This is a genomic window from Pseudonocardia wallangbongensis, assembly GCF_054486945.1.
The window spans coordinates 1-45,337 of sequence record NZ_JBRERS010000024.1 but is presented as its reverse complement, the minus strand read 5'-3'; the positions used below and the strand labels follow the sequence as shown (position 1 = coordinate 45,337).

Annotated in this window: 44 protein-coding genes; 17 read left to right on the top strand and 27 right to left on the bottom strand. The window is 73.2% G+C overall.

Features of this window, described 5'->3' with window-relative positions:
• The first annotated feature begins 120 nt into the window (after positions 1–120).
• On the top strand, positions 121–579 hold the full coding sequence (locus ACU436_RS41375) for a 2'-5' RNA ligase family protein (protein ID WP_459032649.1): 459 nt from the start codon (positions 121–123) through the stop codon (positions 577–579).
• Positions 580–731: 152 nt separating this feature from the next.
• Here the strand turns inward: ACU436_RS41375 and ACU436_RS41370 are convergent, their stop codons facing one another.
• Positions 732–1,277, bottom strand: a complete 546-nt coding sequence (locus tag ACU436_RS41370) for a PadR family transcriptional regulator (RefSeq protein WP_459032648.1) — start codon at positions 1,275–1,277, stop codon at positions 732–734.
• Positions 1,278–1,294: 17 nt separating this feature from the next.
• A complete protein-coding gene (locus ACU436_RS41365) occupies positions 1,295–2,065 on the bottom strand; it encodes an alpha/beta fold hydrolase (protein ID WP_459032647.1) in 771 nt (256 codons plus the stop codon).
• Between the two features lie 18 nt (positions 2,066–2,083).
• On the opposite strand from ACU436_RS41365, the gene ACU436_RS41360 reads away from it, so the two are divergent.
• Complete coding sequence (locus ACU436_RS41360; protein ID WP_459032646.1) at positions 2,084–2,395, top strand: antibiotic biosynthesis monooxygenase family protein; 312 nt, start codon at positions 2,084–2,086, stop codon at positions 2,393–2,395.
• Positions 2,396–2,421: 26 nt separating this feature from the next.
• On the top strand, positions 2,422–3,228 hold the full coding sequence (locus ACU436_RS41355) for an SIR2 family NAD-dependent protein deacylase (RefSeq protein WP_459032645.1): 807 nt from the start codon (positions 2,422–2,424) through the stop codon (positions 3,226–3,228).
• 318 nt (positions 3,229–3,546) lie between these two features.
• On the opposite strand, the gene ACU436_RS41350 is transcribed toward ACU436_RS41355, so the two are convergent.
• Together ACU436_RS41350 and ACU436_RS41345 are read right to left on the bottom strand one after the other, a co-directional pair.
• On the bottom strand, positions 3,547–4,545 hold the full coding sequence (locus tag ACU436_RS41350) for a YihY/virulence factor BrkB family protein (protein WP_459032644.1): 999 nt from the start codon (positions 4,543–4,545) through the stop codon (positions 3,547–3,549).
• A gap of 9 nt (positions 4,546–4,554) precedes the next feature.
• Positions 4,555–4,734 carry a hypothetical protein gene (locus ACU436_RS41345; RefSeq protein ID WP_459032643.1) on the bottom strand — a complete coding sequence of 60 codons (180 nt, stop codon included), beginning with the start codon at positions 4,732–4,734 and terminating at the stop codon, positions 4,555–4,557.
• 320 nt (positions 4,735–5,054) lie between these two features.
• On the opposite strand from ACU436_RS41345, the gene ACU436_RS41340 reads away from it, so the two are divergent.
• From ACU436_RS41340 to ACU436_RS41320, 5 genes are all read left to right on the top strand, one after another.
• Positions 5,055–5,336 carry a hypothetical protein gene (locus tag ACU436_RS41340; protein WP_459032642.1) on the top strand — a complete coding sequence of 94 codons (282 nt, stop codon included), beginning with the start codon at positions 5,055–5,057 and terminating at the stop codon, positions 5,334–5,336.
• Positions 5,333–5,881 carry a DUF6879 family protein gene (locus ACU436_RS41335; protein ID WP_459032641.1) on the top strand — a complete coding sequence of 183 codons (549 nt, stop codon included), beginning with the start codon at positions 5,333–5,335 and terminating at the stop codon, positions 5,879–5,881. The genes ACU436_RS41340 and ACU436_RS41335 overlap by 4 nt, the downstream gene beginning before the upstream one ends.
• Positions 5,820–6,767 carry a helix-turn-helix domain-containing protein gene (locus ACU436_RS41330; protein WP_459032639.1) on the top strand — a complete coding sequence of 316 codons (948 nt, stop codon included), beginning with the start codon at positions 5,820–5,822 and terminating at the stop codon, positions 6,765–6,767. The genes ACU436_RS41335 and ACU436_RS41330 overlap by 62 nt, the downstream gene beginning before the upstream one ends.
• Positions 6,768–6,990: 223 nt before the next feature.
• The gene (locus ACU436_RS41325; RefSeq protein ID WP_459032638.1) at positions 6,991–7,413 is read left to right on the top strand and encodes a YciI family protein; all 423 of its coding nucleotides are present in this window, start codon (positions 6,991–6,993) and stop codon (positions 7,411–7,413) included.
• The gene (locus ACU436_RS41320) at positions 7,413–8,663 is read left to right on the top strand and encodes an RNA polymerase sigma factor (protein WP_459032637.1); all 1,251 of its coding nucleotides are present in this window, start codon (positions 7,413–7,415) and stop codon (positions 8,661–8,663) included. Before ACU436_RS41325 ends, ACU436_RS41320 begins: the two co-directional genes overlap by 1 nt.
• Before the next feature lie 63 nt (positions 8,664–8,726).
• Here the strand turns inward: ACU436_RS41320 and ACU436_RS41315 are convergent, their stop codons facing one another.
• The 4 genes from ACU436_RS41315 to lysS form a co-directional block, all read right to left on the bottom strand.
• On the bottom strand, positions 8,727–11,276 hold the full coding sequence (locus ACU436_RS41315; protein WP_459032636.1) for an ATP-dependent Clp protease ATP-binding subunit: 2,550 nt from the start codon (positions 11,274–11,276) through the stop codon (positions 8,727–8,729).
• A 253-nt stretch (positions 11,277–11,529) separates the two neighbouring features.
• Positions 11,530–12,333 (bottom strand): siderophore-interacting protein, encoded by an 804-nt coding sequence (locus ACU436_RS41310; RefSeq protein WP_459032635.1) that lies wholly within the window; start codon positions 12,331–12,333, stop codon positions 11,530–11,532.
• Between the two features lie 69 nt (positions 12,334–12,402).
• On the bottom strand, positions 12,403–12,747 hold the full coding sequence (locus ACU436_RS41305; RefSeq protein WP_459032634.1) for a histone-like nucleoid-structuring protein Lsr2: 345 nt from the start codon (positions 12,745–12,747) through the stop codon (positions 12,403–12,405).
• A gap of 113 nt (positions 12,748–12,860) precedes the next feature.
• Complete coding sequence (gene lysS, locus ACU436_RS41300) at positions 12,861–14,315, bottom strand: lysine--tRNA ligase (protein ID WP_459032651.1); 1,455 nt, start codon at positions 14,313–14,315, stop codon at positions 12,861–12,863.
• 120 nt (positions 14,316–14,435) lie between these two features.
• Between lysS and ACU436_RS41295 the strand changes: the two genes are divergently transcribed.
• Positions 14,436–15,203 carry a class I SAM-dependent methyltransferase gene (locus ACU436_RS41295; protein WP_459032633.1) on the top strand — a complete coding sequence of 256 codons (768 nt, stop codon included), beginning with the start codon at positions 14,436–14,438 and terminating at the stop codon, positions 15,201–15,203.
• Here the strand turns inward: ACU436_RS41295 and ACU436_RS41290 are convergent.
• Positions 15,148–16,179: a LacI family DNA-binding transcriptional regulator gene (locus ACU436_RS41290; RefSeq protein ID WP_459032632.1), complete on the bottom strand. Its 1,032-nt coding sequence runs from the start codon at positions 16,177–16,179 to the stop codon at positions 15,148–15,150. The two genes, ACU436_RS41295 and ACU436_RS41290, sit on opposite strands and share 56 nt — an antisense overlap.
• 110 nt (positions 16,180–16,289) lie before the next feature.
• On the opposite strand from ACU436_RS41290, the gene ACU436_RS41285 reads away from it, so the two are divergent.
• From ACU436_RS41285 to ACU436_RS41260, 6 genes are read left to right on the top strand one after another with little or no spacing between them, the layout of a single operon-like run.
• Positions 16,290–17,804 (top strand): sodium:solute symporter family protein, encoded by a 1,515-nt coding sequence (locus ACU436_RS41285; RefSeq protein ID WP_459032631.1) that lies wholly within the window; start codon positions 16,290–16,292, stop codon positions 17,802–17,804.
• Entirely contained in the window at positions 17,801–18,952 is a 1,152-nt protein-coding gene (locus tag ACU436_RS41280) for an AGE family epimerase/isomerase (protein ID WP_459032629.1), read from the top strand. Before ACU436_RS41285 ends, ACU436_RS41280 begins: the two co-directional genes overlap by 4 nt.
• Positions 18,949–19,692, top strand: coding sequence for a 6-phosphogluconolactonase (locus ACU436_RS41275; RefSeq protein ID WP_459032628.1), 744 nt, complete (start codon positions 18,949–18,951; stop codon positions 19,690–19,692). Before ACU436_RS41280 ends, ACU436_RS41275 begins: the two co-directional genes overlap by 4 nt.
• Positions 19,685–20,443, top strand: a complete 759-nt coding sequence (locus ACU436_RS41270; protein WP_459032626.1) for a sugar isomerase domain-containing protein — start codon at positions 19,685–19,687, stop codon at positions 20,441–20,443. Before ACU436_RS41275 ends, ACU436_RS41270 begins: the two co-directional genes overlap by 8 nt.
• Entirely contained in the window at positions 20,443–21,573 is a 1,131-nt protein-coding gene (locus tag ACU436_RS41265) for an N-acetylglucosamine-6-phosphate deacetylase (protein WP_459032625.1), read from the top strand. The genes ACU436_RS41270 and ACU436_RS41265 overlap by 1 nt, the downstream gene beginning before the upstream one ends.
• Positions 21,570–22,838: a hypothetical protein gene (locus ACU436_RS41260; protein WP_459032624.1), complete on the top strand. Its 1,269-nt coding sequence runs from the start codon at positions 21,570–21,572 to the stop codon at positions 22,836–22,838. Before ACU436_RS41265 ends, ACU436_RS41260 begins: the two co-directional genes overlap by 4 nt.
• 25 nt (positions 22,839–22,863) lie before the next feature.
• Here the strand turns inward: ACU436_RS41260 and ACU436_RS41255 are convergent, their stop codons facing one another.
• The 10 genes from ACU436_RS41255 to ftsH form a co-directional block, all read right to left on the bottom strand.
• Complete coding sequence (locus ACU436_RS41255; RefSeq protein WP_459032623.1) at positions 22,864–23,685, bottom strand: type III pantothenate kinase; 822 nt, start codon at positions 23,683–23,685, stop codon at positions 22,864–22,866.
• Between the two features lie 8 nt (positions 23,686–23,693).
• Positions 23,694–24,572 carry a pantoate--beta-alanine ligase gene (gene panC / locus ACU436_RS41250; RefSeq protein WP_459032622.1) on the bottom strand — a complete coding sequence of 293 codons (879 nt, stop codon included), beginning with the start codon at positions 24,570–24,572 and terminating at the stop codon, positions 23,694–23,696.
• A complete protein-coding gene (locus ACU436_RS41245; protein WP_459032621.1) occupies positions 24,569–25,462 on the bottom strand; it encodes a Rossmann-like and DUF2520 domain-containing protein in 894 nt (297 codons plus the stop codon). Before ACU436_RS41245 ends, panC begins: the two co-directional genes overlap by 4 nt.
• Before the next feature lie 222 nt (positions 25,463–25,684).
• Complete coding sequence (locus ACU436_RS41240) at positions 25,685–26,998, bottom strand: PrsW family intramembrane metalloprotease (protein WP_459032620.1); 1,314 nt, start codon at positions 26,996–26,998, stop codon at positions 25,685–25,687.
• A gap of 175 nt (positions 26,999–27,173) precedes the next feature.
• Positions 27,174–27,656, bottom strand: coding sequence for a DUF3180 domain-containing protein (locus tag ACU436_RS41235; RefSeq protein WP_459032619.1), 483 nt, complete (start codon positions 27,654–27,656; stop codon positions 27,174–27,176).
• Complete coding sequence (folK, locus tag ACU436_RS41230) at positions 27,653–28,180, bottom strand: 2-amino-4-hydroxy-6-hydroxymethyldihydropteridine diphosphokinase (protein WP_459032618.1); 528 nt, start codon at positions 28,178–28,180, stop codon at positions 27,653–27,655. The genes ACU436_RS41235 and folK overlap by 4 nt, the downstream gene beginning before the upstream one ends.
• Positions 28,177–28,566, bottom strand: coding sequence for a dihydroneopterin aldolase (gene folB, locus ACU436_RS41225; RefSeq protein ID WP_459032617.1), 390 nt, complete (start codon positions 28,564–28,566; stop codon positions 28,177–28,179). Before folB ends, folK begins: the two co-directional genes overlap by 4 nt.
• A gap of 8 nt (positions 28,567–28,574) precedes the next feature.
• On the bottom strand, positions 28,575–29,378 hold the full coding sequence (folP, locus tag ACU436_RS41220) for a dihydropteroate synthase (protein WP_459032616.1): 804 nt from the start codon (positions 29,376–29,378) through the stop codon (positions 28,575–28,577).
• 48 nt (positions 29,379–29,426) lie between these two features.
• Positions 29,427–30,008 carry a GTP cyclohydrolase I FolE gene (folE, locus tag ACU436_RS41215; protein WP_459032615.1) on the bottom strand — a complete coding sequence of 194 codons (582 nt, stop codon included), beginning with the start codon at positions 30,006–30,008 and terminating at the stop codon, positions 29,427–29,429.
• 41 nt (positions 30,009–30,049) lie between these two features.
• Entirely contained in the window at positions 30,050–32,473 is a 2,424-nt protein-coding gene (ftsH, locus tag ACU436_RS41210; protein WP_459032614.1) for an ATP-dependent zinc metalloprotease FtsH, read from the bottom strand.
• Positions 32,474–32,796: 323 nt separating this feature from the next.
• Between ftsH and ACU436_RS41205 the strand changes: the two genes are divergently transcribed.
• Positions 32,797–33,687, top strand: a complete 891-nt coding sequence (locus ACU436_RS41205) for a serine protease (protein ID WP_459032612.1) — start codon at positions 32,797–32,799, stop codon at positions 33,685–33,687.
• Between the two features lie 24 nt (positions 33,688–33,711).
• Here ACU436_RS41205 and hpt read toward each other — a convergent pair whose 3' ends face one another.
• The 4 genes from hpt to dacB are packed head-to-tail and all read right to left on the bottom strand — an operon-like array spanning position 33,712 to position 37,841.
• Positions 33,712–34,257, bottom strand: coding sequence for a hypoxanthine phosphoribosyltransferase (gene hpt, locus ACU436_RS41200; protein ID WP_459032610.1), 546 nt, complete (start codon positions 34,255–34,257; stop codon positions 33,712–33,714).
• A 36-nt stretch (positions 34,258–34,293) separates the two neighbouring features.
• Complete coding sequence (tilS, locus tag ACU436_RS41195; protein ID WP_459032609.1) at positions 34,294–35,289, bottom strand: tRNA lysidine(34) synthetase TilS; 996 nt, start codon at positions 35,287–35,289, stop codon at positions 34,294–34,296.
• Positions 35,290–35,308: 19 nt separating this feature from the next.
• Entirely contained in the window at positions 35,309–36,379 is a 1,071-nt protein-coding gene (locus ACU436_RS41190) for a zinc-dependent metalloprotease (protein ID WP_459032650.1), read from the bottom strand.
• 37 nt (positions 36,380–36,416) lie between these two features.
• A complete protein-coding gene (dacB, locus tag ACU436_RS41185) occupies positions 36,417–37,841 on the bottom strand; it encodes a D-alanyl-D-alanine carboxypeptidase/D-alanyl-D-alanine endopeptidase (RefSeq protein WP_459032608.1) in 1,425 nt (474 codons plus the stop codon).
• A 154-nt stretch (positions 37,842–37,995) separates the two neighbouring features.
• On the opposite strand from dacB, the gene ACU436_RS41180 reads away from it, so the two are divergent.
• Positions 37,996–38,487: an inorganic diphosphatase gene (locus tag ACU436_RS41180; protein WP_459032607.1), complete on the top strand. Its 492-nt coding sequence runs from the start codon at positions 37,996–37,998 to the stop codon at positions 38,485–38,487.
• 3 nt (positions 38,488–38,490) lie between these two features.
• On the opposite strand, the gene ACU436_RS41175 is transcribed toward ACU436_RS41180, so the two are convergent.
• From ACU436_RS41175 to ACU436_RS41160, 4 genes are all read right to left on the bottom strand, one after another.
• Positions 38,491–40,404: a WD40 repeat domain-containing serine/threonine protein kinase gene (locus ACU436_RS41175; RefSeq protein ID WP_459032606.1), complete on the bottom strand. Its 1,914-nt coding sequence runs from the start codon at positions 40,402–40,404 to the stop codon at positions 38,491–38,493.
• Complete coding sequence (locus ACU436_RS41170) at positions 40,401–42,470, bottom strand: serine/threonine-protein kinase (protein ID WP_459032605.1); 2,070 nt, start codon at positions 42,468–42,470, stop codon at positions 40,401–40,403. Before ACU436_RS41170 ends, ACU436_RS41175 begins: the two co-directional genes overlap by 4 nt.
• Positions 42,467–44,185, bottom strand: a complete 1,719-nt coding sequence (locus ACU436_RS41165; protein ID WP_459032604.1) for a protein kinase family protein — start codon at positions 44,183–44,185, stop codon at positions 42,467–42,469. Before ACU436_RS41165 ends, ACU436_RS41170 begins: the two co-directional genes overlap by 4 nt.
• 111 nt (positions 44,186–44,296) lie before the next feature.
• Entirely contained in the window at positions 44,297–44,758 is a 462-nt protein-coding gene (locus tag ACU436_RS41160; protein WP_459032603.1) for a MarR family winged helix-turn-helix transcriptional regulator, read from the bottom strand.
• Positions 44,759–45,337 lie beyond the last annotated feature (579 nt).

Sequence of the window (45,337 nt, the reverse complement as noted above, 5' to 3'; positions counted from 1 at the left end):
CGATCTCCACATAGAGTGCGGTCAGGAGGGTGTCCAGGTCGTTCCTCACAGTCGATCATGGACACCCTCCACTCATGTCCCGGTTGATCGACACGCCATGTCCAAGGAATCGATCATCTAGTGGCGCAGACCGTTCGCTTCCGGCTCGACGACGCCGCGTGCGCCGAGCTCACCGCGCTGCGCTCACGGCTGGCCGCCGACGGGATCGCCACGCCCGCCGACCCGCCGTCGGTGATCGCCGCCGCGGCCGGGACGATCCCGCAGGCCGCCCACGATGCCCTGGCCGCCGAGGTGCGGCTGCTCGCGCTGCCCTCGATCTGGCTGGAGACGCTCGGCACGGTGGCGGGGCGGCCGGACGAGCTCGTGCTCGCCGCCGTGGTCGACGCCGAGCTGCTCGCCGTGCACGGCGCGGTGCACGACGCGCTGGCCGGGCGCGTGCGCTCCCCGCTCGCCGCCTACCTGCCCGGCACCTGGCTGCCGCACTGCGTGCTGGCCACCGAGCGCCCCGCCGACGCGTTCGCGCTGCTCCACCCGGTGCCGACGGTTCGCGCCCGCGTGGTGGCGGTCGACGCGGGTTGATGGCTGCACGAAAACCGCGTCATGGCTCCATAACGCTGTTTCAGGGGCTCGCAGGACAGCATTGTGGAGCCATAATGCTGGTGATCACTGCGTGCGCTCCGCGGTCAGCGCGTCGATGTACAGCTCGCCGATCAACCGCAGCTCACGGACCGTCATCGCGGCGACTCCAGCTTGCCGAGCTGGTCGAGCACCAGGGCGTGCCACTGCAGCTCGGCCCGCAGCCGCAGCCGCGCGTGCTCGAGCACGAGGTCGTCGGCCCGGGTCTGGTCCGGCCAGCGGCGGTCGGCGAGGTGGTCGAGCCGGGACGAGCGCGCGGTGAGGTCGCGGACGCGGTCCTCCAGCAGGCCGCGCAGGGTCGCCTCGTCCGTTCCCGCCGCGGTGGCGAGCGCGAGGTCGACCGGGTCGGGCGGGAACCGCACCTCCTCGAACGCCTCCGCCTGCAGCACGGCGAGCTCACGGCGACCCTCGTCGGTGATCTCGTAGACCGTGCGTGCGGGCAGGCGGCCCTCCTGCTCGGTGCGCAGCGCCCGCACCAGGCCCTCGTCCTCCAGCCGGTGCAGGGCCCCGTAGAGCGAGCCGGGGCGCACGTCCGACCACAGCTCCGCGCGGTCGACCCGGGCGTCGCGGCGGATCTGGTGGCCGTACATCGCGCCGCGCTTGGCGAGCGCGCTCAGCACGAAGAGCCTCGTCGGGTTCACGTCCGCCAGTAAAGCACTCACATATGAGTAGTCAGAAACGACTCGACGAGCGGCCGGAACTCCGGGCCGGCATGCACCAGGTGGCCCGTGCCGGGCACGCGGACGTGCGTCGCGGTAGGCATCCGCGCCGCCATCAGCGCCATCTGCCCGGCCGGCGCGGCACTTTCCTCCGCCTCGACGAGAAGTGCCGGGCACCGGACGGACGCCACCGCACGCCAGTGGTCGCGCTCGGCCCACTCGGCCGCGATCACCGTGGTGTGCTCGACGCGGGCCAGCAGGTGGTAGCCGTCGGACCGCTCCTCGACGCACTCGGTCATGTACTCGCCGAACTCGGGGCGCGGGTGCCCGAACGCCCGCCGCACGGCCGCGAGCGAGCCGAACGGCTGCGGGAGTGCCCCGAACCAGGCCCGCGCGTCCGCGGCGCTGCGGCCCCGGAAGTCCACACCCATGTCCTCCACGACGAGCGCCCGCACGAGCTCCGGGCGGAGGGCCGCGGCCAGCAGCCCGTGCAGGCCACCCATCGAGTGCCCGACCACGACGGCCGGCCCGAGCCGAGCCAGCACGTCGACGACGTCGGCGGCCATGCGCTCGGTGGTCCACGGTCCGCGCGCCCCCGAGCGGCCGTGCCCGCGTGCGTCCACGCCGACGACCCGGCCATGGTCCGCGAGCCACCCGGCGGGCGCCCACCACGTGCTCGCCCGCCCCATGAGCCCGTGCAGCAGCAGGATCGGGGTGCCGCGGCCGCCGAACTCGGTGACGGCCAGCTCCACCCCGTCGGAGGCTCGCACCGGACTAGCCTAGGCGGCATGGCCGTCGTGAAGATCAATGCGATCGAGGTGCCCGAGGGCGCGGGTCCGGAGCTGGAGAGGCGGTTCGCCAACCGGCTGCATGCGGTGGACGGCCAGCCGGGCTTCCTGTCGTTCGAGCTGCTGCGCCCGGTGTCCGGCGACAACCGCTACTTCGTCGTCACGCACTGGGAGGACGACGAGGCGTTCCAGGCGTGGATGAAGGGCTCCGGCATGGAGGCCCACTCCGGCGAGCGGGCGCGCCCGGTGGGCACCGGGTCGGCGCTGCTGGAGTTCGAGGTGGTGCAGCAGTCCCGGGCATCCGGATCCTGACCGGCGACGTCGAGCGCGCCGTCGAGATGGTCCGCGGCGCGGGCGCGCTGCTGGTGTGCGCCGGCGCCGGCATCGGTGTCGACTCCGGTCTGCCCGACTTCCGCGGACCGGAGGGCTTCTGGCGCGCCTATCCGCCCTACCGGGATCTCGGGCTGCGGTTCGAGGAGATCGCCGACCCACAGCACTTCGCCGAGGACCCGGAGCTCGCGTGGGGCTTCTACGGCCACCGGCTGGAGCTCTACCGGCGCACCGAGCCGCACACCGGGTTCGACGTGCTGCGCGAGTGGGCGGAGCGGTGGCCGACCCGCGTGTTCACGTCCAACGTCGACGGGCAGTTCCAGCGCGCCGGCTTCCCCGACGAGTCGGTGGCCGAGTGCCACGGGTCGATCCACGTGCTGCAGTGCACCGCGCACTGCGGGCGGCAACCGTGGGCCGCGGACGGCGTCACGGTGGTGGTCGACCCCGAGACGATGCGCGCGCGGGCGCCGCTGCCGTCCTGCCCGTCCTGCGGGTCGCTCGCCCGCCCCAACATCCTGATGTTCGGCGACGCGGACTGGGTCCCGGACCGGACGGGGCGGCAGCTGCAGGCCCACACCTCGTGGCGGCGCGAGCTGCGCGCCGCCGGCGTCCCGCTGGCGGTCGTGGAGATCGGAGCCGGAACCGCGATCCCCACCGTGCGGCGCGAGGCGGAGCTGGCCAGCGCCGCGAGCGGTGCGCTCGTGCGGATCAACCTCCGCGAGCCCGGCGTCCGCCACGGGCGCGGCGTCGGCCTCGCCGGCTCCGCCGCCGCCACCCTCGCCGCCATCTCCTCCCGGCTCGCCGGCGGTAGATAAATTAATGAGCGCCGCCCCTGACGCCGCGGCCGGCGCCACCCCCCAGAGACACCGGCCGCGGACACCTGTGACGACCACCGGCCCACGCCCACGCTTGGGTCCGCGCACGGTGACACAGGACATGTCCTGTTCCGTGTCGACCTCGGCCGGCATGGTCTGCACCCAGCTCGAGGGGCGTGGCAACGCGCCGAGGAGATCGCCGACCGTCCCTGGATGCGAGCGGTGGAACCCGCCGCCAGGTTCCCGGTGGCCCGGCCGTCCATTCTTCGTGATCGTCGCGAGGCTGCGTCCCGGACACCGATCCGTGTGACCTCTCGATCAACGGGCCGGCGAGTCGGGGTGCTCGTCGAGCTCGTCCGTGATGCCGTCGCCGTCGCTGTCGGCGAGCAGCGGGTCGAGCCGGCCCGCCCGCACCGCCTCCAGCTGCGCCGCCAGCGCGATCCCCGCGAGCAGGGCGATCCCCGTGACGTTCGCCCACAGCAGCAGCGCCATGATCGCGGTCAGCGGGCCGTAGGTGTCGTCGAAGCCCGCCGCGAGCGCCACGTACAGGGCGAGAAGCCCCGAGCCGACCAGCCACATGAGCACGGTGGCCGCCGCACCGACGGCGAGCCAGCTCAAGCCCGGCTGCTTGCGTCGCGGGGCGTACCGGAAGAGCAGCGTGACCGCTACGACGAGCGCGGCCAGCCCGAGCGGCCAGCGCAGCGCGTCCCACACCTCCTCGACGCCGTCGCCCCACCGGTACACGGCCTCCATCGCCTCGCCGAACGGCTCACCCGCGACGATCAACAGCAGCCCCACCGCCATCGCTACGCCGGCCGTGGCCGTCAGCAGCATCGCTCGGCCGTACTTCCGCAGCGCCCGTCGGTCGCGCTTGGTGCCGTAGATCCGGTTGGCTCCCCGCTCCAGCTGCGCGAACGCCGAGGTGGCCGCCGCGAACGCGGTGGCGAGCCCGAGCACCACCACGACCTCGCCGCGCTTGCTGCCCTCGTCGGCGCCCTCCAGCACCTGGGTGAGCAGGGAGTCACTGCTGCCCGGCGACACCGCCACGACCGTGCGGGCGACCACCTCGGCGAACGACTCCGCCCCGAGCGCGACCGCCAGGCCTGCGCCGGCGATCACCAGCGGCACCGCGGCGAGCGCGAGCTGCAGGCCGAACGCCCGCGCGTGGCTGAACCCGTCGCCGTACCGGAAGCGGACGAACGAGGCGCCGAGCAGGTGGCGCAGGCCGTGCCGGCGGACGGTGTGCCATGCGTCTTCGGCGGAGAGCTGGTCGCCGGACCGGAGCCCGGTCTCCGGGACGACGCGCACCGAGCTCACCCGGCGAATCTATCCCGGGGGCGTCGCCGCGACGAGGGCCGCGAGCATGCGAACCGAGCACGGCGCCGTGGCCCGGCACGAACGGCACCAGCCTTCGGCCGGATGCCGGGCGAGCAGGCGGGGCGCGATCGTCGGGTCGAGCGTCCGCACCAGCTCGGCCACCTCCCAGCGGCGCTGGTCCTCACCCACGGCCGGCCGGGACACGCAGCGCGAACGCCACCCCGGAGGCGGTGCCCACTCGATGCCGGCCACGACGATCGCCGGGGGGCGGTACGCGGTAGACGGCCGGGGTGAGCAGCTGGATCTGCCGGCGGGCCCAGCGGGCTACGGTGGTCGTGGCGATTCCCTCCATGCAGCGGACGGGGTTGCTCGGGCCTCGGCGGTGGCAGCCGCCGGGGCCCACTCCTTGACTAGAAGAATGTATTCTTCGCACGGCGAACTTGACAAGCACTTGTTTGGATCAATGCTCGCGTGTCAGCATGGAGCCTCCGAGACGTGAGGGGACCGCGATGCCGCTTCGACGCATCTGCAAGTCCGGCGACTCCGGCGAGAACGGCGAGTGCCCGGCGGTCTACGTCGCCGAGCAGCCGACGACCATGGTCGCTCAGGGCCTGATGCTCGATGCCTCGACGGCGGCCGAGCTGAAGGAGGTCGGCGTGGGCGAGGGCGGCGTCACCCTGCCGACCGAGACCGTCCTGCGGGCCGCCGCCCTGTTCCTCGCCGAACGGGGCAGACCGGCGATGCTCGCCGAGGTACAGGACTTCCTGGCCGGATGGGAACCCATCACGTGAGCCGGTGGATCTTCCCGAGCGAGGACCGGGTGGAGTGGAGCGCGCTTCTGACGAGCTACTCGAAGTCGTGTCTCCACTACGAGGCTCAGCAGATCTACTCGAACCCCATCGAGAACGCCCGGGTGGCCGACTTCGTCGCCGGTCGCCCGATGACGCCGACCTACGAGTGGCGGCTCGCCCGAACGCAAGATCGGACAGCCGTCGGCGCGTCGAAGATGGTGATCCGCGTGGCGGTGGATCCCCTGACCGACTACACCCGCATGGAAGTTGCCACGTACCCGATCCTCTCCGCAGGCGGAGAGGACATCCGCATCGTCGCGGTGCCGGAGGGGACCTGGCCGGAGGGCCTCCCGCGGCACGACTTCTACATCTTCGACGACCGCGAGGTGTGGCGGATGCACTACAACGACGACTTCACCTTCGCCGGTGCCGAGCGCCTCGACGGGCCCGACGTGCTCACCCAGCATCTACGATGGCGCGACCGTGCCCTGGAGCTGGCGATCCCACTCGACGGGTATCCCGGCGTCGAGCCGCTCCCCGGGTAGAACGGGACCACCGCACTTGCCCCCCGACATACCACCGCTGAACCGGGCCCTCGGCGCGCTCGGGCAACGCCTGCGCGCCGCCCGTGAGTCGTCCGAGCTGACCGGCTCCGAGCTGGCGAACCGGCTCGGAACGGGCTGGCGCCAGCCCAAGGTCTCGAAGATCGAGAACGGCCGGCAGCTCATCACCGCCGACGAACTCCATACCTGGGCAGCGATCACCGGAGCTGACCCAGCGCCGCTGGTCGCCCTCCGGGAGAAGGCCGCCGCCGAATACTCCAGCCACCAGGAGCGTCTCGCTCAGGAGGGCGGAGCCCTTCCGATTCAGGACGAACTCACCGCCCTCACCCGCACCTGCACCTACTTGGCCGAGTACCAGCCGGCGCTCATACCCGGGCGGCTGCAGACGCCTGACTACATCCGCGAGAAAGCACTAGGCAACGTCGAGTTCCTCGCCGAAGGCCTGCCCGCCGACCAGGTCGGCCACCTCGTCGCCGCGAAGCTCCGCCGCCAGGCGATCCTCTACGAACCCGGCCGGGAGTTCGTGCACATCGTGGGCGAGGCGGCGCTGCACATGCGCTTCGGCCCGATGGCCGGGGCGACACTGCGCGGTCAGCTGAACCACCTGGCGCAGATGTCCTCGCTACCTGGGCACACGTTCGCCGTCATCCCCTTCCGCGTCGGATCGCCTGTGGAACCGTTCGGGTTCGCGCTGTACGACCACGACCTCGTGCGGGTGGAGACCAGCAACGGCGTGGTGCAGATCAGCGACCCGGACGCCGTCGCACGACACGTCCGTCGCGTGGAACGGCTCCTGGAAGTCGCGCTGATCGGCCCGGACGCCGCGCAGTTCTGCCGGGATCTGGCCGACGCGACGCCCGACGACTGAAGCGCCGGCGACCATTCCACCCGCCAGGTGACGTACGCCGCCCGCGGCCGGCGCCACCCCCCAGAGACACCGGCCGCGGACACCTGTGACGACCGCCGGCACGCGCCCGCGGTTGGGCCCACGCGAAGTGACGCAGGACACACCCTGTTCCGTGTCGAGATCGGCCTCCCTCGCTCGCCGCACAGGTAGGAAGCCGACAACGGACCAATGGGAGGAATCGCGGATGCGGGTCATGGTGCTCATCAAGGCGAACGAGCGGAGCGAGGCGGGCGAGTTGCCGAGCCAGGAGCTGCTCGAGCAGATGACGGCCTACAACGAGGAGCTGGTGAAGGCCGGCGTGATCTTGGGCGGAGATGGTCTGCACCCCAGCTCGCGGGGCGTGCGCGTCGAGTTCACCGGCAGCGAGCGGAAGGTGATCGACGGGCCGTTCGCCGAGACGAAGGAGCTCCTCGCCGGCTACTGGGTGTGGCAGGTCAAGTCGATGGACGAGGCCATCGAGTGGGTCAAGCGGATCCCGAACCCCATGGGTGAGCACTCGGTGGTGGAGATCCGCCCGGTCGGCGAGATCGACGACTTCGGCGAGCTGGCCACGCCCGAGCTGCGCGAGCGGGACGCGCAGCTGCGCGCGCAGGTCGAGGGGGCCTGATGGTCGAGGCCGACGTCGGGCGCACGATCGAGGCGGTGTGGCGGATCGAGTCCGCGCGCCTGATCGCGGGCGCCGCCCGCCTCGTGCGCGACGTCGGCCTCGCCGAGGACCTCGCCCAGGAGGCGCTCCTCGCCGCCCTGGAGGAATGGCCGGAGTCGGGTGTCCCGGACAACCCGGGCGCCTGGCTCATGGCCACCACCAAGCATCGCGGCATCGACCGGCTGCGCCGGGCCGACGTAAACCGGCGCAAGATCGAGGAGATCGGTCGCCGGGCGGAGCTCCAGGAGACCGACGAGCCCGCGCCCGACGACCCGTTCGACGACGACCTGCTCCGGCTCATCTTCACCGCGTGCCACCCGGTGCTCTCCACCGACGCGCGGGTGGCGCTCACGCTGCGGCTCCTGTGCGGCCTGACCACCAGGGAGATTGCCCGCGCCTACCTGGCATCGGAGCCGACCGTGGCGCAGCGCGTCGTCCGGGCGAAGCGCACGCTGTCGGCGGCGCGCGTCCCCTTCGAGGTACCCCGCCGGAACGAGCTGCCCGAACGGCTCGCCTCGGTGCTCGAGGTGATCTACCTGATCTTCAACGAGGGCTACTCCGCCACCTCGGGCGACGAGCTGATCCGGCCCGAGCTCATGGAGGAGGCGCTGCGGCTCGGGCGCATCCTGGCCGAACTGCTCCCCCGCGAGGCCGAGGTGCACGGGCTCGTCGCGCTCATGGAGCTGCAGGCATCCCGCACCCGGGCACGGCTGTCGCCCGCCGGGGAGCAGGTCCTGCTCCTCGACCAGGACCGCTCGCGGTGGGACTGGCTCCTCGTCGGGCGCGGGCTGGCGGCCCTCGAACGCGCCTACGCGACCGGCGGCCCGATCGGGCCGTACACGTTGCAGGCCGGCATCGCGGCCTGCCACTCGCGGGCCCGGGTGGCCACCGACACGGACTGGGAACGCATCGTGGCGCTCTACGACGGGTTGGCGCAGCTCATGCCCTCGCCCGTGGTGGAACTGAACCGGGCCGTGGCCATCGGGATGGCGTTCGGGCCGGAGGCTGCGCTGCGGACCGTGGACCGCCTGCGGGAGGACACCAGGCTCGACGGCTACCACCTGCTGCCGGCCGCCCGCGCCGACCTCCTGGAGCGGCTGGGCCGCCGCACGGAGGCAGGCGCCGAGTTCGAACGGGCGGCACTGCTGACGTCGAACACGCGGCAGCGGGCGGCGTTGCTGGAGCGAGCGGCCGCCTGTACCCGCCCCTGAACGACGAACGGCGCCTCCACCGGCCCGATGCCGGCGGAAGCGCCGTTCGCTACGAGAGCGGTGTTACTCGTCGCCCTGCGACTTGGCCATGTCCACCGGCGGCGAGTCCGGAACCGTGACCGGCTTCGGCTCACCCCGGAAGGTGAACTTCGCCTTGTCGTCGGCGGCGCGGGAGCCCTCGGGGGCGTCCGCGTCGAGGCCCTCGACGTCGACCACCACGATCTGGCCCGGCTCCACCTCGCCGAAGAGGATCTTCTCCGACAGCTGGTCCTCGATCTCGCGCTGGATGGTGCGGCGCAGAGGCCGGGCACCCAGCACGGGGTCGAAGCCGCGACGGGCCAGCAGGCCCTTCGCCGCCGGAGTGAGCTCGATGTCCATGTCCTTGCTGGTCAGCGCCTTTTCCACCCGCGTGATCATGAGGTCGACCATCGTGATGATCTGCTCCTCGGTGAGCTGGTGGAACACGACGATGTCGTCGATGCGGTTGAGGAACTCCGGCCTGAAGTGCTTCTTCAGCTCGTCGTTGACCTTGTTCTTCATCCGCTCGTAGTTCGACGTCTCGTCGTTGCCCTGGGCGAACCCGAGGCCGACCGCCTTCGAGATGTCCTGGGTGCCGAGGTTCGACGTGAAGATGATCACGGTGTTCTTGAAGTCCACCGTGCGGCCCTGGCCATCGGTCAGGCGGCCGTCCTCCAGCACCTGCAGGAGGGTGTTGTAGACCTCCTGGTGCGCCTTCTCGATCTCGTCGAACAGGACCACCGAGAACGGCTTGCGCCGCACCTTCTCGGTGAGCTGGCCACCCTCCTCGTAGCCCACGTACCCGGGAGGGGCGCCGAAGAGCCGCGAGGCGGTGTAGCGGTCGTGGAACTCGCCCATGTCGATCTGGATGAGGGCGTCGTCCTCGCCGAACAGGAAGTTGGCCAGCGCCTTGGACAGCTCGGTCTTACCGACACCGGACGGGCCGGCGAAGATGAACGAGCCGGACGGGCGCTTCGGGTCCTTCAGGCCGGCCCGCGTACGGCGGATGGCCTGCGACACCGACTTGACGGCCTCCTCCTGGCCGATGATCCGCTTGTGCAGCTCGTCCTCCATGCGGAGCAGACGCGTGGTCTCCTCCTCGGTGAGCTTGAACACCGGGATACCGGTCCAGTTGGCGAGCACCTCGGCGATCTGCTCGTCGTCGACCTCGGCGACGACGTCCAGGTCACCGGACTTCCACTGCTTCTCCCGCTCGCCCTTCTGGCCGAGCAGCTGCTTCTCGGAGTCGCGCAGGTGCGCGGCCCGCTCGAAGTCCTGCGCGTCGATCGCCGACTCCTTGTCGCGGCGGACGTCGGCGATCTTCTCGTCGAACTCGCGCAGGTCCGGCGGTGCGGTCATCCGGCGGATGCGCATCCGGGCGCCGGCCTCGTCGATCAGGTCGATCGCCTTGTCCGGCAGGAAGCGGTCGGAGATGTAGCGGTCGGCCAGTGTGGCCGCGGCGACGAGCGCCGGGTCGGTGATCGTGACGCGGTGGTGCGCCTCGTACCGGTCGCGCAGGCCCTTGAGGATCTCGATGGTGTGCGTGACGCTCGGCTCGCCCACCTGGATCGGCTGGAAGCGGCGCTCCAGGGCCGGGTCCTTCTCGACGTACTTGCGGTACTCGTCGAGCGTGGTGGCGCCGATCGTCTGCAGCTCACCGCGGGCGAGCATCGGCTTGAGGATCGACGCGGCGTCGATGGCACCCTCGGCGGCACCGGCACCGACCAGCGTGTGGAGCTCGTCGATGAACAGGATGATGTCGCCGCGGGTGCGGATCTCCTTGAGCACCTTCTTCAGGCGCTCCTCGAAGTCACCGCGGTAGCGGGAGCCCGCGACCAGGGATCCGAGGTCGAGCGTGTAGAGCTGCTTGTCCTTGAGCGTCTCGGGCACCTCGCCCTTGACGATGCCCTGGGCGAGGCCCTCGACGACCGCGGTCTTGCCGACGCCCGGCTCGCCGATCAGCACGGGGTTGTTCTTGGTCCTCCGGGAGAGGACCTGCATGACCCGCTCGATCTCCTTCTCCCGGCCGATGACCGGGTCCAGCTTGCCCTCGCGGGCCGACTGGGTGAGGTTGCGACCGAACTGGTCGAGGACGAGCGAGGAGCTGGGGGTGCCCTCGCCGCGACCACCGGACGTGCCCTCGGCGGGCTCCTTGCCCTGGTAGCCGGACAGCAGCTGCAGGACCTGCTGGCGGACCCGGTTGAGGTCGGCGCCCAGCTTGACCAGCACCTGCGCCGCGACACCCTCGCCCTCGCGGATCAGGCCGAGCAGGATGTGCTCGGTGCCGATGTAGTTGTGGCCGAGCTGCAGTGCCTCACGCAGCGACAGCTCCAGCACCTTCTTGGCCCGCGGCGTGAACGGGATGTGCCCGCTCGGCGCCTGCTGGCCCTGACCGATGATCTCCTCGACCTGCTGGCGGACGCCTTCGAGGGCGATCCCGAGGGACTCCAGCGCCTTGGCGGCGACACCCTCGCCCTCGTGGATGAGGCCAAGGAGGATGTGCTCGGTGCCGATGTAGTTGTGGTTGAGCATCCTGGCTTCTTCTTGCGCCAGGACGACAACCCGCCTCGCTCGGTCGGTGAACCTCTCGAACATTTACGCTCCTAGCCTGCTGCGCATGCACCGGCGCACTCGTGCACCGTGTACGCCCCGTGGCTACCACTGTATCGGCCCGGGGCAGGGGATCGCGCCTGTCGCACGTACCCGGGACAACGCGTTCACGCGAGGCCGAATTCCGCCTCGCCGCCGACCCCCTGGTCAGGGACATGCCGATCGTCCGTTCAGGGGATCCGACCGCCCAGCGCATCGACGCGCCGACCTCCCGGCCCGGGCGGTCCGGGGCGGACGCTCAGCGACCGGTGGTCGCCGACCGCTCCGCCGCCTTCTCGGCCTGCCACCCGTCCTCGTCCACGCCGCGGCGCCAGTAGCCCGACACCGAGAGCAGATCGCGGGGCACGCCGCGCTCGTCGACGAGGTGCCGGCGCAGGCCGCGCACGAAGCCCGCCTCGCCGTGCACGAACGCGTGTTCCCGCCCGGGCGGGAACTCCAGCCCGCGCACCGCGTCGAGGAGCTGGTCGGGCGCGCCGGCGCGCCGGTGCAACCACACGGTGCGCAGCGCGCCGGGGCAGCGGAGCTCCTGCTGCTCCGCCGGGTCGGCTACCTCGAGGACCGCCACCACCGGCACGCCGCCCGGGACGCGCTCGCACGCGGCCCCGATGGCCGGCAACGCGCTCTCGTCACCGACCATGAGGTGCCAGTCGGCCCCCGTGTCCGGCGCGTACGCGCCCCCGGGCCCGGCCAGCCTCAACAGGTCGCCCGGGCGCGCCGCCGCGGCCCACGGCCCGGCGAGCCCGACGTCGCCGTGGTGGACGAAGTCGATCGTCAGCTCACCGGCGCCGTGGTCGAGCGCCCGCACCGTGTAGGTGCGCATCGCAGGCCACTGCTCCCGGGGCAGGTCGGCCCGGATGGCGTCCATGTCGAACGGCTCGGGGTAACTGACTCCCGGGCGGGGGAACAGGATCTTGACGTACCGGTCCGTGTACGGCGTATCGGGGAACGCCGAGAGCTGTTCTCCTCCCACGACGACGCGGATCATGTGCGGGGTGAGCCGTTCGGTGCGGCGCACCTCGAGAGTGGTCGTCCTGCGCGCCACTGGGCCTCCTCGGGGTCGAGTCCTGAGGCCAGCCTAACCACACATGCGGCCCGCCGCGGGCGGGGCGGCTCAGTTCTCCTTGTGGTACGCCTCGAGCACCTCGGCCGGGATACGCCCGCGGTCGGAGACCTTCATGCCACGCTTGCGCGCCCATTCCCGAATCGCCTGGTTCTGCTCCCGATCGATGGAAGGCCGCCGCGACGGCCCCGTGCCCGCGCCACCGGAGCGGCTGCGCCGGCCACCCGAGCGGCGGGCGGCAGCCACGTACGACGCAAGGGCGTCACGCAGCTTGCCCGCATTCGGGGTGGACAGGTCGATCTCGTAGTTCTTGCCGTCGATACCGAACTCGATCGTCTCGTCGGCTGCCTCTCCGTTCAGGTCGTCGATCAGTCGGACCTCGCGGATCTGCGCCATCGCCGCAACCCTCCACACTTCGTACCAGCATCTGACCGCGGCAACGGCCGCGATTGCACGATAAACCCGGTACGGCGGTTCGTCGAGTCACCCTGTCCGGTGTCGTGTCATAGTTACTCAGAACGCACGAGCGGGTACAGAATGGTTTCACGGATTCCGAGCCCGGTGAGCGTCATGAGCAGCCGGTCGATGCCCATTCCCATACCCCCGGTGGGCGGCAATCCGTACTCCATGGCGCGCAGGAAGTCCTCGTCCAGCTGCATCGCCTCGGGATCACCGGCCGCGGCCTGCAACGACTGGGCGGTGAGCCGCTCCCGCTGGTCGACCGGATCCACGAGTTCGGAGTAGGCGGTGGCCAACTCGGTGCCGAAGGCAACCAGGTCCCACGCTTCGGCGAGCCTCGGGTCGGCGCGGTGCCGCCTGGTCAGCGGCCGGACCTCGATCGGGTAGTCGCGGACGAACGTGGGCTCGATCAGGGTGTGCTCAACGAGCTTCTCGAACAGTTCGAGTACGATCTGGCCGGCGGTCTGCGAACCGTCGACTTCCACATCATGAGCGATCGCGAGCTTGTGCAGCTCCTCCACTGAGGTGTCCGGCGACACCTCCAGTCCGACGGCCTCGGAGACGGCCTCATGGAGAGTGACCGAACGCCACTCGCCGCCCAGGTCGTGTTCCGAGCCGTCGGCGCGACGCACAACAGTCGAGCCGAAGATCGCGCGAGCCGCTGTGACCACCAACTCACGGGTGAGCTGCGCCATGTCGTCGTACGTGGCGTAGGCCTGGTACGCCTCCAGCATCGCGAACTCCGGCGAGTGCGACGAGTCGATACCCTCGTTCCGGAAGTTCCGATTGATCTCGAAGACTCGCTCGATGCCACCGACCACGCACCGCTTGAGGAACAGTTCCGGAGCGATCCTCAGGTACAGATCCGTGTCCAGGGCGTTGGAGTGGGTGACGAACGGACGGGCCGTCGCCCCTCCGTGCTGCAACTGCAGCATCGGCGTCTCGACCTCCACGAACGACCGCTCGTGCAATACCGCGCGCAGGGTCCGCACGACCTCGGCCCGCCGGAGCACCGTCTCCCGCGCCTCCGGCCGGACGATCAGGTCGACGTAACGTTGCCTGACCCGGGTCTCCTCCGACAGCTCCCGGTGCAGCCCGGGCAGCGGCCGCATCGCCTTCGCCGCCAGCTGCCAGCTGTCGGCCATCACGGACAGCTCACCGCGGCGCGAAGTGATCACCTCACCGCGCACCTGCAGGTGGTCGCCGAGATCGACCTGCGCCTTCCAGCGCGCCAGCTCCTCGTCCCCGACGCGCGCGAGCGAGACCATCACCTGCAGCTCGGTGCCGTCGCCCTCGCGCAGGGTGGCGAAGCACAGCTTGCCGGAGTTGCGCAGGAACATCACCCGCCCGGTGACGGCGACGATGTCGCCCGTCGCGGTGTCGGGCGGGAGGTCGGGGTGGGCGGCGCGCACCTCGCGCAGGGTGTGGGTGCGCTCCACGGCGACCGGGTAGGGGTCGCGGTCCTGCTCGAGCATCGCCGCCCGCTTGGCCCGGCGGACCCGCATCTGCTCGGGCAGGTCGTCGTCGGGACTGGTGGGGGGCTCGTTGCTCACCCCCCAAGGGTAGAGAGCCGGATCGAGCGGAATTCGCTCGCCCGCCGCAAGCTCCCCGTACCGTCGTGGAACGTGACCACCTCCTCGCGAGCACGTTCGTTCGGCGCGGCGGCAGCCGCCTACGCAGAGCACCGGCCCGGCTACCCGGCCGCGGCCGTGGACTGGGCTCTCGAGCGGGTTTCCGGTCACACCCCCCGGCTGCTGGACCTCGCCGCCGGCACCGGCAAGCTCACCGAGGCGCTGCTGCCGAAGGGCACGGTCACCGCCGTCGAGCCCGATCCCGCGATGCGCGCCGAGCTGCTCGCCCGCTTCCCCGGCGTGGACGCGCGAGAAGGCAGCGCCGAGGAGATCCCGCTGCCGGACCGCTGCGTCGACGCCGTCCTCGTCGGCCAGGCGTGGCACTGGTTCGACGCCGACCGCGCCTACGCGGAGGTGGCCAGGGTGCTGCGTCCCGGCGGCGTGCTCGCGGCGATGTGGAACGGCGACGACGCGGACGTCGACTGGGTGCGCGGCTTCCACGAGGCCGGCCGGTGGAACTCCCACGTGGTGCGCGCGCCCGAGGCGGAACCCCCGCAGCTGGTGCACCCGGCGTTCGTCACGGGCGGGTTCGCGCAGTTCCCCAACTTCGTGCCCACCACCATCGACGGGCTCGTCGCGACACTGCGCACCCACTCGTGGTCGCTCGTGTCCGAACCGGCCGAGCGGGAGGCTGCGTTCGACCGGCTCCGGGCCTACCTCACGAGCCGCCCGGAGACGGCGTCGGGGGAGTTCGAGCTGCCGCTCGTCACCGACGTCGTGCGGGCGGTGCGGCGGGAGCAGGTCCCGTACTCGCGCGCGTGACCAGGTGCGAGGGCAGCAGGCGGCGCCGGTCCCGCTCGCCCTCGGGGCTCTCCACCAGCTCCATCAGCAGCTCGACGGCCAGCCGGCCCGCCTCGCCGCCGCGGCCGTGCACGGTGGTGAGCGGCGGGTAGGTCGTCGCCGCGAGGATGTCGTCGCATCCGACGATCGACACCTCGGCCGGCACCGCGACCCCGTGCTCGGCCATCCCGGCGAGCGCACCCTGGGCGAGCCCGTCGTCGAAGGCGATCGCCGCGGTGGCCCCGGTGGCGAGCACCTCGGCGGCCGCGGCGCGCCCCTCGTCGTGCTCGGGCCGGTGGGGGCGCAGCACGGTGGCGGTGACGCCGAGCGCGACGCACCGCTCCCGCACGGCGTCGCGGCGCTGCTCGTCCGACCAGGACCCCGCGGGCCCGCTGATGTAGGCGAGATGGCGGTGGCCGAGACCGGCGAGGTGGTCGACGGCCTCGCGGATCCCGGGCGCCGAGTCGACCAGGATCCGCGGCACGCCCGGCACGTCCCGGTTGACGAGCACGAGCGGATGCCCCCGCCCGGACACCTCCCGGACCTGCTCCTCCGGGAGCCGCGACGAGACCAGCACCACGCCGTCGGTGCGGCGCTCGAGCTCGGCGAGCAGGTCGAGCTCCTTCGCGGGGTCCTCGTCGGTGTCGCCGACAACGGTGCTGACGCCACCGGTCGCCGCGTGCGCCTGGGCGGCGCGGATCACCGGCGGGAAGAACGGGTTCGCGATGTCCGGCACCACCACGGCGATCATCCCGAGCCGCCCCGTGCTCAACGCCCGCGCCGTGTGGCTCGGCTTGTAACCCAGGCGGGCCGCGACCTCCGTGACGTGCGCGACCGTGCTCTCCTTCAGCCGGTGGGGGTGGGAGAAGACGCGCGAGACCGTCGACGTCGAGACCCCGGCGGCCGCGGCGACGACCTTGATCGTGGGCGCCTGCCGGCGCCCGTCCAGGCGGGCCACAGGCGCACTCTACGACGTCTCCGCGCGCGTCCAGGACTTGACGTGCAACCGGTTGCACGCAACTATCCCCGGCCAACGGGCACTGTGCGGCGGCAGGGGATGGAGGAGCGATGGACCTGCTCGACTGGTTGGTCGTCGGCGGCTACTTCGTCGTGATGGTGGCGATCGGGATGTGGGCGAAGGCCCGCATCCACGACTCCCGCGACTTCTTCACGGCCGGCGGGCGGATGCCCTGGTGGCTCTCCGGCATCTCGCACCACATGTCGGGCTACAGCTCCGCGGTGTTCGTCGGGTACGCGGCGATCGCCTACACGCAGGGCTTCGTGCTCTACGTCTGGTGGGCGCTCGGGATCACGTTCGCGATGGTGGTCGGCGCGTTCGTGTTCGTCCCGCGCTGGCCGCGGCTGCGGCAGCGGTTGGGGATCATCTCGCCGCTGGAGTACCTGCGGATCCGCTACGGCGTGCCCACCCAGCAGCTGCTCGCCTGGAGCGGCACCGCGCTCAAGGTGTTCGACGTGGGCGCGAAGTGGACGGCCACCGCACTGCTGCTGAACGTCTTCGCCGGTGTCCCGCTCCCCATCGGCATCCTGCTCACCGGCGGCGTCACGCTCGTCTACTCGACGATCGGCGGGCTCTGGGCCGACGCGCTCACCGACATGGGCCAGTTCCTGATCCAGCTCGTGGCGGGCATCGTCCTGTTCGTCGCCGTGCTGGGCGCGCTCGACGGCATCCCGACGATCTGGACGCTGTGGGACCGGCTCCCCGAGGGCAACGCCTCGCTCTTCAACGGCCAGTACACGGCCCTGTTCGTGTTCGTCTACCTGCTGATCAACACGCTGTCCTACAACGGGGGCACCTGGAACCTCGCGCAGCGGTTCATCGCCTCGCCCACCGGCAGCACGGCCCGGCGGGCGGCGCTGTTCTCCGCGGCGCTCTACCTGGTCTGGCCGCTGGTGATGTTCTTCCCGATGTGGGCGGCCCCGGTGCTGCTGCCCGGGCTGGCGGAGCCCGACCAGTCCTACGCCCTGCTCACCCAGCAGCTGCTCCCGGCCGGGCTCGTCGGGCTCGTGCTCGCGGGGCTCTTCTCGCACACGATGGCGATGACCGGCTCGGACGCCAACGCGATCTCCTCGGTGGTGACCCGCGACATCATCCCCGCGGTGTGGAAGCGCGGCCGCGCGCTCGACACCAGGACGGAACTCGTGATCGGGCGGATCGCGGTGTTCGCGTTCATCGCGCTGAGCATGGTGATCGCCCTGACCGCCGACAGCTTCGGCGGCGTGCTCGGCCTGATCATCCTGTGGTTCGGCGGCCTGGTCGGACCGATCGCCATCCCGATGCTCCTGGGCATGCTGCCCGCGTTCAGGCGGTGCGGTCCGGTCGCGGCGATCACGTCGTGGGCGGTGGGCCTCGCCGTCTTCGCGCTCACCCGGTACGGGTTCGACGACGCGATCTCGCAGCTCGCACCGGACCAGGCGACCGCGGTCCAGGTCGGCGGCCCGGTCGTCTGCGCGATCATCGTGTTCGTGGTCGTCGGGCTGGTCGCGCCGTGGCGCAACGCCGAGTCCGACGAGCTGGTCGACGCGATCTCCCGCGACGAGCCCGCGGCGGAGCCCGTCCGGTGACCTACCGCGACCACCTCGTGGACGACGTACTGGCGTGGTGGGCGGGCAACGGCCCGGACCACGAGCACGGCGGGGTCCTGACGTGCTGGGACAACGCCGGAACCAGGCTGGTGGCCACCGACAAGTACACCTGGTCGCAGGGGCGCTGGGCGTGGCTCACCGCGCGGACCGCGCAGGACGCCGAGCTGCTCGGCGTCGACGCCGACTGGTACGCCGACCAGGCCGTCCGCACGGCGCGGTTCGTCCGCGACCACGCGGTGCTGCCCGACGGCACCACCGCGTTCGTCACGGACCGGACGGGCGCCGAGGCGGGCCCGCACACGAGCGTCTACGCCGACCTGTTCGCCGCGCTCGGCTTCGCCGGCGTCGCGCGGCTGCGCCCGGAGGAGGACTGGGGCGGCCGAGCCGAGGACGTGCTGCTGCGCTCGGCGGCGGCCATCGACGCCGGCCGGTTCCGCTCCGACCCCTACCCGGTGCCCGCCGGGCACCGGTCGTTCGGGCTGCCGATGATCCTCGTCGGCGTCGGGGAGCAGGTGCACCGCGCCACGGGCTCGGCGGCGTCCGCGGCCGTCGTGCGCGACGCCGCCCGGCAGATCGAGGAACACCACCTCGACGGCGACGACGTCGCCGAGATGCCCGCGGCCACCGACGGGCTGCTCGCCCGCCACCGCACGCCCGGGCACGTGCTGGAGGCGGCGTGGTTCCTGCACCACGCCCGGGACCTGCTGGCCGGGTCCGCGCTCGCGGATCCGGACCGCCTCTCCCGGATCGCCGTGCGGGCCCTCGAGCTGGGCTGGGACGGCACCCACGGCGGGTTGCTGCGTTACGTCGACCGGGACGGCGGGACGCCCACCGGCGCCCGCACCGACGACCCGTACGAGGCGCTCGTCGTGGACACGTGGGACACGAAGCTGTGGTGGCCGCACGCCGAGGCGCTGTACGCCACCGCGCTGCTCGCGCCGGAGCGGCACGGACCCCTGCACGACTACGTGTTCGAGACGTTCCCGCAGGGGTCGGGGCGGGAGTGGACCCAGATCCGCAACCGCGACGGAACGCCCCTGGAGAAGACCGTGGCGCTCCCGGTGAAGGACCCGTTCCACATCGCGCGGGCGCTGCTCATGCTGGTGGAGCTGGAAGGAGAAGTGTGAGACAGGAAGTCCCGGGCATGCCGAGGGTGCGGTCCTTCCCGGACCGCGTGGCGATGGGCGAGGCGGCGGCCGCCGACGTCGCCGCGGAGCTGCGGGCGCGCCTCGCCGATCAGGACGCCGTGCGGGTGATCTTCGCGGCGGCGCCGAGCCAGAGCGACATGCTCGACCGGCTCGTGGCCGCCCAGGACATCGACTGGACCCGGGTGACGGCGTTCCACATGGACGAGTACCTTGGCCTGCCCCCCGATGCCCCCGCCCGGTTCGCGAACTGGCTGGACCGGGCGATCTTCACCCGGGTGCCGTTCGCGGAGGTGCACCGCATCGACCCGGACGCCGAGGTGACCGGCTACGCGAAGTTGCTCGCCGAGGCGCCGATCGACCTCGTCTGCCTCGGCATCGGCCAGAACGGGCACCTCGCGTTCAACGACCCACCGGTGGCCGACCTCGACGACCCCGAGGACGTCAAGCTCGTGGAGCTGGACCACACCTGCCGGCAGCAGCAGGTCGACGACGGCGCGTTCCCGGCCTTCGACGACGTGCCGACCCGTGCGGTCACGCTGACCCTCCCGCGGCTGCTGGATGCGCGCAGGCTGTTCTGCGTTGTGCCCGGAGCGGCCAAACGGCACGCGGTGGACCGCGCCCTGCACGCGCCGATCTCCGCGGCCGACCCCGCGACGGCGCTGCGCACGCACCCCGACGCCACCCTCTACCTCGACGCGGAGGCCGACCCCCGTGCCTGATGCGACGTTCCGCGGCTACCTCGACACCGTCCACGGCTACCTGGAACGGATCCTCGCCGAGGAGTCCGGCTCGATCCGCGCGGCCGCGGAGCTGCTCGCCGACCAGATCGCGGCCGACCGGCTCGTGCACGTGTTCGGCCCCGGCGGGCACTCCAACCTCGCCGCGCAGGAGGTGTTCTTCCGCGCGGGCGGGCTGATGCACATCTCGGCCATCCTCGACGAGGGCACCTTGCTGTCCAACGGGGCGCTGCGGTCGATGGCGATCGAGCGCACGCCCGGCTACGGGCGCATCGTGATCACGGATCGCGGCCTCGGCGCGGGCGACCTGCTGGTGCTCGTCAACGCCTACGGGATCAATGCCGCGCTCATCGACGCCGCGCTGACGGCAAGGGAACGCGGCGTGCGGCTGATCGGCATCAGCTCGCGCGAGCACGCCGAGAACACCTCTCCGGACCACCCGGCGCGACACCCGTCGAAGGCGAACCTGCACGACCTCGTGGACGTCGCGATCGACAGCAAGGTGCCGATCGGCGACGCGGTGATGGACGTGGCCGGCTCGGCCGAGCCGGTCGCGGCGGTGTCGACGTTCACCAACGCGTACGTGCTCAACTGCCTCACGCTCGCCACCGTCGAGGCGCTGGCCGCGCGGGGCGTCGAACCGCCGGTGTGGCGCAGCGGGAACGCCCCCGGCGGCGACGAGGCGAACGGGCGGTTCCTGCAGCGGTTCCGCGGCCGGGTGCGCTCCCTCTGATGGGCACCGTGCGGCTCCGCGGGCGGGACCCGGCGACCGGGCGCCTCCTCGAGGTGAGCACCGACGGCCCGGTGATCGCCCACATCCGCCTCGTGGAGGGCGGCGAGGACCACCCGTTGCTGCTGCCGGGCCTGGTCGACCTCCAGGTCAACGGCTACGGCGGCCACGACGTCAACGGGCCGGACGTCACCGCCGACGAGGTGGTCGCGCTCGTCCGGGCGCTCGCCCGGGCCGGCACGACCACCGTGGTCCCGACCGTCATCACGGCGGCCGAAGCGGACATCGTGCGCTCGCTGCGCGCGGTCGCCGAGGCCCGCGCGCGGGACGCGGCCACCCGCCGGGCCGTACCGTGCGTGCACGTCGAGGGCCCGCACATCTCCGCGGAGGACGGGCCCCGCGGCGCGCACCCGGCCGGGCACGTCCGCCCGCCAGATCCCGACGAGTTCGACCGCTGGCAGCAGGCCTGCGACGGCCTCGTCGGCTTCGTGACGCTCTCCCCGCACCACCCGGAGGCGGTCGCCTACACCGAGCACCTCACCCGGGCCGGCACGACCGTCGCGATCGGGCACACGCACGCCTCGCCCGAGCAGGTGCGCGCGGTGGCCGACGCCGGCGCCCGGATGTCGACGCACCTCGGCAACGGCGCGCACGCCGTGCTCGCCCGGCACCCCAACTACCTGTGGGCGCAGCTCGCGGACGACCGCCTCACCGCCGGGTTCATCGCCGACGGGCATCACCTGCCCGCCGACACGCTCACGGCCATGCTGCGCGCGAAGGGCCCGGAGCGCTCGCTGCTGGTGTCCGACTCCGTGGCGCTGGCCGGAATGCCACCCGGCGGGTACACCAGCCCGGTGGGCGGCGCGGTCGAACTCTCCGGCGACGGCCGGCTGTCGGTGGCCGGCACCCCCTACCTCGCGGGCGCGGCCCGGTCGCTCGCCGACGGCCTCGCGCAGGCCGTCCGCACGACCGGCATCGGGCTGGGTGCCGCGGTGCGGCTCGCGACCGCGAACCCGGGCCGGTTCGTGGGCGGCCGCGGCCGCCTGGTGCCCGGCGCGCAGGCGGACCTGCTGCTCGTCGACCCGGAACTGCGGGTCCAGCACGTGGTGGCCGCCGGCTCGGAGATCGTGTGACGAGGGCGGGCGTCGCCGTCCGGGACGTGACGCCGCCGCTCGGGACGGCGATGTCCGGCTTCGTCGCCCGCACCTCGCCGGCCACCGGCGCGCACGACCCGCTGCTGGTGCACGCGCTGGTGGTGGCGGACACCGCGCTCGTCACAGTGGACGTCGTCGGGCTGCACGAGAACGACTGCGCGCGCATCCGGCAGCGGTGCGCACTGCCCGCCGACCGCGTGCTCGTGCACGCGACCCACACGCACGGCGGCCCGGCGAGCATGCGCGGAAGGCTCGGCGGGCCGGTCGACGAGACCTGGCTGGAGCACCTGATCACGACGTGCGCCGAGGCCGTCGACGCGGCGCTCGCCGGAGCGGAACCGGTCGAGGTGCGCGCGGCGTACGGCGCGGATCCCGGTGTGGCCCGCAACCGGCGGCGGACCGGCGGGCCGGTCGACCCCGCACTCCCGGTGGTGCACCTGCGCCGCCCGGACGGGTCGCTGCTGGCGGGCGTCGTCTCCTACGCCTGCCACCCCGTGGTGCTCGGCGCGGACAACACGCTGCTCACCGCCGACTACCCCGGCGTCGTCCGCCGGGTGCTCGCCGAGCGGCTCGGCGGGCCCGTCCTCTTCGTCACCGGGTGCGCCGGGGACGCCAACACCGGCCACGCGGCCGCGGCCTCGGTCTCCACCGCGCCCGCCGCCGCCCGGACGTTCGCCGAGTGCGAGCGGGTGGGCGGGCTGGTCGCCGCGGCCGCGCTGGCCGCCACCCCGGCCGCCGGCCCCGCCCACGTGACGGCCGCCCGCCGGGAGGTGGTGCTCGACATCGACGTCGACCACGGCGACGTCGATGCGTGGGAGACGGACGCCGCACGTGCCGACGCGGCGCAGGCAGCACTGCTGCGGTGCTGGGTGGACTGGGGGCGCCGGCAGCACGCAGGGGCTCGCGCCACGTCGTGGACCGGTTCCGTCACCGCCCTGCGGTGGGGGCCCGCCGTGATCGTCGCGCTACCCGGGGAGCCGTTCGCGGCGGCCGCACACGCGATCCGCGCGCATGCCGCCCCCGGGGACACGGTGCTGGTGGCCGGCTACAGCGACGGCTGCCCCGGCTACCTGCCGCCCGCGGAGGAGTACGCCCACGGCGGCTACGAGGTGGAGGAGGCCCACCGCTACTACGGCCTACCCGGCCCCTTCGCGGAAGGCGGATCCGAGCAGATGACGGCGGCAGCCACGTCCGCGCTTCGCGAACTGCAGCAAGGTGGCTTTGCTCCGGTTGAACCGGAGTAAGGCCACCTTGCTGGCATTCGGGGCCCTAGCCTGCCGCCCCCGTTGCCGCTCGGGTCGCCGCCGCATTGCGTTGGTACGTCAGGCGCAGGCCCAGCAGCGTCAGGTCCGGCACGTACTCCTTGATCGTCTCCGACTCGCCCATCATGAGCGGGGCCAGGCCGCCGGTGCCGAGGACCGTCACCTGGCCCGCCTTCGGGCCCAGCTCGGCCAGGATGCGCTTCACCAGGCCGTCCACCTGGCCGGCGAAGCCGAAGAGCACGCCCGACTGCAGGCACTCCACCGTGTTCTTGCCGATCACCGACCGCGGCCGCACCAGCTCGACCGTGCGGAGCGCCGCGGCGCGGGTGGCCAGGGCCTCCATCGAGATCTCGATCCCCGGCGCGAGCGCACCGCCGAGGAACTCGCCCTTCGCGGAGACGACGTCGATGTTGGTGGACGTCCCGAAGTCGACCACCACGCACGCGGTGTCGTGGAGCCGGTGCGCCGCGAGGGTGTTCATCACGCGGTCGGCGCCCACCTCCCGCGGGTTGTCCACGAGCAGCGGCACGCCCGTGCGGACGCCGGGCCCGACGACCACCGCGGGCACGTCCCTCCGGTCGATGAGCAGCCGCAGCTCACGCAGCAGGGTGGGCACGGTGGAGAGCGCCGCGATCCCGGTGACCCGCCCGGCGTACGGGCCGAGGAGGCCGGCGAACGCGACGTCCAGCTCGTCGGAGGTCATCCGCGGGTCGGTGCGCATCCGCCAGCCCCGCACGAGCGGCGGATCGATCTCCTCGGCGGAGCCCTGCTCGTCCGCGTAGAGGCCCAGCGCGATCTGGGTGTTCCCGACGTCCACGCAGAGCAGCACGGCGTTGCCTAGAACTGGACCGCGACGTTGTCGATCAAGCGGGTGCCGCCGATCCGCGCCGCGACGAGCAGCCTCGCCCGCCCCTCCCGTGGATCGGGGCCGAGGTCCGGGTCGGTGAGCTCCAGGTAGTCCACCGCCACGGCGGGTTCCTCGGCGAGCACGGCCCGCGCCGCGTCCAGCACGGCCTGCGGCCCCCCGGCCGACCCGGCCGCCCCGGCGACCAGAGCCCGCTGCAGCACGGGCGCGCGGCGCCGGTCGTCGGCGGACAGGTAGGCGTTGCGGGAGGAGAGCGCCAGCCCGTCCGGTTCGCGCACCGTCGGCACGCCGACCACCGACAGCGGGAAGTCCAGGTCCCGCGCCATCTTCGTGACGAGGACGAGCTGCTGGAAGTCCTTCTCGCCGAAGAAGGCGAGGTCGGGCCCCACGATGTGGAAGAGCTTCGCCACCACCGTGAGCACCCCGGCGAAGTGTCCCTGCCGCACCCCGCCCTCGAGCCGCTCCCCCCGCGGGCCCGGGACGACGGTGGTGTCGGCACCCTCGGGGTACATGTCCGCCACGCCGGGCAGGAACACCAGCTCCACGCCCTCCTCGCGGCACGCCTCCAGGTCGGCCTCGAGAGGCCGCGGGTAGCGGGCCAGGTCCTCCCCGGGCGCGAACTGCAGCGGGTTCACGAAGATCGACACCACCGGCACCACCGCCCCCGGGGACCGGCGGGCGTGCCGGATCAGCTCCCGGTGCCCCTCGTGCAGGGCGCCCATCGTCGGCACGAGCGCGATCCTGCGACCAGCGGCGCGCAGCGCCCGCGTGACCGGGGCGATCTCGCGCGGCGAGCGGTGCACGGTCAGGGCGCCGGCCGCATAACCACCCAGCGTGCGTGCCGTCGTCATGGCTTCTCCTGGAGGATCTCGAGCACCTCGTGGGCGGCGTGGTCGGGCAGCATCCCGGCATCGACGGCGCGGTGCGCGGTGCGCCCGGCGAGCACGCGGTAGGTCTCGGCGAGATCCGGGTCGGCGGCGTCGAGCTCCCGCAGGTGGGTGCGCACGGTCCCGACGTCGCCGCGCGCCACCGGCCCGGTCAGGGCGCGGTCGCCGTGGCGCAGCGCGTTGTCCAGAGCCGCGGAGAGCAGCGGTGCGACGAGCCGTTCCGCCGGGTGGATGCCGGCGCGCTCCAGCGTCTCGACGCAGTCGCGCACCAGCGTGACCAGGTGGTTGGCGCCGTGCGCCAGCGCGGTGTGGTAGAGCGGGCGCATCTCCTCGGGCACCCGCACCGGCTCGGCGCCCATCTCGACCACGAGCGCCTCGCCCACGCTCCAGGCCGCCTCGTCACCCGCCGTGGCCGTGACCCCGACGCTGCACGCGGCGAGCCGGGCGACGTCCTCGGTGCGGCCGGTGAACGTCATCACCGGGTGCAGCGCGAGCGGCAGGACGCCGTGCTCGGCGGCCGGGGCGAGCACCGACACACCGTGCGCACCCGACGTGTGCACCAGGATCTGGCCGCTCCGGAAGCTGCCCGCTGCGGCCAGACCTTTCACGAGGCCGGGCAGGACGTCGTCCGGGACGGCGAGCAGGGCCAGGTCGACGCCGGCCACGACCTCGTCCGGCGGGCGCAGCGGGACGTCCGGGAGGAGCGCCTCGGCCCGCTGGACCGACGCCCGCGAGACGCCCGACGTGGCCACGACCCGATGCCCGGCGGCCGCCCAGGCCGCCCCGACGACGGCCCCGACCCGCCCCGCCGACACCACACCGACCGCGAGCCGCGCGGGCCTACCAGCGCTCATCGCTCAGCCTCGCTGCGCTCGGCTGGCGCTTCGCGCAAGGCGCTGTGCCAATGATTCGCTCGCAAGCTCGCTCATCGATCCACTCCTCGTTCCAGTCCCATGACGCGGGTACCAGACGGCGCGCACAGGCTAACGGCCCCGAGACGCTCGGATGGCGGCCCGGTGACGGGCTTCACCACGTCGTGTCGGCGGTTCTGGATTGCAGCAACGAGGGGGCCCGGCTCAGCGGCGGCCGTAGCCGGGGGGTGGGGGCCGGGGCGGGCGGTAGGCGGGGTGGTGCGGCGGCGCCGCTGCGGGGTGACCGACCGGCGGGGCCGGCGGCGGGCCGGGGGGTGGGGGTGTCCAGCCGGGCGGGCCGTGGTGGCGGAGCGCGACGGTGAGGGCCTCCGGGTGCCCGACGGCGCGGGCGCGGGCCTGGCGCACCGCCTCGACGGCCTCGGCGTGCCAGAGCGGACCGTGCGGGCCTGCGGTGCCGCGGGCCATGCGGTCGCGGAGGAACGCGAGATCCGTGACGGCGGACTGGTACTCCGCCACGGCCTTGGCGACCCGGCGCCCGGACCGGCGGCGCACGGCGGCCCGCCAGCCCTGCCGGCCGGCGAGGCTGGACAGCAGCGGCACCTCGCTCGGCACGATCCACCCGGCGGCCGCGAAGCCGGGCAGCTGCGCGGCGACGACCCGCTGCTCGCGCCGGCGCTGCCAGACCACGACGATCACCAGCGCGACGAACAGGGGCACCATGACGAACCCGTAGACGACGAGGAAGATCCCCCCGCCGAGGACGGAGGCCGAGGTGTTCCACAGGGAGTGCAGCGCGACCGCCACCACGTAGCCGATCGCCACCGCCCCGACCCGGCCACCGACGGACGCGCTGCGCGAGGCGATCCCGGCCCCGATGCCGATCATGGCCGTGAAGAGCGGATGGGCGAACGGCGAGAGCACGCCGCGCAGCACGAGGACGGCGAGCACGCTGCCGACCTGGCCGACGGCCGCGTCCTCGGTGAACGCCCGGCCCAGGTAGAGGATGTTCTCGGTGAACGCGAACCCGGCGGCCACCAGCCCGGCGTACACGATCCCGTCGACCACGCCGTCGAACTCGCGGCGCCGGAAGACCAGCATCCCGACCAGGAACGCACCCTTGACCGCCTCCTCGACGACCGGTGCGATCGCCACCGCCCCGAAGAGATCGGCCTGTTGCCGGCCCAGCGCCTGGTCGACGACCTGGCTCGCGCTGCTGTTGATCAGCAGGGCGGTCAGCGCCGCGAAACAGGCGCCCCACAGGAACGCGGCGAGCAGGGTGCGCGGCGGTTCCGGCTCCCAGCGGTCGATCCAGAGGAAGGCGGCCACGACGGGCCCGACCGGCACGAGCGCGCACAGGGCCCCGACCACCACACCGGTGGCACCCACGCTGGTGCCGAGCAGCCCGAGCACCACGAGCCCGCAGAACCCGAGGGCGATCAGGCCGAGGACCGGAGCGAGCACCCCGCGGCGCTGCCGACCCGAGGTGGGCATCGGGATGATGCGCGTCGCCTGGGTCATGGGGCGGGAGCCTAGTGTCCCGGACCGGACGTCCGGTGCATGAATCGGCGGATCCAGGTTTTCGCCGGGTGCGCCGGCGGGCCGGCCTCGTACCGGGCGTACTCGGACGGTTCGCCGGAGCGGCCGGCGGGAAGCTGGGCCGTCGAGTTATGTGGTGGACGTTCGGTCCGGGACACTAGGGGCGGTGACCGTCGGACGCGTGCCCGTTGTGCTCGTCACCCGGGTCGTCGGGCGTGCGGCAGCAGTGTTCGAGCCACAGCGCCCCGCCCACCAGGCCCAACGCGCACACGATGCCCACGGCGCCGGCGAGGGCGTCGCTCCCGGCGGCCGTCACGCCCCCGGCCAGTGGGAGGACGTGCGCGAGCAGCCCGCCCCACACCCCGGTCATGATCGCGCCGGCCAGCGACGACGCCTTCGCCAGGAGCACCGCGCGGGCCGCGACGAGCGGTTGCACCGGCTCCGTGCCGGGGCGGCGGCGGATGCGGGCGCGCAGCGCGCTGCCCCCCACCGCCTCCGCGATGCCGAGGACGCCGAGCGTGGCGCCCGCGAGCAGGGGCATCGGGGGGAGCGAGCCGTAGCTCACCCGGACGAGGATGCCGACGACCACCGCCGTGACGAGAGCGACGGCGAACAGGTCCCGCGGTCGGGTCGGGGTCACCGGGGGGCCATCAGGACGAGGTCGTCGCGGCGGCGCATCCCGTCCTCGGCCGCCGGCCCGAGCGCCGCGAGCACTTCCGCCACCGGGCGGGAGCTCGATCCGGGGCCCGGCAGGACCGCCCCGGGTTCGACGTCCAGCCACGGACGCAGCACGGTGGCCCGCTCGGGCGTGCCCGGGTGCGGGAGCAGCAACTCCGGGTGGTCGCTGCGCACCGGGCCGTCCGGCCCGTCGACGGTGACGACGTCCACGTCCAGGGTGCGGGGACCCCAGTGCACCTCCCGCACCCGCTCCGCGGCCCGCTCGAGCTCCTGGCCGCGGTGCAGCCAGCCCCACGCGTCGGTCCCCGCGTCCTCGACGACGAGCACGGCGTTGAGGAAGTCCGGCTGCTCGACGCCGCCCCACGCCGCGGTCTCGTACACCGGCGACGCCGCCCGCACCGCGGCGCCGAAGCCCGCGACGGCGGAGCGCAGGTGCGCGAACCGGTCGCCGAGATTCGAGCCGAGCGAGAGCACCGCCCGCGTCACGCGGGAACCACCTGCCCTCGGCCACCGGTGCGGGACCGCCGCGCGACCACGGCGACGTCGGCGAACTCCCGCTGGATCGGCGCCTGCGGCTTGTGGAGCACGACCTCGACGGTCTGCACCCGCACGTCGGCGAACACGTCGTCGGCCACCCGCCCGGCGACCGCCTCGATGAGGTTGCACGGCGGCCCGGCGACGATCGCGGCCGCCCGCTCGGCCATCTCGCCGTAGTCGAGCGTGTCCTCGAGGCGGTCCGAACGAGCCGCGTGCGTGAGGTCGATCCACACGAAGATGTCGACGACGAAGTCCTGGCCGTCGCGGCGCTCGTGCTCGAACACACCGTGGTGACCGCGCACCCGCAGGCCCCGCAGCTCGATGCGATCCGCCATCGGACCTCCTACTGCTCTACCCGGCCGTGCCAGGCGTCCGCCACCCGCACGGCGTCGAGCGTGCCGATCACATCGTGCACCCGCACGCCCCACGCCCCGCGCTGGGCCGCGAGCGCGCTCACCGCGGCCGTGGCGACGTCGCGGCCCGACGTCGCGCGCGCCACGCCTTGCGCGTCGGCCAGCAGGGATCCGAGGAACCGCTTGCGAGAAGCCCCCACCAGCACCGGGAACCCCAGCTCGACGAGCACGTCCAACCTGCGCAGCAACGCCCAGTTGTGCTCGCCGGTCTTCGCGAACCCCAGCCCCGGATCGAGCACCAGCCGCGCCGGGTCCACGCCCGCGGCCACCGCGGCGTCCACCCGGGCGGACAGCTCGTCGCGGACGTCCGCGACCACGTCGTCGTAGACCGCGAGCTCGTTCATGCGGTCGCTGTGCCCGCGCCAGTGCATGAGGATCCACGGCACCTGCGCCGATGCCACCGCCTTGCCCATCGTGGGGTCGGCCTGTCCGCCGGACACGTCGTTCACCACGGTGGCCCCGGCCTCGACGGCCGCCTCGGCGACCGTGGCGCGCGTGGTGTCGATGCTGACGCGCACGCCGGCGGCGACGAGCTCGCGCACCACCGGGAGCACCCTCGCGAGCTCGGCCTCCGGCTCGACGCGGGGCGCTCCGGGCCGGGTGGACTCCCCGCCGACGTCCACCAGGTCGGCGCCCGCGTCGCGCATCGCGACGCCGTGTGCCACGGCCTGGTCGCGGTCGAGCCAGCGGCCGCCGTCGGAGAACGAGTCCGGCGTCACGTTGAGGATGCCCATCACCACGCACCGCCCGGGATCCGGCAACCCGGCCACCACTAGTGCCCCTCACCCGTTCCGGATCAGCGCGAGCACCTCGGCGCGGGACGTCGGCGACGACCGGAGCATGCCGCGCACGGCGGACGTGGTGGTGCGCGAGCCGGGTTTGCGGATCCCCCGCATGCCCATGCAGAGGTGCTCGGCCTCGATCACCACGATCACGCCCTTCGGTTCGAGCTTGCGAACCATCGCGTCGGCCACCTGCGCCGTGAGCCGTTCCTGCACCTGCGGCCGCCGCGCGTACAGGTCGACGAGCCGGGCGAGCTTCGACAGGCCGGTGACCCGGCCGTCGGGGTTCGGGATGTAGCCGACGTGCGCCACGCCGTGGAAGGGCACCAGGTGGTGCTCGCACATCGAGAACATCGGGATGTCCTTCACCAGGATCAGCTCCTGGTGGTGCTCGTCGAACGTGCGGTCCAGCACCTCGTCCGGCTCGGCGTAGAGGCCCTGGAAGATCTCCGCGTACGACCGGGCGACACGGGCCGGGGTCTCCCGCAGGCCCTCGCGGTCCGGGTCCTCGCCGATCGCGAGGAGCAGTTCCCGCACCGCCGCCTCGGCACGAGCATGATCCATCGTCGGTCGGCCGTTCATCGACACCCTCGCGGCCGCCGCACCACCGGGTACCGCTGCACTCAGCGTGAGCCGCCCTCGTCGGGCCCGGGGCCGCTCTTCTCGCCCGGCTTCTCGAGCGAGGGCCTCTCGGGTGCGGGCCGCTCGGGCGCTGCCTGCTCCGCAGGTTCGGCCGCACCGTTGGTGCCTGCCGGCTGTGGCACCTGGTTCGGCGGCGGCCCCCACTGCGGGCCGGGCGGCGGCTGCTGCGGCTGCCAGTGGCCGGGCGGTGGCCAGCTCTGGCCGTGCGGGGTGGTGGCGGGACGCCAGTCCGGCGGCGCACCGTAGTTGTGCGGCACCGAGTTCGGCTGCGGCGGCGGCCCACCCCAACCCTGCGGGGGCACCGGCTGCCCCTGCGGGTGCGGCGGGGGGAAGCCCGGCTGGCCGGGACCACCGGGGTAGCCACCGGGCGGCGTGGGAACCGGGCCGCCGTTGGGGCCGGGCGCCGGTACACCGTTGGCGCCGCCCGGGTAGGAGCCGACCGGCGCAGGTGCGCGCACCGGCTCGGTGTGCGGGGGCCACGGCTCGCCGCGCTCCTTGGCGCGCTCGGCCGGCGTCTTGATCGGCGGCTTGTCCGACGGCGTGCGGTCGCCGAAGTCGTTGAACGCCGTGATCCGCGGCCGCTTCTCCACCCGGTCGAAGATGCGCTCCAGGTCGATGCGGGTGAGCGTCTCCTTCTCGAGGAGCTCGAACACGAGGTCGTCGAGGACGTCGCGGTAGGTGTTGAGGATCTCCCACGCCTCGGTGTGCGCCGCCTCGATGAGCGCGCGCACCTCCTCGTCGATCTCGTGGGCGACCTCGAGCGAGTAGTCGGCCTGCGCGCCCATCGAACGGCCCAGGAAGGGGTCGCCCTGCTCGCGGCCGTAGCGCACGGCGCCGAGCCGGGCGCTCATGCCGTACTCGGTGACCATCGCCTTGGCGATCTTGGTGGCCTGGTCGATGTCGCTGGAGGCGCCGGTGGTGGGCTCGTGGAACACGAGCTCCTCCGCGCTGCGCCCGCCCATCGCGAAGACCAGGCGCCCGATCATCTCCGAGCGGGTCATGAGGCCCTTGTCGTCCTCGGGGACGACGAGCGCGTGGCCGCCGGTGCGCCCGCGCGGGAGGATCGTGAGCTTGTAGACCGGCTCCAGGTCGGGCATCGCCCAGGCCGCGAGGGCGTGGCCGCCCTCGTGGTAGGCCGTGATCTTCTTCTCCTGCTCGGAGATGATCTTGCCCTTGCGGCGCGGACCGCCGACGACCCGGTCGACCGACTCCTCGAGCGCGGCGCCGTTGATCAGCGTGCCGTTCTCGCGCGCGGTGAGCAGCGCCGCCTCGTTGATGACGTTGGCGAGGTCGGCACCGGACATGCCGACCGTGCGCTTCGCCAGGCTCAGGAAGTCCACGTCGTTCGCGAAGGGCTTGCCCTTCGAGTGCACGCCGAGGATCGCCTGGCGACCCGCGAGGTCCGGGGCGGCGACAGGGATCTGGCGGTCGAAACGACCGGGGCGCAGCAGCGCCGGGTCCAGGATGTCGGGCCGGTTGGTGGCCGCGATGAGGATGATGCCGCCGCGGGCGTCGAATCCGTCCATCTCGACGAGCAGCTGGTTGAGCGTCTGCTCGCGCTCGTCGTGGCCGCCACCGAGACCCGCGCCGCGCTGGCGGCCGACGGCGTCGATCTCGTCGACGAAGATGATGCAGGGCGAGTTCTGCTTGGCCTGCTCGAACAGGTCACGCACCCGGGAGGCACCGACACCGACGAACATCTCGACGAAGTCGGAGCCGGAGATCGTGTAGAACGGCACCCCCGCCTCGCCCGCGACCGCCCGCGCCAGCAGGGTCTTGCCGGTGCCGGGCGGGCCGTAGAGCAGCACACCCTTCGGGATCTTCGCGCCGAGCGCCTGGTAACGCGCCGGGTTCTGCAGGAAGTCCTTGATCTCGTACAGCTCCTCGACCGCCTCGTCGGCGCCCGCGACGTCACCGAAGGTGGTCTTCGGCATGTCCTTGTTGAGCTGCTTCGCCTTCGACTTGCCGAAGGACATCACCCGGTTCCCGCCGCCCTGGGCGTTGTTCATCATCCAGAACAGGATGAGCAGCACGAGGCCGAGCGGGATCAGGTAGATCAGCATCGTGGTCAGGAACGAGTCCTGCCGCACGGTGGTGTTGAACGCCGGCTTGTTGCTCGCGTTCCCGAGCGTCTCGACGATGGTGCCCGCGGTCTGCGCCGGGTACTGGGTGATGATCTGCGTGCTGCCCTCGACCGGCTTGGCGAGCGTGAGCCGAAGCCGCTGCTCCCGGTCCTCGATGAGCGCGTTCGTAACGTTGCCGTCGGAGATCTGCGTGAGCGCCACCGAGGTGTCTACCCGCGTGTATCCGCGCGTGTCGTCGAACAGCACGCTGAAGGTGAAATAGACCAGGATCGCGGCGAGGATCCAGATCAGCGGGTTCCGTAGCAGGCGCTTGCGGTCCATGCAGCTTCGGCCGTGGCGGCCTTCACCCTTCCTGGCGAGATTCTCCGGCGGAGAGACCCGGCACAGCGGACTGACCGGCCCTGAGTCCGCCAGGATAGCGGGCCGGGAGCACAGCTGCGCCGTCGATGTCCGACCGCGTACCTCTTACGGGTACCTGCGCATTCAACGAACGGGCCCCAACCCGTGTTCCCGCAGGCCCGCGGGCGGCCATATCCCCACGGCCGCGGCGTCGTTGGGCCAGTGGCGGAAGCGGATCACGAAGGTCGGCGACGAGGCCGGCGGTGGGGGTATCTGGGATGACAGTGAGGGCCCGTGGGGTCGCGTTGGCGGTCGCACTCGGTGGGATCGCGCTCGGGACGGTGCTCGCCCCCGCGGCCACGGCCGCACCCGCCCAGTCCGGCCGCGACCAGTGGGCGCCTGCCGGCTCCGCGGCGATCCGGCCCGGCGTCGTCACGGACACCGAAGGCGGCGGGTCCTGCACGAGCAACTTCGTCTTCACCAGCGGCGACCGCACCTTCCTCGGCCAGGCCGCGCACTGCGGGGGCACCGGTGACGCCACCGAGACCGACGGGTGCGACTCCGGCACCGTCGACCTCGGCGCCCCGGTGGCAATCAAGGCCACCGACGGCACCGAGCGCGCCGGCCGCCTGGCCTACAGCTCGTGGGTCGCGATGCAGGCGAGCGGCGAGACCGACCCCGACGTCTGCGCGTTCAACGACTTCGCCCTCGTCGAGATCGCCTCGGAGGACGCGGCCGACGTGAACCCGAGCCTCCCGGTCTTCGGCGGCCCCACCGGCCTCGACACCGACGGCCTCGGCACCGGCGACCTGGTCTACAGCCTCGGCAACTCCCCGCTGCGGCTGGGCATCGAGGCGCTCGGGCCGAAGGTCGGCGTGAACGTCTCCGATTCGGGTGGCGGGCGCAACCACGACGTCTACACGCTCACCCCCGGCATCCCCGGCGACTCAGGCAGTGCCTTCGTCGACGACTCGGGCGCCGCGTTCGGCGTGCTGTCCACGCTGAACCTCGCGCCGCTGCCCGCCAGCAACGGGGTCATCGACCTGGCCCACGCGCTCGACTACGCCGCCGCGAACGGCGACGTGGGCGACGTCGAGCTCGCGCTCGGCACCGAGCCGTTCAACTCCGGCCCCGCCGCCGGGCTCCCGGTGCCGCCCCTCCCGGCGCTGCCCGCGCTCCCCGCGCTCGGCGGCTGAACCCGCCCCCCGCGCGCACTTCACTCAGGCGTAGACGGAGGGGTCGAGCGTGCCGATGAACGGCAGGTCGCGGTAGCGCTCGGCGTAGTCGAGGCCGTAGCCGACGACGAACTCGTTGGGGATGTCGAAGCCGACGTACTTGACCGGCACGTCGACCTTCACCGCGTCCGGCTTGCGCAGCAGCGTGCAGACCGACAGCGACGCGGGGTGCCGCGACTCCAGGTTCTTCAGCAGCCAGGACAGGGTGAGGCCCGAGTCGATGATGTCCTCGACGATGAGCACCTCACGGTCGGCGATGTCGCGGTCGAGGTCCTTGAGGATGCGCACGACCCCCGAGGACGAGGTCGCGGAGCCGTAGGAGCTCACCGCCATGAACTCGAGCTGCACCGGCACCGGCAGGGCCCGCGCCAGGTCGGTCATGAACATCACGGCGCCCTTGAGGACGCCGACCAGCAGCAGGTCCGAGTCCGACTCCGCGCGGTCGGCCGCGATCTGGGCCGCCAGCTCGGCGGTGCGCTCCCGGATCGCCTGCTCGGTGATCAGCGTCGATGCGATCTCACCGTCGTACACGGCGGGCGGCCTCCTGGGTGGGGGTCGGGATCAGTGTCATGACAATGGCCAGCGGATCGGGCGCACGGAAAGCGTGCCACGCGCGCGCACCAGCTCCAACCCACCCGGAAGGGCGACACCGCCGCGATCAGGGCCCTGACCTGCGAGAACGTCGGCGGCTCTGAGGTGCTCGTCGGTGAGAGCCGTCACGTCGACGGTGGCGAGCCAGGCCCGCAGCACCCGGCGGCGCAGGGCGGCGGGCACGCCGTCGAGCGGGGCGAGGCGCAGATCGAGCGGCAGGTCCGGGTCGTGGGCCCGGCCGAGGAGGTCGGCCGCGACGGCGTCGAGCGCGTCGCCGTCCTCGCGCAGCTGCCGCGCCGTGCGGGCAAGCGCCTCCGCCACCCCGCCCGCGAGAACGTCCTCGAGCAACGGCAGCACCTCGCGCCGCAGGCGCACCCGGGTGAACCGCGGATCGGTGTTGTGCGGGTCGTCCCACACGGCGAGCCCGGCCGCCTCGCACGCCGCCCGGGTGACCGCGCGGCGCAGCCCGAGCAGCGGGCGGCACCACGGGGTGTCCCACGCCCGCATCCCGGAGAGGGATCGGGCACCGGAGCCGCGGCCCAGCCCGAGCAGGACGGTCTCGGCCTGGTCGTCGAGGGTGTGCCCGAGCAGCACGGGCGAGTCGGGGTGCGGGCGGGCGGAGCGGAGGGCGGCGTAGCGGGCGCGACGGGCCGCGGCCTCGACCCCGCCGGAGCCGGAGACCTCGACCCGGTGGACGGCAGCGGCCGCCCCCATCCCGCACAGGAGCTCAGCGGTGGCGGCGGCATGTTCCGCGGAACCGGCCTGCAGGCCGTGGTCCACGACGGCGGCGTGCACCGTGCCCGCCCCCCGCACGGCCAGCGCCGCCGCGGCGAGGGCGAGCGAGTCCGCACCCCCGGAGCAGGCGACGAGCAACGGGGCGTCCCGGTGGGGCACGGGCAGCGCGGCGACCGCGCCCCGAACGGCCCGCCGAACGGCGAGGACCGCGGTGTCACGCCCTGTCTGCTGCCTCACGCGGCTGCTCCCCGGTCGTCTACAGCCCGTGGATGCGCTCCAGCCACGCTCCGGGGTGGGCCAGCTCGTCGCGGGTCGGGAGGGTCTCGGGGCTCTCCCACACCCGGTTGAAGCCGTCCATGCCGGCGGCGAGCACCACGTGCCGGGTGAACGCGGAACCCACTGCGTACTGGCGGACCTTGGCCTCCACGCCGAGGAGCGCACGCAGCAGGCGGTCGACGAGGCCACCGCCGCGGCGGCGCATCGTGAACCGGTTGCGGATGGTGGCGACCGTGGGCACGACGGACGGGCCCACGGCGTCCATCACGTGGTCGGCGTGGCCTTCCAGCAGGGTGGTGAGGGCGAGCAGCCGGTCGAGCACCGCGCGCTGTTCCGGCCCCTGCAGCAGCTCGACGATCGCGAGCGAGTCGCCGCCGGACTCCCGCAACGCCCGCACCACCTCGGGCAGCCGTTCCAGGACCGCACCGCGGTCGCCCTGCGCGATCGACAGGAACTGGCCGACCTCGCCCGCGAAGTAGGACCGCAGCCACGGCACCGCGGTGAACTGGAGCCGATGGGTGGCCTCGTGCAGGCAGACCCACAGTCCGAAGTCGGTGCTGGGCACGTCGAGCGCCTTCTGGGCGGCGTGCACGTTGGGCGCAACGAGCAGCAGGCGCCCGCCGCCGTCGGCACCGCCGAACGGGTCGTACTGGCCGAGTACCCGCCCGCCCAGGAACGCGACCACGCTGCCGACCTGCAGCCCCGCGGTGCGCGCGGTGACGCTGCGGGCCATCCGCGACACCTCGGGCAGCTGGGCGTCCGCGGTGAGCGCGGCCATGCCCGAGACGGCGGCGGCCGCCCACGCCCTGCGGTCCACGACGTCGGCGGGCAGCAGCGGCAGGCCGTGACCGAGTCCGGTGATCTCCCGGACGTGCCCCTCGGCGACGGCGGCGTCGGCGCGCAGGCGCTGCACCAGCTCGGCGGCCTCCGCGGGGGTGGCATCGGGGCCGGGCTGCATGAGCCGGCCCGCCGTGCGACTCGCGAGCTCCCAGTCGACCGGGAGACCACGCTCACCGAGCGGGCTCGACGTGGGCTGGGCGGAGTCGGTCACGTACGGCACACCTCCCACGCTACGTGCCCGGCCGGGCTCACGGCTGACGGCAACCGCATCGGCTCAGGTCGGCGGCCATGGCGTCGTGCAACGGGCGGACGGTGGTCGGGTTGGCGCCGTTGGACATCAGGGCGAAGACCAGCAGCCTCCCGTCCGCGTCCGTGACGATGCCGGCCAGGCTGCTCACCCCGGTGAGCGAGCCGGTCTTCGCGCGGACGACACCGCGCCCGTCGGCGGCCCGCCCGTCGCGCGCGTACCGGTTGTCGAGCGTGCCGACACCACCCGCCACCGGGAGTCCGGTGAGGATCGGACGCAGGAACTGCGTGTCGAGCGGCCCCTTCGCGGGCGAGGCGGCAGCGGCGAGGATCTCCCCGAGCAACCGGGCCGGCACCTCGTCCCGCGTGGAGAGGCCGCTGCCGTCCACCATCACGGCGCCGGTCGTGTCGATCCCCGCCTGGCGGAGCGCGGCGAGCACGGCCCCGGCCGCACCCTCGAACGACGGCTCCGCCTCGCGGGCGACCGCCACCTCGCGGGCGAGCACCTCGGCCAGCACGTTGTCCGAGGCGCGCAGCGCGAACTCGGCGAGCTCGCTCACCGGCGCCGACGACACGGCGGCGATGGCGGTGGCGTCCGGGCCGGCGTTGCCCTTCTCCACGTCGTCGACGCCCAGCTCGTCGCCGAGCGCGCGGGCGGCGGTGAGCGCCGGGTCCGAGACGCGCGGGCCGTCCTGCAGCTCGGGGTCGATCCGGCCCCCGTCGAGCATCACGGGCTCGATCGGCGTGATGAACCCGGCGGCGACGTCCCCGGGGTTCCACCCGGGGGCGAGCCCGTCCGCGGTGTAGCGGCTCGTGTCGACCAGCACCCGGCGGATCGGGCCGGGGGCCTTCTTCTTCACCGCGTCGGCGAGCTCGACGATGCTGGGCGCGTCCGGGTACAGGCTGTCCTCGGGGTCGGGGAGCGCGGTAAGGGTCGGGTCACCGCCGCCCACCAGCACGACCGTGCCCGGGTCCGGGCCGGTCACGACGCGGGTGACCAGCCGGTCGGTCGGGTTGAGCACCAGCATCGCCGCCGCGGTGGTGACGAGCTTCCCGGTGGAGGCGGGCGTGAGCGGGCGCTCGGGCGTGTGGCCCCACAGCTCGCTGTCCGTGGCCGGGTCGATCACGATGCCGGCGAACTTGCCCGGCATGTCGCCCGCGGCCTCGTCGAGGGCCGCGCTCAGCCCGTCGGGTGTGGGGACCGGCGCGTCCGCCGCGAGCGGTCCCAGCTCGGAGTGGGGGACGGGCGGTAGCGGTGGGGGCGCAGGCGCCACCAGGCCGAGCCGCTGCACGAGGGTGGGACCGGTGAGCGCGATCGCCCCGCCGGCGGCACCGGCCACCACGAGCACGACGAGCACGGCGACCATCCGCCGCGTACTGCGACCGGGCAGTCGCAGCGAGTCACCGATTCGTCGCCCGATGCCCACGGGCGCCCTCCCTCGACATCCTCGGAGCGCTGGAGGCGCGCCCCGGACGTCGGACCCGCCGACGCGGTCCCTCACACTAGACCGAGGCGCCGGAGCCGGTCGCCCGACCGGTACCGGCCATCCATCCGACCGACGGACCAGCAGGAGAGCGCCAGTGGACTTCGACGTCACCATCGAGATCCCCAAGGGCGGCCGCAACAAGTACGAGGTCGACCACGAAACGGGGCGCATCCGGCTCGACCGGACGCTGTTCACCGCCACCCAGTACCCGGCCGACTACGGGTTCGTCGAGGACACGCTGGGCGAGGACGGCGACCCGCTCGACGCGCTCGTGCTGGTCCAGGAGCCGACGTTCCCGGGCTGCCTCATCCGCTCGCGCGCGATCGGCATGTTCCGCATGAAGGACGAGAAGGGCGGCGACGACAAGGTCCTCTGCGTGCCCAGCGACGACCCGCGCCAGGAGCACCTGCGCGACATCCACCACCTCCCCGAGTTCGACCGGATGGAGATCCAGCACTTCTTCGAGATCTACAAGGCGCTCGAACCGGGCAAGAGCGTGGAGGGCGCCACCTGGGTCGGCCGGGCCGACGCCGAGCGGGAGATCAGGGCCTCCTGGCAGCGCGCCAAGGCGGCCGGGGCGCATTAGCGGTCAGCCGGCGGCCCGCACTGCGAGGTCCCAGACCCGGATCGAGTTGTCCTGCGCCGCCGACACCAGGATCGGGCGGCCGTTCAGGTCGGCGACGCCGAGCTCGGTCAGCTCGGCCTCGTGCCCGGCGATCGGCGCGCCGAGCCGACGGCCGCTGTCGATGTCGTGGAGGACGATCGTGTGGTCCTCGCCCTCGATCGCCACGAGCGGCCGCCCCTCCACGACCGCCACCGCGCTCCACCTGGTGCGGCCGATGTCGTGCCGGCGCACGAGGACCCCGGTGTGCAGGTCCGTGACCTGCAACCCGTCCGTCGTGTTGACGATCACCGGCACCCCGTCGAGCTCGGTGATCTCGCCGTACGTGTTGGGGGCGGCGACCTGCTCGCCGGTCTCGAGGTCCCAGACGTGGTTCACCTGCACGGATCCCGCGATGTAGAGGTACACGCGTCCCTGGATCAATGCCGTGGCCAGGGGCATGACGGAGTTGTTGCTCCCCGGTGCCGGCATCGGCGCGCCGAGCGGCGCGCGGGCCCGCACGTCCCAGCGCCGCACCAGCTCCCCGCCGATGGTGGCCGCGATCGGCCTCCCGCCGACGGTGGCGGCCGTGAGCCCGTACACATCGCTGCCGTGCGCGCCGACCGGGCCCTCGTCCCAGGTCGCCATGTCGATTCCGCTGAGCTCGCCGTCGTACGACGAGGCCACCACGACCGACCGCCCGTCGACGTCCACCGCGTCGACCCGGACGACCTCCACGCTGGACTTCAGGACCCCGCCGATCTCGCGGTCGGTGGCGAGCTCGCGGAGCCGTACCTGGTTCTCCAGGTCCTTGAAGAGGATCGCAGGCACGCCGCCGACCTGCGTGGTGCGGAAGGGTGTCGAGCTGATGCTGCGCACGCCGAGCGCGCGCTCGGTGATCACCGGCTCCGGAGGGGCGGCGGCGGCCGGCGATCCGAGACGGGTGACGGCCAGCGCGCCGCCGCCCGCCAGCACGAGGGCACCGGCCGCGCCCACGAGGAACCGCCGGCGGGAGGTCCGCGGCGGGCCGGCCGGCGCCGGTCCGGGCGGAGCGTGGCCGGGCGCGCCGATCACCGTGGCGGCCGCACCGACCGCGGTGACCGCGTCGTCGGCTAGCGCCCCCGCGGTCGGGTACCTCGAACCGGGGTCCTTGGCCATGCCCAGCGCCACGACCCGGTCGATGGCCGGCGGGAGCCAGGGGAAGGTCTCGGTCGGGCGCGGCGGCGGGAGGTGCAGGTGGCCGTACACCTGCGCGGCGAGGTCGGCCCCGGCGAAGACCCGGCTGCCGGTCAGCAGCTCGTACAGGACACAGGCCAGCGCGTAGACGTCGACGCGGTGGTCGGTGTGCCCGCCGAGCAGCCGTTCCGGCGCCAGGTACTCGACGGTGCCGTCCGATGCGCCCGTGCCTCCCGGCCCCGCGGCGATACCGAAGTCGGCCAGCTGCGCGAAGTCCGGCCGGCCCGGCGCCGGCGGCGCCAGCAGGACGTTCGAGGGCTTCACGTCGCGGTGCACCAGGCCCGCGGCGTGCGCCGCATCCAGCGCGGCCGCCACCTGCGCGACGATGCCGACGGCCCGCTCCGGCGGCAACGGACCGGAGAGCATGAGCTCCGCGGCGAGGTCCCGGCCGTCCACCAGCTGCATGTCCAGGAACAGCCGCCCGTCGATCTCCCCGTACCGGTGGATCGGCACGACGTGCGGCTCGGCGAGGCTGGCCGCGACCTCGCACTCCCGGCGGAACCGCGCCCGGTACACCTGGTCGGCCGACAGGTGGGGCGCCAGCACCTTCAACGCGACCGACCGGCCGCCCTGGCCGGTGTCGACGGCCCGGCGGACCTCACCCATCCCGCCCCGCCCCAGCAGCTCGCCGAGCAGGTACGGGCCGAACATCACCGTGGCCGTCATCGCCCGCTCCGCGTGGTGAGGTCCCAGATCCGGATCGACCGGTCGAGGCTGGAGGACAGCAGGTAGGTCGAACCGCCGACGGTCGTCGTGGTCAGCGCGGTGATCGAGCCCTCGTGGCCGGTCATCGGGACACCGACCGGGCTGCCGTCCCGGAGGTCGCGGAGCCGGATCACGCCGTCGTGCCCGGCCTCGACGAGGAGCGGACGCCCGTCCACCACCACCGGAACGACCTCCGACTCGACCCTGAACCCGTACCCGGGCAGCGGTTCGCCGGAGTGCAGATCGACGAGATGGAACTCGATGAAGTCGTCCACCAGTAGCGCGGAGCCGCTGGGAAGCTCCACGACCACGGGCGCGGCGCTGCCCGAAGTGGGAACGGGCACGCCGACCGGTGTCCCATCGGCTAGGTCCCAGGCCCGGATGGACGAGCCGATGCCGTGTGCCAGCACCACCGAGCGACCGGCCGACCGGACCACCGACAGGGTGTACACGCCCTTCTCCAGGCCGGTGATCGGATCACCGATGGGTGCGGCGGCAGCCAGGTCCCAACGTCGGATCGTCCGGTCGGCACCGCCCGAGACGAGCACCTCACGGCCGTCCACGTCGGCGATGGCGATCGCGTCGACGGAGCCGGTGTGGCCGCTCAGCGTGGTGGGCAGCGGCTTGCCCGTCGCGAGGTCGAACACCCGGATGACGCCGTCCACACCACCGCCGACGACGACGCTGCGGCCGTCGAGACGGGTCACCGTGGCCGTCGTCAGCCCGGCGTGGTCGATCGGTTCGCCGATCACCTCACCGGTCGCCAGATCGAGGACCCGGGTCTCGGTGACCGAGCCGGCGACGAGCACCGGGGTGCCGTCGAGGTCGGCGATCACAGGCGTCTCCGATGCCGCTGCTCGACCGACCAGCGCCCGCTCGGTGACGGGCCCACCGGACGGCAGCGCGTCGGTGGGCACCGGGTCGGGCGGCACCGGTGCGGGGACATCCGGGCCGGGAGCAGGCCGGGTGACGACGAGTGCGGTGGAGACCACGGCGACGACCAGCACGAATGCCGCCGCCACGGGCACCCACCAGCGGGTGCGTCGCGGAGGAGCCGGACCCCCCGTGCCGGTCGGGGCGGCGAGCGGAACGGGTGCGGGAGGCGCGGTGGCCGGCCGGGGCGGGTCGACGACCGTCGCCGCGGCCGGTACGGCCGGGAGGGCGGCCCGCACCTCACGCACGCCGGCGCCGGCCAGCGCGGCGCGGGCCGCGCGAGCGAGATCGCCCGCCGACCGGTACCGCGCGGCGGGGTCCTTCGCCATGCCCCCGGCGACGACGGCGTCGAGGGCGGCGGGCAGGCCGGAGCGCAGCGCGCTCGGCCGCGGCGGCGGCTGGTGCACGTGGCCCGCCACCTGGACCTCGAAGCCCGTGCCGGGATAGGGCCGGGACCCGGTGAGCATCTCGTGCAGCACGCACGCGAGCGAGTAGACGTCCGAGGCAGGCCCGGCCTGCCGCGCGAGGAACCGCTCCGGCGCCATGTAGGCGAGCGTGCCGATGACGGCCCCGGTCCTGGTCAGCGCCGTCCGGCTGCCCGGATCCGTGGCGCGGGCGATGCCGAAGTCCAGCAGGTAGGCGAGCTCGGGGCGCCCGGTGCCCGGATCGGCCAGCAGGATGTTCGCCGGCTTGACGTCCCGGTGGACCAGGCCGTCGGCGTGGGCGGCGTCGAGCGCCCCGGCGATCTGCTCGAGGATCGCGACGGCCCGGTCCGGGTCGATCGCCGCCCCGTCCGCGAGGGCGTCCGCGAGGTCGTGCCCGTCGATGAGCCGCATGTCGAGGAACAGCCGGCCGTCGATCTCGCCGTAGCGGTGGATCGGCACGACGTGCGGATCGGACAGCCGCGCGGCGATCTCGGCCTCGCGCCGGAAGCGGGCGGCGAACTGGGGGTCACCGGACAGCGCGGGCGTGAGCACCTTCAACGCGACGACCCGCCCGCCCTGCGAGGTGTCGGCCGCCCGGTACACCTCGCCCATGCCACCCCTGCCGAGCAGGGCGTCGATCCCGTAGGGCCCGAACCGCGTACCGATCATGATGCTCCCCCCTCGATCAGCTTCTGCGCGTCCCACACCGTGATCGGCCCGCCTCGCGGCGCGGAGACGAACAACGGCGGCGCACCGTCGGCCGTGGCCGTGAACGACTCGGCCAGCGGATGGGCCGTGAGCGGGCCGCCGATCGGTTCGCCCGTCCCCAGGTCCCAGAACCGGATCTCGGTGCCCGGATCCGCCATCGAGGCCGACACCACGACCGTGCGGGTCCCGAGCCGGACGATCTCCAGCTGGATCACCCTCCCGGTGTGGCCGAGCATCGGCGATCCGGCCTGCTCACCGGTGCGGAGGTCCCAGATCCGCACGGCGTTGTCGGCGCCGCCGGTCACCGCAACCGGCGTGCCGTCGCGCTCGGTGGTGGTGATCGCCGTGAGCCCCGCGGGCTGGGGCGGGATCGGGACGGCCGTGCGAGCTCCCGTGGCGAGGTCGTGGACCTGGATGCCGGTGCCACCCTCGGTGGACACGACGACGGGCCGGCCGTCGATCTCGGTGACCGAGTAGCGACCGACCGACTGCCCGTCGCCGGCCATCACGGGACCCACCGGCCGGCCGTCCGGCAGCGTGCGCGCCTGCAGGCCGACCTGCGGCACCGGGGTTCCGGCCGGCCCGGCCACCGTGGCACCCGTCTCCTGCTGCGTGATGGCGACCGGTGCGCCGTCCAGGTCGGGCAGCGCGAGCAACGGCAGGACCAACACGGCGCCCCCGCTGCGCCCGTCCGGATCCGGCGTGCCGACGGTCGTCCCCACCGGGGCACCGGTGGCGAGGTCGAACACGGAGAGGGTGGTGTCGCGGTTGTACGCGACGACGACGGTGCGGCCGTCGAGCGTGGTGGTCTCGACGGTGAACGCGGTGCCCGGGATCGGCGGGCGCACCTGCTCACCGGTGGTGAGGTCCCAGATGCGGATGCCCCCGTCGACGGCGGCCGCGACGAGCACCCGGCGCCCGTCGAGCTCACCGGTGGCCGCGGCGCTGGCACCACCGGTGTCGGCGATCGACGCGACGAGCCCGGGCGGGCCGGGGGCCACCGGCGGATCGGACCACCCCCACCCGGAGCGGACGACGACGAGCGCGGCCGCCAGCACCGCGAGCACAGTCAGGACCGCGGCGACCGCGCCGAGGCGCCTGCGCCGCGGCCGGGGCTGGGGCTGGGGCTGGGGAGCAGGTGGACGCCATCCCGGCTGCAGGCCCAGCAGCTCGTCGATCCGCGGCGGCGTGGCCACCGGCGGCCGGCCCAGCCCGAGGCCGACCAGCTGGACGAACTCCCGACCGGGAGGGCCGGTCAGCAGCACCTCGTCCCGGCCGAGGGGCCGGTTGCCGAGGCCGCCCCGGAGCAACGCCTCGCCCGCCGCGCCGACCTGCTGCCCCACCGTGCGCACGACGGTCGGGTCGAGCGGGCCCGCGCGCAGCGCTTCGGCGAGGGTCGTCCCGCGAACGAGCCGCATGTCCACGAACGGTGCGCCGTCGATCTCGCCGTAGCGGTGGATCGGGACGACGTGCGGCTCGCGCAGCGCGCTCACCAGGCCGGCGTCGTGGCGGAACCGCTCCCGGAACGCGGGGTCACCGGCCAGCTGCCTGCCGAACACCTTGAGCGCCACTTCCCGCCCGTCGTGACTGGTGTCGTGAGCGCGGTACACGATGGCCGACGGCCCGCTCGAGAGAACCTCGACGAGCCGGTACGGGCCGAACAAGGCCGAGTCCATCGTCGCTCCCCCCGGATCGCCGATCGATTCACCCTAGGGGGTGAATGCACGGTTCCTTGGTCTTCGGAGGGATTGACCCGAATGCCGGCGTCCCGGTTGGGGTGACCGGCGTCACGAACCCCGGTGGCCGCTCTCGAACGCCGTGCTGAAGCGGCCGAGCAGTTCCGCGAGCTTGCGGCGGTCGGTCACCGACCAGTCGGAGAGCATCTCGGCGAACCGCTCGATGCGCATCCGGCGGTTCTCCTCGAACACCCGACGCCCCTCGCCCGTGGCCGTGAGCAGCGTCGCCCGCCCGTCCCCCGGATCGGCCATGCGTTCGACGAGGCCGAGCCGCACGAGGTGCGCGACCTGGCGGCTGATCGTCGACGGGTCCGAGTGCACCGCCTCGGCGAGGGCGCCCGCCCGCTGGGGGCCGCCCTTCACGAGGTGGACGAGCAGGTAGTACGTGGCCCGCTCCACGGCGTCCGGATGCTCGGCCTGGTACTGCGCCTGCCTGCGGTCCATCAGGCGCACCAGCCTGATGAGCTGACCGCTCACGTCATCGGCCAGGGCGAGGTCGTCGTCGGACGGCACGGCGCGAGCATGGACCGCCGGTCCCGATCGAGCAACAAGTGCGGATGTGATGCTGGCGATCCGAACCGGAAGTCCGGTGAATGAAGCGGCGGCGGGGCCGGGTTTCGCGCGGATCGGCGCCTGGTGATCGATCCGAGACGCCCTGAACTGCCTTCACAAGGACGCAAACCGTGGTCTCGCAACGATCAAGGCCGGATGATCGGTCCGAACTGCGGTGGATCGCCTTGCCCGGGGCACTGAACGCCATCTCGCAACGATCATGCCCGGCCGGGTCGTCGTATGCGTGATCACGTCGACACCTTGGGTGTTCGACCGTGGTCCGAGACACGTGGGGTCGACCTGATCATGAAAGGGGGAGCGGCTTGGCGCGCCGTCCCCGACACCCCACATCCGACGGTCACCGCGCGCCACTCCCGGCCGTGCGTGCAGGCCACCTGCCCGCATCGGTTCCTCACCTGTCAATGGCCAGTTCGTTTTCCCCGCTGGCGGCCAGGAGTTCTCCCCGCTGGTGGCCAGATAGTTCTCCCCGACGGCGGCCAGATAAGTCCCCGCCTCGGGTCGGTCGGGGTCAGGTCAAGG

Excerpts from the sequence above, each read along its gene's own strand:
- ACU436_RS41315 (WP_459032636.1), bottom strand. The coding sequence starts at position 11,276 with ATGTTCGAGAGGTTCACCGACCGAGCGAGGCGGGTTGTCGTCCTGGCG.
- ACU436_RS41305 (WP_459032634.1), bottom strand. The coding sequence starts at position 12,747 with ATGGCGCAGATCCGCGAGGTCCGACTGATCGACGACCTGAACGGAGAG.
- ACU436_RS41355 (WP_459032645.1), top strand. The coding sequence starts at position 2,422 with ATGGTCCGCGGCGCGGGCGCGCTGCTGGTGTGCGCCGGCGCCGGCATC.
- ACU436_RS41325 (WP_459032638.1), top strand. The coding sequence starts at position 6,991 with ATGCGGGTCATGGTGCTCATCAAGGCGAACGAGCGGAGCGAGGCGGGC.
- panC (WP_459032622.1), bottom strand. The coding sequence starts at position 24,572 with ATGACGACGGCACGCACGCTGGGTGGTTATGCGGCCGGCGCCCTGACC.
- ACU436_RS41165 (WP_459032604.1), bottom strand. The coding sequence starts at position 44,185 with ATGGACTCGGCCTTGTTCGGCCCGTACCGGCTCGTCGAGGTTCTCTCG.
- ACU436_RS41320 (WP_459032637.1), top strand. The coding sequence starts at position 7,413 with ATGGTCGAGGCCGACGTCGGGCGCACGATCGAGGCGGTGTGGCGGATC.
- ACU436_RS41175 (WP_459032606.1), bottom strand. The coding sequence starts at position 40,404 with ATGACGGCCACGGTGATGTTCGGCCCGTACCTGCTCGGCGAGCTGCTG.
- ACU436_RS41240 (WP_459032620.1), bottom strand. The coding sequence starts at position 26,998 with ATGACCCAGGCGACGCGCATCATCCCGATGCCCACCTCGGGTCGGCAG.
- folE (WP_459032615.1), bottom strand. The coding sequence starts at position 30,008 with ATGAACGGCCGACCGACGATGGATCATGCTCGTGCCGAGGCGGCGGTG.
- ACU436_RS41340 (WP_459032642.1), top strand. The coding sequence starts at position 5,055 with ATGCCGCTTCGACGCATCTGCAAGTCCGGCGACTCCGGCGAGAACGGC.
- lysS (WP_459032651.1), bottom strand. The coding sequence starts at position 14,315 with ATGCGGGTCCGCCGGGCCAAGCGGGCGGCGATGCTCGAGCAGGACCGC.
- folP (WP_459032616.1), bottom strand. The coding sequence starts at position 29,378 with ATGGGCATCCTCAACGTGACGCCGGACTCGTTCTCCGACGGCGGCCGC.
- folB (WP_459032617.1), bottom strand. The coding sequence starts at position 28,566 with ATGGCGGATCGCATCGAGCTGCGGGGCCTGCGGGTGCGCGGTCACCAC.
- ACU436_RS41245 (WP_459032621.1), bottom strand. The coding sequence starts at position 25,462 with ATGAGCGCTGGTAGGCCCGCGCGGCTCGCGGTCGGTGTGGTGTCGGCG.
- ACU436_RS41170 (WP_459032605.1), bottom strand. The coding sequence starts at position 42,470 with ATGATCGGTACGCGGTTCGGGCCCTACGGGATCGACGCCCTGCTCGGC.
- ACU436_RS41265 (WP_459032625.1), top strand. The coding sequence starts at position 20,443 with ATGGGCACCGTGCGGCTCCGCGGGCGGGACCCGGCGACCGGGCGCCTC.
- ftsH (WP_459032614.1), bottom strand. The coding sequence starts at position 32,473 with ATGGACCGCAAGCGCCTGCTACGGAACCCGCTGATCTGGATCCTCGCC.
- ACU436_RS41285 (WP_459032631.1), top strand. The coding sequence starts at position 16,290 with ATGGACCTGCTCGACTGGTTGGTCGTCGGCGGCTACTTCGTCGTGATG.
- ACU436_RS41360 (WP_459032646.1), top strand. The coding sequence starts at position 2,084 with ATGGCCGTCGTGAAGATCAATGCGATCGAGGTGCCCGAGGGCGCGGGT.